Here is a 57,671-nt window from a genome sequence, read left to right as displayed (position 1 = left end):
ACATACGTCCATTTCGGAGAACCTACATGGTTATATTGCACTTCTTTTCCTTCACTATTGATAAAAACCATTTGTCCATTCGCAGGATTTACACCCTTGCAAGGCACTGCAAAAATTGACCCTATCGAATAGCCTACTCTCGTCATATTTTGTACGCCAAAAACACTGGGAACAAATACATCACTTACCAAAGAAGTTACTTCGTTTTTGAGCGTCGAAATATTCAAGCCCATGTTCCATTTAAAATCTCCATAATTGGTAACAATGCCATTAATGCCCAATTCGATACCCTGATTGTATAAACTTCCGACATTGGCATTGATATAATTGTTCGGAATCCCTGCCGAAAGTGATTGTGGAGCTTTCAAAATTAAGCCATCTACTACGTTTCTGTAATAATCAAATTCAACGGTTAGGCGGTCATTGAACATCGAAAAATTAAGACCAAGGTCTAATTTTTTACTTGTTTCCCATTTCAAATTAGGGTTAGCCGTTTGCGAATAAGCTAACGTAGGCACACCTCCGTAAGTAGTTGAATTATACGTTCCAATGGCTGGATAATCGCCAATTTCGCTATTTCCCACAACCCCATAACTACCTCTGATTTTTAGATTTTGAACAAGATTTCCAAGGGGTGAGTTTTTGTAAAAACCTTCTTCCGAAATATTCCAAGCCACAGAAGCACCGCCAAAATCGCCAAATTTATTACCTGCTGCCAAAGCAGAAAGTCCATCTCTACGGAAATTCACACTTAAAAAATATTTCTTCTTAAAATCATAGCTCACGTTTGAAAAATATGACAACAAAGCATTTTCTGAGTATAAATTTCCAGCAGGAGCAATGTTGCTAAATCCACCTTGATAATTGGTATAAGAAGGGTCAGTAACATTAGTTTGAGATGCCCCCCAACCATCTGTAATGGTGTTGATTCGCTCTTGTCCTGCCAATAAACTAAGGTGATGTTGCTCGCCAAAAGTAGTTGTGTATGTTAAGGTATTTACCCAATCTGTTCTTAAAAACTTGGTAAAAGTATTGGTTGCTACGCCATTAGAAGCCGCTCCACCACCGTGTACAGGATTAAGGAATGATTTGTTGGTTACTTGTAAATTGTTGAGTCCGAAACTGGTTCTGAATAATAGATTTTTTAACAAATTAATTTCTCCGAAAATATTACCAATTAAGGTGTTGTTTTCAGAAGAACTCAAATCAAGACTCTGAACCATCGCTAAATTATAAGCGTTAATTGTTCCGACTGTGGCAGGAATATTTGCTCCATAACCTACGCTATTACCATTTTGAATACTGTATGAACCATTAGCATTATAAACAGGAACGTTAGGCGGTAACACATAGGTCATTCTTGCCAGAGGTTCATTGGTAATATAATTGGTATTGTAGGCAGACGAAGACATTGAATTACTGGCAACTGCTCCTGTATTTGGTCCAATGTTGTGGCTATTGCTATACATTACATTTGCTCCAATCTTTACCGCTTTATTCAATTGGTGACTAATATTCAGACGGGTCAAGTAGCGTTCAAAAGTGTTATTTTTGATAAAACTATTCTGATTAGTATAGCCCGTTGAAAAATAATAGCTGGTTGCTTCATTTGCTCCCGAAAGACTAATATTATGATTGTGCGATAAACCTGTACGGAAAGCCACATCATACCAATTAGTATTTACGGTGCTTCCATCTGCATTTTTCGACAAGAAAAAACCATCCGTTTTGCCTGCATTTCGCAAGGCTTCATTTTTGATAGCTACATATTCTTCAGCATTGAGCAATTCGGGCAAATTATAAGGCGTACTCATGCTAAACCACGTATCATAACTTACTTTTGGCTTGCCAATTCTTCCTTTTTTAGTGGTAATCACCATCACACCATTAGCAGCTCTTGAACCATAAATTGCCGCCGCCGAAGCATCTTTCAGTACATCAATTGATTGAATATCATTAGGATTAATGTCTGCTAAAGGATTATTGCCAATCAATCCACCGATAGAACCCACAAAAACAGTTACGCCATCAATCACCACCAACGGAAACAAGCCCGAAGTAATGGTATTAATACCCCTCACACGCATAACAGGGGTACTGTTCAGAATACTTGACGGCTGAATCATGTCGATACCCGTTGCTTGTCCACCCAATAATTGGTCGAAACTGGTAGCAGGGCGATTCTGTAATTGTTTGGGCGAAATCGTAGAAACTGCCCCCGAAAATTCCGTTTTTTTCTGAATCATGTAGCCACTTGAAACCATTACTTCGTCAAGTTGTTGCGTGGATTCATCGAGTTCAATACTTACAAAGCCTTCCGAAATAACGGAAATAGTTTTAGACGTATATCCAATAGAGCTAACAGTTAGAGAAACAGGGAGCTTTTGAGAAATTTTCATGCTAAAATTACCTTTCTCGTCAGTAATAGCACTTTGATTAGTCCCTTTTATGTGAATTGAAACACCGATTATTGATTTTTTGCTCTGATTATCAATTACTTTGCCGTCAATTTTGAGGTTTTGTCCATAACAATAGGACGCTATCAGAAGTTGAGAAATGACCCAAAATAACTTTTTGGTTTTAAAAAAGTATAATTTATTCATATTATAGTATTAATTGTTTTTGCTACCACGAAAGTACGGAGCAAAAAAGCATTTCCAAAATATTGGAATGTTATTCCTGTATTTTGGAAATTCAATAATAATGCCAAGAAAATATGCTTATACCAAGTTGAAAGTTATGAGGCTAAAAAATAATAGACTTTCGCAGGAAGTCTAATCTATAATTTGAGTTCTAAAGATAAAAATGCACTTCTGGCATCAGCAGGAATAATGCCCGGACCGGGGAAACCTAAAGCTCTTCTTGTAAAATAATGGTTATTGGTTAAATTATTTACGCTAAATCCCAAAGTCCATTTCTTATATTGGTAATTGCTTGATAAATCTACCAAGTAATAAGCAGGTATTTCGCCCACTAAGCCATCTGCTGTTTGGGGTGAATTGTAGGCGTCGGTAAATTGCTGACTGGTGCGGGCAAATTGTACGGTTGTTCTAAATGTTTTTCGCTGAAAAGTTAAGCCTGTTCTAATGATGGTTTTGGGAGCGTATTCTACTTGTTTTCCTACAATTAGGGTCTTTAAGAGTGGATTAATTGCTTCCGTATAAGTGGCATCGGTATAAGCAAAACTACCAAAAAGCGATACTTCATTTTTAGGATTTTGATGAGCCATTTTAGAGAAATTCAGCTCTCCAAATGTCTCGATTCCAATACTCCGAGAACGCCCCACATTGGTACGATACCTCACTACTTCAAGTCCATCGGCTGAGGCAATTCTGATGATTCCGATACGGTTGTTGTAGTCTAAATAATAGGCACTTAGGTCGTAATTTAACCAGTTTTTATAGTTTCCTCTAAAACCTAAATCTGCATTAAACCCTGTAACATCTTTCAAATTTGGGTCAACTTGAAAATTGGGTGTTCTGACTAAAATATCCGCATAATTCACTGGACTGTAATTTTGTGAAATATTGAAATAAATTTCTGATTGTGAAGTGATTGCATAATTTACGCCAATGCCCAAAAGAGGAAATTGACGAATGTTTTGTTGCTTGCCTACAAAGGTTTTATTGGTCACTTCATCATAACTATATCCGTCAGAATTAGAATTGATATATTCGTAACGAATCCCCGGTGTAATGCTGATTTTTTCGTTTAACCACCATACATTTTCCAGAAAAATAGCGGCATTGTAAGACGGAAAACGATAATCAAATTCGTCTAATTTTTGTGGATTTAGGAAATTAAAGTTAGCATCATTTCCTTTAAATCCTGTGCCTTGTTGGCGTTGCGTATTGCCTTGATAATAACGTAAACCCACCAAAAATGAAGCCTTTTTACTGAATAATGCGTAACGGTGTAATAAACGGGCTTCTGTTCCAAAATTATTATAGTGGTCATACGTTAATTGACGACGTTGGGTTGAGTCGGTTCGGTCTTTGATGGGGTTGATAATATTACCAATAGACCCTCTTTCAGCAATTAAACCATACGCTCGAACATTGAACTTTGTGCGTTCATCTATCTGATAATCAAGGGTAATGACGGGCATATTCCATTTGGCTTGAAACCAATTTCGATTGCGGTAACTTGCCTGTGGATTTTCATTAAATTGTGTGTCGGTTAGTCCACCAGGTTGTTGCATCAAATAGGACATAGAAGTTAATTCTGCTCCAATTTTCAATTTTTCACTCAATTGATATGCCAAAGAAATATAACCTGTATTGACGTTAAAATTGGTGTTTTGTCGCCAGCCGTCACCTTGTTTATGCGTGAAAAAGGCGTAATAATTTAACTTGCCAATTTGCCCCCCAACGGAATTAAAGGAGTTGAAAAGCCCGTAAGTTCCGCCTGTTTGTCGGCTTACAAATTCAATTTTTTTATCAGGGTTTCCTTTCTTAAACTGAAAATTGAGTAAACCACCAAATTGCGTTCCGTATTGTAAAGAAGCCGCTCCACGCACAATTTCTATGCGGTCGATTGCTTCTGTTGGAGGGGTATAATAGCTTTCTGGATAGCCAATTGGGTCGGCAGAAATGTCGTAACCATTTTGGCGAGTATTAAATTCCGTTGTTCGGTTGGGGTTCAAACCACGAGTAGCAATGCCCAATTGAATCCCTGCGGCATCATTTTCTATGATATTTACCCCCGGTACTTTGGCATAAATTTGTCGGGCGTTGTTGGTAGCTAAATTGGCATTTATTCCCCCCAAAACTACCACTTCATTTTTCTTACCTGCATAGATTGCCATGTTTTCAACATCATTCAATCTTCGCAAGCCATTTTGGTCGTTTCGTTTGCCTGCTACACTTACTTCATTTAAGGCTTTGCTATCGGTTTCTAAACTGATATTGAGTGTTAAAACTTGACCTTTTGTAAGTATAAATTTTTGTTTATCAGTAATATAGCCAACAGATGAAACGATTAATGTGTATTTTCCAGCAGGATGTTGAAGCGTATATTTTCCATCTACACTGGCAATAGTTCCTTTTCCTGATTCGTTTATGCGAACACTGACGAAAGGAATAATTTGCCCTGTTTTATCGGTAATATTACCCGTGATGGTAGCTGTTTGAGCATAGGAATTAGCAGTGAAAATTACTAAAAAAATGCTTAATAAAACAATCGGTTTTTTGTAGTTTTTCATGTAAATTATTTCAATTCATTCACCCAAGTTTTAGGTTGAAATCCTTCTTTTTCTTTAACTAAATCTATATTTGGATTGATTAATAACTGACTTCCTCGACCATTCAGCGAAGCATAGCACTCTACTCTTATCTCTGTGTCGCCAATGCCATTTTCAAGATAATATTGATGCAAATAATGGGCAAATTGAAGAATCATATCGGGTTGAAAACTCATTTGTCGGGCTTGAATTTTCGTTAAAAAGTCATTAGGATTTACGCTAAATTCTTCGCCTGTTTTCTTGATTTTTATATGATATTCAAGACTTGCATTTTTTTCCATCAACATAATATTCCATGAAAAACGGAAACCTTGTTCATGCCATAATACATTTCCTCCGTAAAAATACGACCTGAATGGGATTAGGCATTGTATGAGGATGAATAGTCCTAAAAAATATAATAATTTGATACTTATAGGATTAAAAAAACGACCTACGTTAAAATTAGTTTGGCAATTTTTACCCGAAGAAGTTTTGGATAACTTCCCGAAACACCTCCGTTGTGGGTTCAACTTTCGGGAAGTTGAACCGCTCAATACTCTCAAAACCCTTTCATGCAAGTCAGCAGGAAAAAATATCAAAGCCGTAAAAATCATCATCCAAGGGAACATTCCGATATAAAAAAGGTAATGTGTCAGTAAATGGAAGATTACGACAACGATATAAATAGGCAAGCGAGTTTTGCGAAAACTGAGCAGAAAAGGAGCGGATAAATCAAACATCATCGCAAGCCAACTGAGGGTAAAAGCCACCCATTTTTCAGTCAATAAATGCCCAACAATGGGTAAATGTTCGTTAGCAGAAAGCCAAATTCTGAGTGGTTGAGCTGTGAATAGCCAATCATATCTAAGTTTAGCGACTCCACCAAAAAAATATACCATTCCCACTTGAACACGTAATGCCCAGAGCATCCAGCTTTGAGTGTATGTATTTGATAATAAGAATGATAACTTATTTTTAAAGAGATTGTCCAACGAATAAACATGATTCATTGGCAAGAAACACATCAAAAAAGCCAGTAAGCTAACTTGGTAATAATGATTGAGATAGACGCTTTTATCTAATAATTCGACGTAGGTAAACAGGAGAAAAAACGCAACAATAGCAAAGCGATAAAAAAGCCCCAACGTAATGAGAATACTAAGGAAAACTAAGCCATAAAATACCCACTCAATATAAGGTTCGGGTAAAGGATGAATCCAGCCGAAGCCGTAAAAAGTAAAGAAAAATTGCGGTTTAACGTAAAAATCTGTTATCCAGCCTTTCAAGATAAACCGCAATTCTGCCACGAACATTAACAAACCAAAAGTAATTCGGAAGAAAGCAAGAGAACTACCAATATTGGCAAAAGCTGACATCCGAAAACCCAAAGCCGAAAGCCATTTAATCTCCGTCATTATCACTAAATGTTAGTAAAACGCCCAAATTATTAATCATATCTACCTCCAACATTACTTGTAAACGTTTAATTTCATCGTAAGCGGCTTGCACTTCTGTTTTGTTTTCGACAACAGCAATTGGCAGTGTTTTGGGAATGGCATTCAATTTTGTATAAACTAATGAAAATTGGTTTTTTATCTTTTTAGAAAGTAATTCATCACCTGATTTTGCCTCTAATTTATCTAATAAATCATCTAAGCCAATGCCCTCTGTACCTGTTGGCGTTCTCCCTAAGAATGCGTTTTCAATTCCTTTTAATTCATTGATTATTAACAAGATAGATGATTCGCTAACGACAGATTCCGCTAAGTCTGGTTGTGGTACGCCACCATTTCTATTACCTTTGGGAGCTCCCATTCGTTCATCTCTGACGGTATAAATCAGGTCAATTAATTTGTTTGATAATATGCCTAACGATGAATTAATATCTCTACTATCTGCACTAATAAAGGTGCTTACATAGCCATTTTTCCAGTCATCAAGAATGATTTTTGCTTGATTTTTTAGATTTACAGACAATGCTTTCAGATATGAAGTACGTTTTGCTCCTGCAATTCCTGTAAAACCTCCTATAATATTCGCATTGACTTTGGCTTTATCAAAAATCAAATACTCAATGGCATGAATACCTTTTACGGTTGCCCCTTTGGTTTCGATATAAGCATTGTCGATGGTTATGCCATCTGTGATAGTTTTCTCTAAAAGCGTAACATTGAGGTATGAGCCTTTTGACGAAAAGTCAATATTCGACAGTAAAAATTTATCTTCAATAGGCCCTTGTTTAAACACCGCAGCCTGTTTCCAAGCCTTTGCCATTTCTATCCATGCTAATTGAACAGCCACCAATTTTTGTTCATTTTTCAAATCAGCAGTATAGGCGGCAATGGCTATATCTAATAGGTCTGATTTTTGATAAAATGTGTCAAAAGAAGGAATAATGACATTATTCCCGAGATTGGTCAGCATTGACTTACGGTCAAAACTTTGAAAGGCATCAACGGGGTCATTTGTTTTGGAACACGCCCAAATCGCAATTATAACTGTAATTAAGATTACTATTTTTTTCATTTCACCGATTTTTTACAAATTTAATTCATTGTCAGTATTACGATTGCTGTTATTTATACAATCTGCTTTTTTACATTTACTATAAAAAGTTAGCGAATGATACATTATTTCACAATCAAAAACCTCATTTACCATATTTTGAATGACTTGCAAACGGGGGTCACAAAACTCTCGAATCTGCTTACAATCCAGACAAAATAAATGGTCGTGTTGTTTTCGTCCATACGCTTTTTCATAGCGGGCAGCAACTCCCTTATCAAATTGATGTTTTAGCACTAATCCACATTCTTCCAGCATTTCTAAGGTATTATAAACAGTACCACGACTAACAGGATAGTTTTTATCGTGCATCGCAAAATATAGTTCATCAGCCCCAAAATGGTCATTTCTACCATATATTTCTTCTAAAATGGCAAATCGTTCATTTGTTTTTCTGTACCCCTTTTGCTCAAGAAATACGGACAAATGTTGTTTAATAACTTTTAATATCTCCTGTGCCATTTTACAAAGAATCTATAAATTTCAAGACTTTAACTCTTTCGTCTTTTGATAATTTCATGTAACTATTTTTTGAATTTGCCCCCTCGCCACCGTGCCACAAAATCGCCTCTTCTACATTTCTGGCTCGTCCATCATGAAGCATATAGGTATGTTTATTCACTGTTTTTTGTAAACCAATTCCCCAAAGTGGTGCTGTTCTCCATTCTAAACCAGTGGCTTCAAAGTCAGGGCGATTATCCGCCAAGTCCACGCCCATATCATGAAGCAATAAGTCAGAATAAGGTCTTATGATTTGTTTGGCTAAATATTTTGGAGAGTCATATTCTGAGGTTTCCATTTTGGTGAGATGACAACCCGAGCAATTCGCTTTTATAAATAATTGTTTACCCATTAAAACATCTGAATCCGTCCATTTTCTACGAGCAGGAACGGCTAATGATTTGATGTAAAATACAACATTTTGTAAAGTTGTTTCGTCGATTTCGGGCGTTCCTCCATTCGGCAAATTTCCATATTTTTGTTTTTGAAAAGCCGTTAATCCCTCATTGGGAAATAAATTAGAAGTAATGCCAATATCTCCATTGAACGCCCCTGCGGTTTGTTGTTCTACATTGGGTTGATTGGCTTTCCAACCTAATTTGCCAATGCTTTTTTTCTGATTTTTTTCATCCCAAACGTAGTTGGCTCTTCCCGAAATTCCATCTCCATTAGCGTCGTTTATATCAACATTAGCCAAAATTGTTTTCTCCGAAACAGCATCTAACAAACCCATACCAATCATAGAAGGGGCAATTCTTGGCGAAATCATGGTGCCATTCATTGCTCCATAATTCAAATTGGTGAATTTATAGGTGGGTTTTCGTAAGCTGTAAGTTGTTCCATCTGGATATTTTCCTGCAATTTCCTCATAAGTTACCGATACCTCTCCTTCTGCATCTACATTTGGAATATTTCTTGGATTAAATTGTCCGCCATAATTGGGGTCATCTTTTGGTTCTCCATGTATGCCTTGTCCTTGAATTGAAAGGCGAAAAAGCATGGCTTGACTTATTCCAATACCGTCACTTTGAAAAGGGTTTCCTTTTCCATCTAAGGCATGGCAACCTGCACAGGATGAAGCATTTAATAAAGGGCCTAAGCCATCACGAGCAGCCGTAGATGAAGGAGCAATAACCCAATTATTACGATTAAATGAGTTTCCTATCACAAATTTATCTGTTTCATCAGACGAAAGATTTACCAAAGCATTACCAAAAGCATTAAAGGTTTCATCAAAAACCGTCCCTTCTCGTCCACCCGAAAACTCTTCATCGGTTTCTTGTAGCGTTTCGAGGTCTGTATTTTCCTTACAAGCGTACACCGTTAACAATAGACATGAACCTAAAAAAAAGGTCAAAAATTTATTCATAATCACATTTTATTTTGAAGAATAAAACTCAAATAGGGTAACGATATTTCGTTACCCTATCATAAAACAGACCCAATTTTTAATTAGTTTTTCTCAGGTACATTTAAGTTAATTCCTAATTCTTTGGCAACTAAAACCAACTGGTCACTTTGTTCTCTAAGTGATTTTATAGCTGCTTGCACCGTTGTTTTTGAGTTTAAAATAGCTTGGTCAAATGGCTTAGGAATAGCGTTAATGTTGGTTGTGGCAGCATCTAACTTAGCAATCATTGCGGTATTTTGTGTAGCATTTTTTGCTTTTACCAAATCATCAAATCCTGCTCCATCAATCGTTGTTCCGTCTGTTTTTTTGTAACGACCTAAGTAAACGTTGTAAATTCCTAATTCGTCATAAATAAAGTCATTATGAGTATTGTCAGAAAAACAAGAATGTTCATCTTCTTGGTCGCCAGAAGCCAAAACAACCGTCATTCTTTCTCCCGAAAGTTCACCTTTTGTTAATTTCCCTAATCCTAAAAGTATGCTTGTCAGTGCAGTAGTTTCATTGCCTACTTTTGTAAATTGAGCATAATAAGTACCTGTTTTACTGTCCCATTGTGTCGCTACTGCCTGTAACGATTCAATCAAAGCATTGGTAACAACTTGTAAATAAGTAGCTCTACGAGTTGCATTTTTAGCGGTAGTATAGTCTGTGAAGGTTCTTTGCCCTGCTGAAGTAGCATAAAAATCTTGTCCCCACAATAAAAATTCAATAGCATGATAACCTACACGTACATCGGTTTCACCTTCAGAGCCATTGGCATTAAAAATAATGTCTTTGGTAATGGTTGGATACGTTTTCAAGTCATTAATCATTCCTGAATTTGCATCGCCATCTACGTAATCAATATAAGCTTCATCTAAAGGCCAAGAGTTGATTAAACCCTCCAAACCAGCAGGTTCAGCATCAATAGGGCCATCATAAAAACGATACGCTTCTGTTTGTAAATAAGCAGGACGAGCATCAATCCATGCTTTTTGACAAGCAGCCAGACCCGTTGCCGACGGAGCTTTTACAAAAGCATCAACCGCCGTTTTTAAGGCTTGTACACCCGTAATAGCATCTGCATACGAAGCCGATACAATTGTGGCATAATTTAAAACGACATCTCTTTGAGTTGTTGCAGGCGTAGCATCATCAGTTTTACAAGCCGTAAATAATGATGCACAGGTTAGAGCTGTATAGAAAATCTTTTTCATTTTTAGCAAATTTTAGTTATAACCTCCCAAATGAGGTATTGTATTAGTTTAAAGTTTCTCTACAAATTTAGACTAATTCTAAATAATGAACAAATTTTATTTAGACTTATTTTAAATAACTTTTTGCATTTCAAATCAGACTTAGTACATTTGTATCGTAGTAGTTTAAAATTCAGTCAGAAAGGAAAAGTCTAAACCGCTTCATCATTAAGTAACCGAATAAATTGTATTATTAGATGAAATTAGTTGAAAAACATTTAGCAGAATTGTACCAAAACCAGAAAGGTATTACTTGGCAATGTGATATTACTAACCGAATTTACATGAAATTTGGAGAGACTTTAACGGCATTTAAAGTACATGACTTTTTGAGCTTTCGTAGAAAAGTAAATAAGGTTGATATTCATGAAATGATTTTTAATCTTTCGGACGATTATGATTTTGAATTAATTGAAGCCCCTCAAAATGGTTTTTCTTCTCAATTAACCCTCTGTGAAATTGTGCAGCTTCGAGACTTATTAGACGGCACAAAATTCTCACTTGATGTTACTTCTATGCTTTATGAAGTATTAGGAGAAGGTGCATTTGCATAATTCCCTTTTTAGAATCAGTTCAAATTTCGTAGATTTCCTGTCGAAGGTGTACGTTTTTGGTAGTTTCATTGTAGTATTGTAAAAATATTAATAATCAATACTGGCTATGAAAGACTTGGTTCGCCTCCGTACTTCGCTCAAAGAAGAAATTGAAATTGCCTTGAATGCACAGGCAAAAATGGAAGCTGAGGCTTCTCAAAAATATTTAGCAATGGCTTCGTGGTTAGACCGTAATGGTTACGAAAAATCAGCGGAGTATCTGTACAAGCAAGCCGAAGAAGAAAGAGAGCATTTCTTGAAAATTTTTAAGTATCTCAATGAAGTTGGTGGTACAGCTATTACACCAACTATTGGTGAAGTTCAGCAAGAATATAGCATTTTCAAAGAGATTTTTGAAGTGGCTTTACAAAGTGAAATTGCGGTAACAATTGCCATAAATAAAATTGTGACGAAATGCCGTGAGGTTCAAGATTACGCTACTGAAGAGTTTTTGATGTGGTTTGTGAAAGAGCAAAGAGAAGAAGAGAAAAACGCTCGCCGTGCCTTAGAATTAATAGAATTGATTGATGAATCAGGTTCGGGTAAATTTGTTTTGGATAAAGAAATTGCAAAAATTGGACAAGCAGAGTAACAATGATTGATAAAACGAAAAGCCTTCTCAGTTTGACTGGGAAGGCTTTTTTGTGATTAATCAAGTATCATTTCTTTAAAAATATTTTCTGCTTGCCATATAGAAACATCTGTAAACCATTGATTTTTAGGTTGAAAACACATGACTGGAGCGTGCTTACAACGGTCTGTACATTCAATTTTTACGATTTCAACGGTATTTTTTAATCCATGCGTTTTGATGGATTCTTTAAATATTTTACGGATTTCTTTATGCTTACCGCATTTGCTTCCATCGCAAATAAAGATGGATTTTTCGGGAAAATTTGGCTGGCTCATCGTTTTTTTTGGTAAAGATAAGCCATGCAATAAACAAACCTAAAACGAATAACTAAATTTATCTTTTCCAATTACACAGCTTCCATCTTTGAGCGTACAGGTTTGGTATTTTATTTTCCCTTCAATGACTGCTTTTAACTTTTTGATTTTAACTTTTTGCGTAAATTTAGCAGTGCCTATGAAATACGAAACATTGCCTTTCCAATAGTCATCAAAATGCTTTTGAGGTTTGATAGCCTGTAATTTTCCTACTAATTCAAAAGCGTCATTTTGAGTAAAACTGGCTTCTATTGGAATTGGACCGGGGTTTAAACTATTGTCAGTTGCGTATAATTTCCACTCTTTTTCAATGGTTGCTGTAAAAATCAGCGTTAAAGTTTCCCCTATTTTGGGAGTAGTTTTATTGCTTGTAAAGGTAAATTTTGCGGGTTTCATTATTTGAGAGTACCCAGCGTGTATATAGATAAAATGGAATATTAAAACGAGGATAATGGTATTCTTTTTCATAATTGAAGATTAATAATAGTTAAAAAACAGTCACCGAAAAGATGACTGTTTCAGCACTAATAAATGGATTCTAAATTGTTTATTAATGCGTTTGATTTGCCAAAAAACGTTCTGCGTCAAGAGCTGCCATACAACCAGAGCCAGCCGCAGTTATGGCTTGTCGATATTCTTTGTCTTGTGCATCGCCACAAGCAAATACACCTGCTACATTAGTTTTGCTCGACCCTTTGATTACCTCAATATAGCCTGTGGAATCTAATGCCAGATATTCCTTGAAAATACTTGTGTTGGGTTGGTGTCCAATGGCTACAAAGAAGCCCGAAACGGATATTTCGGATTCTTTTTGACTAATCGTATTGATTAGTTTTACGCCCTCTACCTCTTCTTTTCCTAATATTTCTACGGTTTCGGAGTTCCATAGAATTTCGATATTAGCAGTATTTTTAACTCTTTTTTGCATAATTTCAGAAGCCCTCAATTCATCTCTACGAACAATAAGGTACACCTTTTTGCATAGATTAGCCAAGTAGCAAGCTTCTTCTGCTGCTGTATCTCCGCCACCCACAATGGCAACCGTTTGTCCACGAAAGAAAAAGCCATCGCATACAGCACAAGCTGATACTCCACGTCCATTGAGTCTTTGTTCTGACTCAAGCCCTAACCATTTGGCAGATGCACCAGTGGCTATAATTACTGTTTTAGCCTTTAATTGTTGGGTGCCGTCAATGGTTACTAAATGAGGAGAACTACTAAAATCAACTGATGTGACCATGCCATAACGAAGGTCTGTTCCGAAACGTTCTGCCTGTGATTTTAGTTGTTCCATCATTTCTGGACCAGTTATTCCATTGGGATACCCCGGAAAGTTTTCGACTTCGGTAGTGATTGTTAATTGTCCTCCGGGTTGCGAACCTTGATATAAAATTGGATTTAGTCCTGCTCGTGAAGCATAAATAGCAGCAGTGTACCCCGCAGGGCCTGAGCCAATAATTAGGACATTAGTAGTTTCTTTTTCCATCGAAAATATATGTTGTGTTTATGAACTTCGTCCTATTGCCTATTTTCTTAAATCTATCAATGACACTATTCAGAGTCATTGATAGGCTTCTTGCGAATGTGTATTAAGCCGTAAAACAACATCTTTTCGGCTACCAATAACGAGAATATTTTTCAAGGGTAGCTTTGTTTTGCTTTCAAAATTCTCTCTATTTTCACTCGAAAATATACCATTTTATCTTCGCAAGAAGTCTAATTAAAAAACTGTCACGGCATTGCTGTGACAGTTTGATTAATCTCGGGTAATATTACTCTCTATCCAAATCAACCTTTAATACAACGCCCCCATCTCCAACGAAATAGCCTATACGTTCGGTTGGGAATGAAATATCATATAAAATTTCAGAACGCTGAGATTTACTTAACTCGTCTGACCATGTTTTTCCACCATCTTTAGACCTAAATATTTGTCCTAAATGTCCTGCTGTCCATAACTCATTGCCATCGGTAGATGAATGTACGCCGTAGAGATAAAAAACGGAGTAATATCTATTGGTCAAGTCCGTAAAGTTGCCATGAATATCTATTTTATAGACAAAAGCCTTATCTGCGTTAGGTGTATTGCCTTCACCACCACCAACAATGTATCCGTATAGACTATTGATAAATTTAATTTTATAAAAAGCTCTACTTCCCGGAGTGGTTAATTTTTCCCAAGTTTCACCCCCATTTTGTGTTTTGAGTAATACGCCATTAGGGCCAACAATCATTGCAGTTGTGCTACTGATAATGGTAATATCTCTTAAATTTGAAGTTACACCAGAAATCTGTTGTGTCCATGTATTTCCCCCATCATTAGTTTTATAAATTAGTCCAGTATTACCAATGACATAGCCTATGTTTTCATCAAAAAAGCGAATTGCTGTAAATGTTTTGACGGTTGCATCAAAATTTTTATTTACCCATGTTACTCCTCCATTTTGAGTTTTCAGCAAGGCTGTTTTTCTTGCGGCAACGGTTGTTGAAGTTGCTGTTCGTGCATTGTATGTGCCTAATATCCAACCATTTTGACTATTTTGGAAATAAATTCTATTATAAACAATGGTCGTGTCAATAATACTTTTTGCCGTATCCATTGGTATGGGAAAGGTTTTTGTCCAAGACTGTCCTCCATTAGCAGTTCTGTACAATCCACCTGTTGTTCCAACGGTTAGCCCGTTGGAAGCATCAAAAAAGTGAACTGAACGTAAATTTTCAGTTGTGCCACTATGTTGAAGGTTAATATAGATATTACTTTCGGCTTCTCCAGCTTCCACTTCTACTTCTTTACAAGCAGAAAAAATTAGCGAAAAAAGGGCTAAAATCACTCCCTTTTTCCATACTTGATGATTATTTTTCATTATCATTTAGTGATATTAAAATTCAAAACTTAATTCAGCAGTAATGGAATTACCTGTTAGCCCATCGCTTCGCTTATAATGTGCATATCTTAAATCTAATGACTTCACATTAAGAAATTTATGAAATGGAACAAGACGAAGCGTACCACCGATTTTTTGTGATTGTAGTTGCGATAAGTCAAAGTCGCTGGTATAATATTGGTCAGTCAGTAAATGACGTCCATAACCCGCAAAATAATCAGACGCTGTTTGGGCATGAACCTTTACAAATGGTGAAATAGTTACTGCCCGAGTTACTTTTACAGGGACAGTGAGGTCAAAAGTCGCAGAATTGATACCCCAATCATCTTTATATAATCTCAAACTTGTACGTAATACTACAAATTTATTGAGAAACCAGTTGAAGCGTCCGTAGATAGCCAATTTGTGTCTTAGTCGAGGCAGTTTTTCAATGGCAACGGTTTTAGAATATTCATCAATCACGCCATCTTTGAAATACACTCTGTAAAACGGTGTATTGAGAAGTCCTTTTTGAAAAATAGCATCAACCCCAATAAGAGCATTCATTTTTTTGTTAATATTGAATGCGTAATTTGCTCCGATAGCATTAGAATAACGATTATCTATGCCATAAGTTTTACCATCTTTCGTTTTGGTGTCTCCACTATTAACAATGGGTATTGCATTAGGGTTTATTTTAGTTCCTTTATCAGACGCACTTGTTCCTGCATCATATTCGTCGTTAGTATTTCTAAACTCCCCCGGATATATCAGCATCCAAGTATCCATAATAGAGTTAAGTTTAAACGACAACACAGACCCAGAAGTAGGGTTTATTAAAGAATGAGAATAACCCAAAGTAAGAGAATTGACATCATACTCCTTTGAAAAACCAACGTATGGAGACATGGTTTTGGTTTGATTTTTATTAGAAAAATCAATACCAATTCCTCCATAAGTACGGGTTTCATCTACGCTAACCCCACTGTTTCCAGAACTGGCAGAAGTTTTGTATTTATCAATATCTAAATAGGAAGCTGCCGTAAAATAATCTACTCCACCACTCAGTTTAACGCCAACACGTTTACTTACTGGTAAAAATATACTTCCTTCTTGAGTATAACTGTATAAATCCTGAGAGCCTTTTCCACCATTGGTTGCTCCATGTTCTCCGTCTTGTTCATAGTAGTTGCTTAATAAGCTAACTTTAATCGGTTTTTTCTCACTTTCTACCTCTTTAGTAGCCTGTGGCACTCTATTTTGTGAAAATCCGATACAGGCAAAACATACCAATGCCAGTGTTAGATTTAGTCTATTTTTAGTCATTTTCTTTCTTTTTATTGATTAATTACAGCCACATCCACCACCAATTTTTCCGCCTTCTCCACCAGAAGCCCCTTCTCTATAAGTAAATCCTTCTGATTCTGCTTTTTCAACAGATAATGGACTCTGGCTCATGGTATAGTCGTTTACATATTGTCTTTGATATGGTTTAACAACCGAACAACTACTTGCTCCTAAAGTAAATAATGCTAATAAAATGTATATACGTTTCATGTTTGCAGGGGTTAATTGGTTAATTTAATGTCTTGTACTTTCACGATAGTACCGTTATTTCCAACGAAATATCCGAGGTCAGGCTTTACAAAAAAGCATGAATAAAAAATATAAACTTGCGACGGGTCAACTTCTTGTCCCCAATATTTTCCGCCATTGGTTGTTTTATAAATGTATCCATGTTCGCCAATTGCCCAGCCATAGTTTTCATTTACAAAATATAAATCTCTGAAAGAACGAGTATTTGCTTTATTGGTTCTGTCTTCAAAAGTTCCATTAGTATTCATTTTCAAAATCATACCGTTTGCTCCACAAATAAATGCAGTATTGGTGGAAGGATATGAAATACCATAGACTGCATTTAGGCTTTCAGTTTCCATCCATTTCCAACTATTTCCACCATCGATAGACTTAAAAATATACCCAGCATTTCCTAAAATGTATAAATTTTTAGCGTCAATGGCATGAATATAGTTGAGTGTTGTACCGCCAATTGTTCCATTTGTTGTGCTTGTTGTGTTTTCGCCTGCCGCTATACGTTTACGCACCCAACTGCCACGCATTCCTAAAGTATCAATATTTGCTTGAATTGCCCAAGTGTTTCCGCCGTTGGTCGTATTATAGATTGTCCCATTTGCTCCAACTGCCCAACCTGTATTTTTGTCAATAAATTTGACGGAATTTAAAGCCCGAGCAGTACCGCCAACGGTTTGTCTTGTCCAAGTAGTGCCACCATCAGTCGTGTTCAGAATTGTAGAAACTGTACTTGTACCAACGGTAGTTGTTGCACCAACCGCCCATCCAGTTTTTTCGTCAATAAAGTTCAAACTATTAATCGCAACGGTAGTTCCAGAAGATTGTTTCGCCCAAGTTTTGCCACCATCAGTAGTTTTTAGAATAACGCCTGCTTGTCCTGAAACATAACCTATATTTTCATTCAAAAATTGGACTCTGGTAAGCCTATCTGTGACTCCGCTCGAAAGCGTCGTGAGAGTTGGTGTTTCATAGAGGGGGTCATTATCGGTGTTTGAAGTACACGATAAACCCATGAATGCTACAAAACCAGCTAATGCCAATTGTTGCATTCTTGTTAAAAATGATTTCATAATAAATAATTATTTTTGATAGTATCTTTTTTCTAAATTATCTGAATAATAGTAATCACCATTATCATCGACAATGAAGCAACGGATATCGTTAAAATTGTTTGCAAAATCTAAACCCTTCTTGCGTCCCATCAAGAAAATTGAGGTTGCCATAACATCGCATAATTCAGGGTCTGGACTCAAAACGGTTACACTTTTAATTCCTTTAACAGGATACCCCGTTTTGGGATTAATTATGTGGGAATATCTTTTTCCATCAATTAACGCAAAACGTTCGTAGTTTCCCGATGTAGCGATAGCTTCATTCTGAATTGGAAGCCAACCTATGTAGTCAGTGTTTTTGTTTGGGTCAGCAATTCCTACCTTCCAAATACCGTCAGGATGAATACTTTTTCCCCATGATACCAAATCACCTCCCGCATTTACCAATCCAGAATCAATTCCTAAACTTATCAATTTCGCTTTTATTTTATTGGCAATATACCCCTTCCCGATTGCCCCCAACTCTATTTTTGTGCCTCTATTACGAATAAAAATAGTTTTATTCTGTTCGTCTAATTCGATAAATTCGTAGTTGATATTTTTGATTGACGCTTTAATTTTATCATCTGATGGTTTCTCAACAAGTGGTTTATCGAAATACCAAATTTTATCAATAGAAGCAAATGTTACATCAAAAAGTCCATCTGTTAGAATAGATAATTTTAAACTTCTTTTTACTAAATAAAAAAGTTCATCACCTACTTTTACAGGTTTAATTCCTGCCTGTTGATTGACGCAAAATAATTCCGTTCCTTCTTGCCAAGCTGAAATTATATTGATTAAACGGTTTGCTTCATCATATCCTAACTGTATTAAACATTTTGCCTCATCGGGTAAATTTCTATCATGAAGTATTGTAATATCTAATGTCGAACTCATTGATTTTTTAGATTCCGAATAGACATTTAATATTCGAGGACTCGATTCAATCATTTTCCATTATTTTTTAATTTCTGGAATGCCAAGTCTTCCGAAAGTGTTGCATGAATTTTTTCTTTCACCACTAAATTTTCATCTGCAATTACCAACAATGGAAATTCTCCTTCTGGGTTGAGTTTGTCCGCCAAAAATTCATTATACTTTTCCAAATTCGGTTCAAGTTTAGTACGTTGTGGAAAATCCGCTACATAATAAACGTATTGACTTTGAAGGAGTGTTTCAACTTCTGTTTTCACCAGAAAACTTTTCTTGAATTTTGTACAGATGCTGCACCAGTCACTTCCACAAAAATAAACGACAATATTTTTGTGTTCACTTTTTGCTTTGGTCTGTAAGTCGATATTCGTGTCGGCTTTGAATGCCAGAAATGCTAATAAAAAGCTTAAGCAGATAAGTTTTTGTAAAGGTTTCATTATATTTATTTAGATTAATTAAAAATAAGCTAACAAATGTATTTACGCAAATTTATATTCACAAACAATAGAGAGTAAAAACACTTACTTCTTTGAAAAATGCAAAAAATTAGAAAATTCAGACAATGAACAGTAGCCAATTGGGCTACCAATCTGCTCGCCTTTAGGTGAAATGAGGACATAAAAAGGTTGTGCATTGTTATTGAATTTTGAAATTTCTAAGTCCATATTTTTATCTCCAACAGTGCTTTTTAATTCATCATCATATTTTGAAATATACTGTTTTGGCTTTGGTAACTCTTTTTTGTCGTCCACATAAAGTGATGCAATAACAAAATCATTTTTGAGTTTTGCCAAAATTTCAGGTTTCACCCAAACAGACTCTTCCATTTTGCGGCAATTGGCACAGGCATATCCAGTAAAGTCAATTAATACAGGTTTATTTACCTTTTGGGCATATTCCAAGGCATCTTCATAGTCAGAGAAACCAACTAAACCATGAGCCATTGGGCGAAGTTTATCTGCCGAAACACCTTCCAAAGTACCAATATTTTCAATAGGAGGTAAAATTCCAGAAAGCATTGGTAATGATTTTCCGAAAATACCCGTTGCCATATAACCCGAAAAAACAAGAAATAAACCCGTGAAAAAGAGGCGTGAAGGGGCATATTTTTTGATTTTTGAATCCTTGGGCAAACGCACAATTCCTGCGATATAGAAAGCAACAAAAGTGAAAATAAGAATCCAACAAATAAGAAATGTAGTACGAGAAATCAATCCAAAATGATAAGTTTGGTCAATATTACTCAAAAATTTAAGTGCCAAGGCAAATTCAGCCAAACCCATAACGGCTTTCATTTCGTTCATCCATCCGCCTGATTTTGGCAAACTTTTGAGCCATTGCGGAAACATCGCCAAAGAAGAAAACACAATGGCAAAAGGTAGCCCAAACGCCAACATTCCCCATAAGGGACGGAAGACTTCGCCCTGAGCCGCCATAACCAATAATGAGCCAACAAAGGGTGCAGTGCAAGAAAACGATACAACGACTAAGGTCAGAGCCATGAAAAATATGCCAATCCAACCACCACTATCCGAAAGTCCATCTACTTTATTCACCCAGTTATGGGGTAAAACAATCTCGAAAGCTCCCAATAAAGAAACCCCAAAAACGATAAAAACAATAAAGAATGCCAAATTAGGAATCCAATGGGTACTGATAAAATTGAGGAATGAAGCCCCCGTTATCATGGTTAAAAAACCAATTAATCCAAAAATTAACATAATGGATAAGCCATAAAAAAGAGCTTTACTTTTTCCATTGGTTTGTTTGGTGAAAAAACTGACCGTCATGGGCATAATTGGGTAAATACAGGGCATGAAAATAGTGGCAAGCCCAGCCAAAAATGCAACAGAGAGAAAACTTAATAGAGATTGTGAGGTTTGCATGGGTTTAAATTATAAATGGATAAATAAATTCTTTTAAAGTTGTACTTTGACAAAACACCTTGCTATTGAATCTGAAGCTGTTTAAACTTTCCCTTTCGGGTTAAACTAAGTATTTTAGAGTAGCTTGTTCCAAAATTTTCTCAACGTTAACGTTGCTATGCAACACCGCCTAAACAGGTTTATTCAATTAGTCTATTGTTAGGGAATATTGAGCAAAAAGAGTTTGTATTTTATTTGAAACAATCGTATTTGAAAGGGTAATACGTGATACTGCATTTTTATGTGCTTTTTGATAACGAATTTCGCTTTGCCGAAGAATAACTCTAATTTGATTCGGTTCTACCAATACTTGATTTGGAGAAAACATTTTTAACAGATTTACTTCTATTTGATTTTCATTCTCTGAAAATCCCACATCAATCCGCTTTATTCCTTTTGTTTGATTGGTGTGTAGAAGCACCGTTTTTGATACGTATTTATAAGGATGATACCCTGACATAATAAAGGGTAAGTTTAAATTTTGAGGAGAAAATAACCGCCAATGTATTGTTTGCAATTGTTCATTATGCCTCTTTAAACTAAAAATACGAGATACTTTAAATTCATTTTTTAACTTTTTATGCGTTGCAATTATATTATCAGAATAACAGGCAAAATCTAATATATTTTCGGAAGACACACTGTAACTACAAATTCTATTGAAGAATCCGCTTATAAAGTCCATAAAATGGGTTTTAGCTAACAATTGCATAATGTATGGAAATCTTGAAACATCAACTAATTCTATAAAACTTTCATCTTCAAAGTAAATCATGGCATTGTATGCTTTGTGGGCTTTTGCACCTAAACACACCGTGAAGCCCATTTCTTGAAAATCAGAAATGGCTTTTTTTAGATTAGTTGTGCGGATTAATACGTGGTCGATACGATTCATGTTAGCTTAGGGAATTATGTTAGTTTATCTAACTCATTTATGCTGACTAAATACCCTTGAGTTTTTGCATATTTTGGGAATTGATTGAGCAGTGTATTTTCTGTAAATGGTTCTATTTAAGCATACTATAAGTTTTTTAGCGTTTATTTGTTTTGAAACCACACTTCATCTAAATAGCCCATTCGAGGGTTGACAATACTGTTATACTTGCTACCAAAAGTATAAGTAAGCCCAAATTCACCCCAAAAGTTGTTTTTAGTCGCTAATTGTTGCCCGCCTAAAAGATACACATCGTCAGCCAAAGGTTTTTTTAATAAACTTATTTGGTCGTTAATGATTTCAAATTGCCCATTGACATTAAAAAAAAGCCCTTTGGCTAATCGAAAGCTGAACTCTGAGGAAAACGATAATCTATTTTTCTGTAAATCATTCAAGAAACTACTACTTTGTACAGTTCCTCTTATACTTCCCCAATTGCGGGTAATGTCTGTGAGTAAAGCTAATCTTTGATATGGGAGTGTTTCTTCTAATTTTTCATAAATTGTTTCGCCCAAGTAACGTTGTTTTTGCAAACCTATTTGATAAGCCAAACGCATCTGTTTTACCAAATTTTTGGAATAGGGGAATATATTGTATTCAATAATAGGGGCAATTCTAACACTACTTTTCAAATTTACATACTCGTTAGTTCTATAATGTATCATTGCTCCCCACGACCAATGTTCATTAATACTGCCAGCATATAACGGAATAATATCTAAACTTTTAACAAGAATAGACTGTTTTTCCTCATTGATTGTATAACTATTCTGTTTGAATCCTTGCTGAATATTTAGCACCCATTTATGTTTGGGCGTTATTTTTCTGGCAGTAAATTTGGGTTCAATATTATAGAATAGGTAGTTAGATTGCCCCTCAATATAGCCTTCAACACTTGCCGTAAAATTCCATAAATTCCAGGGGTCATGTTGTTGAGCTTGGTTGGGTTTGGGTTCGGTTTTTAAAATAGCAAGAGGCTTAATATCAAAGGATTGTGCAAAAATGGTATGATGAAAAAGATAATTTAACCCTTTTGAAATCTGTTGAACGATATTTGTTCTGATAAACTCTTCGGTTTGTCCTTGTGGTAAGTCAAACCAAAGGGTATCTTTTTTACCAAATAAGGTTTTCATTCCTGTAAATTCAAAATTGATTCTAAAACCTCCTTGTGAATTTTGTTTTTCTGATACCAAAATCTGAACATCGGCATTATTGGCATCCCAAACAAAATTACAATTACTGAGTGTTTGGAATAAATAATCCCGATAGCAGCGAGTCTCTGTTGTAGCACAGTTAATGAATACATTAGCTGTGCTTTGCGACATGATTTTCCCTGACAGTAGTTGTAAGAAAACCACCATCAAGAAAACCAGTCGATAGTTATAAATTATACTCAATGACCTTAAAATTTAATGGTAGTTTGTAAACGGAAATTGATAGGAGTACCCGGTGAATATACCCATTCCTGAGCATCTGGGCTGTAATAACCATTACTTACATATTTTTGATTTGTCAGATTATAGACATTCAAACCGATTGATATTTTTGAGAAATTGTAATTTACACAAGCATCGTAAATAGTATAAGTTGGTAGGTTTTTATTGCCAAATTCACTACCCCATCCTACATATACGCCACTCCTATTGCCCATGTGTTGTACGCCTGCTCCAAAGCTCAAACCTTTCAAAAGTCCTTCATTAAATTTATATTTTAGCCAAGCATTCATCGTTTGGTCTGGTGTACCATAATTTTTGATGCCAACAACTGTCGAATCTAAATCTTTTGTCACCCTTGCATTTGTATAAGAGTAATTAGCTATTACAGAAAGATTATCAGTAATATTTCCAATCATATCCATTTCAAAACCTTCACTTTTTATTTGTCCTGTTTGCAAATAAAACCCATCATGTATGGGGTCTGTGGTACTTACATTATTCTTTTCAATGCTGTAAACAGAAGCATTTAGGGATAATTTCTTATTGAACAATAATGCTTTTATACCAATTTCTTTATTACTTCCTGTCAGTGGTGGCAGACGACTACCCCCAAAAACTGCCCCTCTTTGTGGCAAAAAGCTTTGGTCGTAAATTGCAAAAATAGATAGATTGTCAGACGGTAAATAGGTTAGCCCTATTCGAGGAGTGAACGCATTTTCGGTAATTTCATACTCAGGGTCATCCACGCCACCATTATAATCTTGTCCTGTGGTCAGCATCGTAAATCTACCAGCTAAAGTAACGATATATTTTTTAGCAATTTTGATATGGTCTTGCACATATAAGGCTTGCCATTTATTAGTTGCCATCCAAGAACCTTTATTTTCAGCAGGGAAAGCCGTCAAACTATCTTTTGGAACATAATAAATAGGGTTTTTGATAGATAATTGTAATCTTTTGGGATTACTCCAATCTCCTCCATACGTACTTCCTTCGCCACCATCTCCAAAGTCTAAACCAATCAAAACTTTATGTTCAACGGCATTTCCTGTATTAAACTTTCCATCTGCAAATACTTGCATATTATACAACTTTCCGTACCAATCACTACTTGAATTGGTACGATAAATAGTATCTTTTGTAGCAGACAATCCATTGACGTACAGAGCCATTCCGTCCCAGTCGGTTGTCATGTATGCCACTTGAGCATTGAGTTTCCATTGGTCATTTATTTGATGATTAAAGGCAAGACGAGTATAAACATCTGCTCCCATAAAATTGCCAATATTAGGGTCATTCATTGCCATATTGTAAGGCAAGGCATAAAACTGTTCATTAATCGAAATTTGATTATACGCATTATGTGCCGATACCGCCTTGACATAGTTATGTTCTAAAGTAATGCTCGACTTATCTGTAAAGTCATATTTGAGAGCAGGACAAACGAAAAATCTATTAAAATTACTCAGTTTATAAAACTTAGCACTTTGCTGAAAACCTGTATTTAGTCGGTAGGTTAATTTTCCGCCCTCCGTAAATTCTCCTCCCAAATCAACCGCAGTACGCATCATATTGTAACTTCCCATTCCAAAACTAACCTCATTGATTCGTTCGTGGGTTGGTTGTTTTGTAACCGTATTTACTAAGCCTCCAGGTTCTGCATTGGCAAGCATAAAACCAGCAGGCCCTTTCACAAATTCTACACGTTCAATCATCGAGGCATCTTCTTGAGCATTCCACCAAATAGGTCCTCCAACGCCATTACGGTATGTGCTATACGTTGCGTTTGTTCCTCTTATCAAAAGACTTGCATCTAAGTCATCACCGTAAGTTTTAGTAATTCCACTCACGGCTCTAATCACATCATTTTTATTGAGCATTCCCATATCAATAATTGTCTGACGAGTGGCAACACTAATATTCTGTGGGATTTCAATGAGTGGAGCTGCTAATCGAAGAGATTGAGAAGGAACATCTGCAATATACTTTTCAGATTTTTGTCCAGAAACAACAACTTCATTGAGATTACGAGTGTTTTCTTTTAAGATAACTTTTTCAAGAATTTTATTTGCATCAGTTCTTACCTGAAATTTTATTTCCTGCGTGTCAAATCCAATACCGCTAAAAATAAGGGTGTGTACGCCAGCATTCAGATTGTCAATTTTAAATTTTCCTTCACTATCTGTTACTGTACCCCGTTTTGCACCCTTTAACTGTACATTGATAAACTCGGCAGATTTCCCATCCGAGACTGCCACCATACCCGTTACACTGGCGTTTTGAGCATATAAAACAACACTTAATAGTGTTATTAGTATTGTAAAGATTAGTTTCATAATTTATGGATTAATTTTTACTGATATAATTATTAACATAGTGTTGTTAAATCTTACTGGAAAAAAATTCTCCAGTAAGACTGTCATTCATAACCATTAACTAATAATTATTGGATTGTTAATATAAATGCTGAGTTATTAGGCATAGTCAAAAGATAAGTATGCCGTCGTATTAATTCACAACAAAAGTTGTTTCTGATTTATAACGGATTGATTCATAGTCTTTTCCCTTGAAATTCCCTTTGGTTGTATCAATCCATTCTGCCTCAATAAGATAAAGCCCTTTTCCTGCTAATGGAAACGTAACTGTGCCATCGGTATTGGTAAGGTTGGTTTTCTCCCAAGTTTGTGGATTGATGATTGTAACACTTGTTTTTTCTGATGGTTGTTTATCTTTAATGATGGTTATTTTTAAAACATCTTTCTGTAATTCGGCTACAATATCAAAAAACTGATATGTTTTTGACTGATTATTGGGAATATTTCCTGCAACATAATTTGTTCTTAAAAACTGTACTGGACGAGTAATTCCTAATTTGTGTTTCGTCCAATCTTGTACTTCACGAGTATCATTAATACCCAAAATTTGATAATTGCCTGCTGTTTTAGGAGTAAATGTTCCTTCCCAATGGGTATCTGTTTGGGTCATTTGAATATCTGTTTTATTTCCGACTACGTCAATAAGGGCTACTTTAATATCAGCCATTTTATCTAATTTTGTTCCCTTTTCACGAAGATTAGCCCCATATTCTCCAAAAAATAATAATACTTTTACGGGTTCGCCAACTTTGCCAGACCCCTTTGTTTCTAACCAATACCCATGTGCCATCGACAAAATTGGGAGCATCACTGCCATTACTAACATTCCTATTTTTTTCATATTTGTACTTGATTTACGAATTGTGTTGTTGTTACTTTCTTGATTACTTTTTTGCGTTTTCCCCACCAAATGTAAAAACCTGTAATGGGTAAACTTGCCCCAAAAAGACCTGCTAATAAGGCTAACAATTTACCCCCAAAACCAAACATTCTGCCGGTGTGTAAATCAAAATTGGACATTCTAATTTTATCTGCAATAGCATAATTTTTGTATAAGTCCTGACTCAGTAATGTTCCTTTGTATTGATCAAATACGAAAGTATTTTGTTGCCGTACCCATTGATAAGGATATCGCATGACAAAACGATAGGTACCAACGCTGTCTTTGGGTAATTGAATATTGGCTGAGATATATGCTCCGTAAGACGTTGCCACTCCAAAAAGAGAATCTAATGATACTTTCGGGCTATCGGGATTATAAATAGAGCTAACTTTTTTCTTGTAAGTCATCGGTATTCCATTCAACTTATAAATCGCTTCGGGAACACTCTCAAATACCCAAAATAACCCTGTGAAAGTAATGGGCAATAAAATCCAGAGAAAATAGAACCCCCAAACATTGTGTAAGTCGTAATTAATCCGTTTTTTGGTGGCATTCCATTTCATTTTAAAAGCAGACTTTAACTGATTTTTTTTGGAAGGAAACCACAAATAAAACCCAGAAAGTAACATCACAAAAAAGATAAGCGTATTCCATTTAATGATTTCTTCACCAACTTCACCCAATAATAAATTGATATGTAATTGGACAACAATCATCATAAAATCTCTATCCATACGTTTTTCTCCATGAATTTTACCCGTAAATGGATTCATCGCAATGGCTTTTCGTTTTTGGGTGATTATCAAAACAGCACTATTACTGGGTACTGTTTTGATTCTTATCTGACTAACTTTTTCTTTAGGGTATGCTTTTTTGAAATTAGCTAATAATACATTTGGTGTTAGTCGTGAATGGTTTGCCAAATCGTTTACATAGAGAAATTCTGATTTTGTAAAATCATCAAATTCCTCCTGAAAAGCATACAAAGCTCCTGTAATAGACACCACAAACATAATTAAACCCGATGCCAAGCCCAGCCAAAGGTGTATTTGTCCAATTAATTTCTTGATATTTTTCATCCTAAATGGCATAATTAATACTCAACATCCAAGTACGTGGAGAGCCTGGAAACATTCTGATTTTATCATATCCTCCTACCCAATACGTGGTGTTGCTTAGGTTATTGGCATTTAATTGAAGTTGACATTTGCCTACTTTATAATAAATAGCCCCTGTTAACAATTGATAGGCTGGAATTGCTTGTGGTGCTGCACCCGCTGCCACGATAGACCCCAAACGTTCCGTTGCGAAGTTTGTACCTAAACCGATGCCCAAACCACTTAAATTTCCTTTGCTGATAACATATTTTGTCCAAATATTCCCTTGATGTTTTGGGGCATTGGGTTTCTGACGACCAATCAGGGTTTCGTCTTTACTTTGCGTGAACGTGGCATCATTGTAAGAGTAATTGATAATTAAGTTCCAGTTGGTTGCTAATTGCCCAATAATATCAAATTCAATTCCTTTTGAAACTTCTCGTCCTACTTGCGTTAATAAATCAGGTTGTCCGCTTACGCCTGCGTTATACAAAGCTCCATCTACGGTTAGTTGATAAATGGAAACATTGGCAGTTAAACGCTTATCAAACCAATCTGTTTTTGCTCCAACTTCGTAAAGGGTGCTATAAAGTGGGTCAAATGGCCCACCAGCATTTACATTTGAAACCGCCGTTGAAGTCTGTGGTTGATACCCTTTAACAAATGTTCCATACGCATTAATATGATTATTGAGCGTATAAACCAATCCAACTCTTGGGATGAGGGCTTTTTGGGTTACTTTATTCTCGGTCGAAGTATTATAATTTTCTAAATCTGTAAAATAATCCTGACGTAAACCCAATAGCACTTGTAGGTTTTTATAGGTTATTTGGTCTTGTAAATAAATTCCTTGAGTGGAATAAAAAGTTGATGGATAGTCTGTTCGTTGATAGAAATACTTGCTCATATCAGCCAAAAAGTATGGATTGGTAGCTTTCAAATCATAATGAGCAACATTAGGAACGGGGTTTCCAGCGGCATCTAACAGATAATTAGCCTTTTTTGTAGCATCATACGTATTGATACTTCCTGTATTGGTGGCATTTCGGTATCCTCGGGCGGTAAGTTGTGAGCCTCCAGCGGCTAAAACTTCCTGAGCATAATCGTAACCAATAACGAGTTTATGGGCGGTTTTCCCTAAATCAACATCTATATTAAAATAGTTAGAAACATTATCTACGTTGAAAGTCCTTTTACGGATAAACACCTGCATTTCAACCTGTGAATCAATCAGTTTACCCGCAGCATCTTTGGCATAGGTATTGGCAGAACGATGTTCTAATAAATCTTCATCATACGAAGTTCTCATAAATGATGAATTAAAGCTGATACGATTAGAAAACTTATGATTTAACGATACCGTTGCATTATATACGTTTTCTTTTAAATAATCATTTGAACGATTTAATGATTTTGAAATTGGGGTAGAATATAAATCTCCTGTTCCCAAAACAGATTGTCCTCTATCTAAACGAGAGTCGCCATTTTGTAGAACAATATCAAAGTTTATACGGGTTTTATGGTTGGGTAAAAACGAGAAAGAGGGAGCAATGATGTAATTTTTTTCAAATTGCAAATCACGAAATGACCCTGAATTTTCGTAACCTACGTTTAGACGATATAACAAAGTTTTTTCTTCGTTCATTGGTCCTGTAAAATCTGCGGTAGTTCTGAAATTAGCGAAGCTTCCCATCGAGATATTAAAGGATTGACGTTTTTCGTCCAAAGGTTTTTTCGTCACACGGTTTAATGAACCACCAGCCGCAGCATTTCCGAAAAGTGCTGAAGAAGGTCCTTTAATGACTTCTACTCGTTCAATATGAGGTATCAATTGCTGTTTCCAGAAACTCGTAAATGCACGCATTCCGTTGACTAACATCGAATAATTATCGTTTCCACTTACTCGATGCCCTCTGATGGTGAGGTCATTATAAAAAGTAAACTGACTAACGCCACTCATGTTTTTGACCACATCATTCACCCGAAAAGCCGCTTGGTCTTGAATTAACTCTTTGGTTACATAGCTAATAGATTGAGGTAAATCTTTTAAAGCCGTTGCCGATTTAGAACCAATAAAAGTCGCACTGTTTTTATATTCAGTTTCTTTTCTTCCTGTTATTTCAACTGTTTGAAGTTCGGTTGAGGCTTCGTTTAATTGTAAAGAAATACTAATATTTGCTCCATCAATTTTTACAGGATGAAAAAGTTTTTCATATCCAACACCAGAGACTTCTAAAATATACTCTCCTTTCTCAATATTGGCTATGGAGAAAAAACCATCTTGATTACTTACTGTACCCCCTTTTGATGCTTTTATCTTTACCGTTATTCCCGCTAATTTTGTTTGTTTAGAATCTGTTATATGCCCCGATACATTATACTTTTGGGCAAATACAGTAATACTCAATAATAAAAATATATTTGTTAGAAAAAATTTCATAATTCGTAATTAAAATTTGAATGTAACACTACCCATTAAACGACGTGGCATTTGTGGCTCTACGGTTGACCACCCTCCGAAATACTCTTTATTGGTTAGATTATCGACTTTAAGCCCAATTCTGAACTTTTGAATACCATAAAAAACAGTAGCATTTAAAACCGTATAACTTGGGAGCGTAAATACACCTGTAATGGCATTATTGGTAATTTCATTTTTACTGACATAATTTCCTCCAAATCCTAAGCCTAATCCTTTTATTTTTCCATCAATGAAAGTATAGCTTGCCCAAAAATTGACTAAATCTGCTGGACCTGCACTTGTTGGACGGCGATTGAGCAAACTTTCTGCTACTTTTAATTGCTTGCTGTCATTATGAGCATAACCCAAAACGATATTCAACCCGTTAATTGGGTTTGCCACTAAATCAAATTCTACCCCTTTGCTTTGTTGAGACCCATCTTGAACTGTAACGTTATATTGTTTGCCATCACGAATTAAGACTTCTGAACGAGTCATATTATTAACCATAATATCATAATAACTTGCTGTCAAGCTCAAACGGCTTTGTAGAAGGTCAAGTTTAACCCCTCCTTCATATTGATTTGCTTGTTGTGGTTTAAATGTTCCGTCGAGGTCTGCTAAGGGTTGTATGACAGGGGCTACATTTCTAAAACCATTCATGTAGTTTCCAAAAAGGGAAACTTTATCTTTTAGTAATTGATAAACGATACCCAATTTTGGAGAAACAGCACTTTGATTGTAGTTGCCCGTTGTAATACCCGTTGCAAAATTGGTTGTTCCTATATTTTCAAAATGGTCAAAACGTAAGCTCATCATCAGCATCAATTTTTCGTTTATATTAACGACATCTGAGAGATATGCACTGTAAGTTCTTGAATCCGTTTGGGATTTAGTCGGAGCAGTATTAACCGCCAATTTAGCATCTAATGCCGCCTTTGTTAATAAAGCGTAACGGGTGTCATTGGCTTTACTGGTATTGACTTGGTCAAACTGAATATAATCAGTGCTATTATTGTGTGTGACAAGTTGTAAATAATCTAAACCAACAATTAAACGGTTACGAATTTTTCCAATAGTGAAATCTCCAATAAAATTTTGTTGAATATTGGTTGTTGTTCCTGTGGCATTTTGATTGCTAATGAAACGATTGACAAGAGTGTCATTGGTTGCCTGACGATACATAATATACGAATAGTAACCGTCTGATTTTCTAACACTTCTTGAAATATTTGTTTGAGAAGTCCATTTGTCAGAAATAGTATAATTGGCTTGTCCAAAAATATTTAACGTATTGTTTGTAATGGTTATATCATTGCTTGTATATGAACGCTTATAATCAAATTGTAATTCTGAAGGGTTTGTCGCAATTAATTTTCGGGTTCTATTCAGAAAAATCATGAGCGGATTCGTTCCCGTTTGCGTCATATATTCAGTTGTGATATTGAGTGATAGTTTGTCATTGACTTTATATGTTAGGCTCGGTGCAACGAATGAACTCTGTCTAAAACCAGCATCTTGGAAACTCCCCTGATAATTGGTTGCACCATTAATTCTAAATAAAGCTGTTTGGTCAGTACCAATTGGAGTGTTTATATCAAGCGTAAGACGGCTTAAATCAAAGCCCCCCATCGAATAACTGGCTTCTCCTCCAAAACTTTCGTAAGGTTTTTTCGTAACTATATTCAATAATCCCCCGAATGAAATCAAGCTACTGCCAAAGAGTGTTCCTGAAGGGCCTTTAATACTCTCAATTCGTTCAATATTGGCAGGGTCAATACCTCCGTTTGTTTGTCCAGCCACTCCATTAATCATTGTTGGCTGAACCGAAAACCCACGCATCGAGAAATATCCTGCTCCATCTCCCCCTCTTCCTGTGGCTGTCCAGAGTCGATTTACACCGGGAGCATTTTTAATAGCGTCATCAAAACTTGTAATAAGTTGTTCTTTTAACAGTTCTTTACTGACCACATTGTACGCCTGTGGGTTTTCAAGATTCTTGATAGGCATCTTTGCAATATAATCACTTTCTTTCTGGGCAAATTGATTTTTTGCAGAAATCACTACTTCCTGTAATTGATTGGCTGTTTCAGCTAAGGTAAAGTCAACAGTTAAGGTTTGTCCTGCTTTTACTTCAATTTTTTGTTCTTTCGTTTCTAAACCTATTAAACTTACTTTAAGAGTATAGTTTCCTGATTTTACACGTTCTATCCGATAGACACCATCGGCATTTGATATTGTTCCTTTATTGGTGTTACTCAACTGAACATTTACGGCTTCAGCAGGTTTGCCATCATGCGTCTGTATTTGCCCTTTTATCACTCCACTCTGAGCCATGCTCTGTAAAAGTGTTGCAATGCTCACTAACATTATTTGTAATATTTGTTTCATTATCTATGATTTTCAACTTCTATTTTATAATTGATGACACAAAGTTTATTTTTATTTAGATTAATTCCAAATAAAATTGCTTAATTATTTGGAATCATTCTAAATAAATAGCTACCTTTGGCTATGAAAAATTCAATAACTCTAAGATATTGAATGCGATATGTTAACTGATTGATGCAAAATTTGAAATTTAATAATGGGAAATAGTACGTAGATATATTATTCGTATAGGGTTGTAGGTGTATGATAATTTGCCTACAACACTTGATGAATGATAGTGACTCTCTATTGATTCCATTTAAAAATAAAACGAAACTATGTCGAGTTTAGCGGAATTGTCATTTACTACCCTGTCAGAGAATGCCCGCCCAATAGTACATAGTTCCTAAAAAAATGAATTGAATGAAATGTCAAAAGCCATTCAGTATTCATAATCAGGTAATAACTCAATTTTATTGAGCAACTTCCTAACGTTTTTTACTATTAAGTTATTTACAGAGCATTGGAAACGGTTCTGATGATGTCAGAACTGTTTTTAAATTTCTAAAAATTAAACAACTATTTGCTATGGAAACTGAATATAAAATTTTGATTCAGACACAAAACGCCTGTGTCTCACAATGTCATTGTTGTACCCAATTACAGGTTCAGTACAAGAATGTTATGATTTGTTTTGAGTGGAAGGATTTAATAGGTTTTCTACAAAGGTTAGACGAACTACCACCCAACGAACTTTATTACATTATCAATATTATCGACCTTAGGTGTTATCCAGCGGTGAATCTTGGGGTGTCGGCATCAGCAATGTGTTTGACCTTCAGTGAAGTGGAGGAGTTTAGAGCTATACTTTCAAGAGCATGTTTGAAAATGGATTTAGAAATGATTTTTAGAAAATCAATCCACAATAATTGATATGATTGAATTACAAAAAGCATCTCATTGCCCAATTTTTAAATTGATATTGGGTAAATATACAACTGTTCAGGATACGCAAAAATATTTAACTGAACTTAGTCTTAGAGTGGATAAACAAGACTTATTTGGCATAGTCATGGTATTTACTGATGGACAGCCCACTTTACAAAGAGGTTGTCAGAAATTAGAAAAAAATTGGTTGACACACCATAAAGATTCTTTTCATAAATATTGCTTTGGAATTGCAATGGTAACAAATTCTTGGACTATTCTCAATGTTTGGAGTCCAATTATTAAACAGCTCCTTAAACGGTTTTTAAAGGTAGAATACCATGTTTTTGACTGTAATTCAGATGCTCAAATATGGCTTATGGATAAGTATTTAGCGATAAAGCGTTTCTAAATGTTATCAGAAATTGTACCAAATAATTATCATTAGACTTCTTGCAAAATGGAAATACTTCATTTTAAAACCAATATTTCATCATATCTCATTGCTATATTAGACTTCCTGCGAAAGTGTTTTAAGTCGTAAAACAACATCTTTTCACTCGAAAATATACCATTTTTCAATCATAAAACACTTTCGCAGGAAGTCTATTAAATTACTCAAGAATGGTTGTACCAAATCCGCTACTTTTAGTGGCGGGTTTTTTATGGTAAGTAGGTATTGGGATTTAGGATTAGCTTAATTATCAATGGCTTATGAAATTTAAACTATATTTTGAGATTAGATAAGTTATTGATAACCAAGTTCATGATAATCCAAAATATCAAACCATACTTACTTAAATTCTAATATTAAAATAAACTTTCTTATGATTCACGAACACCAACTTAGAACAATTACTCAAAATAATAATGGATATATTGCTTATTGCGATGGTTGTAAAAAATATAATATTGCTTACAAAAATTCATTATTGGTTTTTACAGAATTGGAATTAGATGCTTTTAAACAACTCTTAGAAAATAGAATTGGAATTTATAGCTTTAGCACCACGCACGGCAAAGAATTATTCTTAAAAACACCTTTGTCAAACTTATTTATTCTCTTTACTGAAGTAGAATTAGAAGAATTGATAGATATGATAAGTAAAGTTAATTTTTTATTGAATGCTCATGTTAGGGCAAATAGTAATCCAAATTGAAACAGCATCTTCATAACTTTAATAGGGGCGACAAGATTTATATTATCAATTAATTTGTGCTTCTTATTTACTTTCAAATATTAGACTTCTTGCGAAAGTGTTTTAAGTCGTAAAACACTTTCGCAAGAAGTCTAATATGTTACAATATCTATTCTGTTATGCAGAATTCAAATATTCATAATCCCGAAAGTTTAAACAAATTCTATGAAAGGCTGTTGGTAAAAACGTTTACCCGTAGCTTTATAAAGTGCATTTGCCAATGCCGCATGAACAGGCGGATAGGCAGGTTCGCCCATTCCTGTTGGGTTTTCGGTGTTTTCTACAAAATGAATTTCAATGGCTTTTGGGGCTTCGTTGTGCCGAATCATCCGATAATTATGAAAATTATTTGACTCTGGAACACCTTTCGTAAATGACATTTTTCCGTACATGGCTGCTCCAACGGCATCAACAATGCCACCTTCCGACATATTTCTGGCGGCATCAGGATTTATCACAATGCCACAATCAATGGCACAAAAAACCTTATTGATAAGGGGCGAACCATCTTTTATTGTTAAATCTAACACATGAGCTGCATACGAATCATGACAGAAATAGGCTGAAAACCCTAATTTTTTAGATGACTTTGTGCTTTCCCAATTTGATTTTTCTTTTACCAATTCCAACACTTTTATAAATCGCTTGGCATCGTAATCGTTGTTTTTCCCAACGGGATTATCTTGGGCTTTTTTCAATAAATCAATTCTAAAAGCGATTGGGTCTTTCCCTGAGGTTTCGGCAACTTCGTCTAAAAAAGATTGTTCGGCAGCCGCCATAAAATTAGAATGTGGAGCTCTATATGAACCTACCGTAATGTTGGTTTCAAGCGTAAAATCTTCTGCTAAATAATTGTCAACCGCCCCCGCAGGAAAACGATTGGGTGCTAAAGGTGTTTGTGGCATTCCGCCTACTTTTACATGAAAACCTATCAAATTATTGTCAGCGTCGAGAGCTGCACGATATTTTGCTGAATAGCTTGGACGATAAATTCCTGCTGTCATATCGTCTTCACGAGTGTAAATGAGTTTTACGGGGGCTTTTACTTTTTGAGAAATTAAAGCCGCCTCTACCAACCAATGGGCATACGAACGACGACCAAAACCGCCTCCTAATCGAGTCAATTTAATATCTATTTTCTCCAAAGGAATTCCCAAACGTGTGGAAAGTGCTTGCTCGGTAAATTCTGGTTTTTGGAGTGGACCAGCAAGCCATACTTTTTCGTCGGTTACATGGGCAAAGAAATTCATCGGCTCCATGCAATTATGGGCTAAAAATGGCACATTGTAAGTTCTTTCGATAACTTTCGCTGCATTTTTGAAGGCATTTTCTACGTCTCCATCTTTTCTACGGACGTTGGCGGGTTTCGATAAACCTTCGGCTAATTTTGCTGAATGGTCGGCTGAATTTTCTAAACCTGCGGGTATTTTTTCTTCGATTTTTCTACCCAACATATTGCGTTTTTGAGTAAATGCAGTTTGTTCTTCCCACGAAACTTTCAAAGCATTTTTGGCTTGCATTACTTCCCAAGTGGAAGAACCTACAATTGCCACTACTTCGTTGAATTGGGTGGTATCAAAAAACGTTTTTTCGTAATCATCATTGAAGATTTTGATAAGAAAAATGTCTTTTATGCCTTTCATTTTCTTTATAACAACATCGTTCTGAATAGCTTTAAATTTCAAACCCATTGCTGGCGGATGCACAATCATGGCTATCAACATTCCGTCAACTTTGGTATCAATGCCAAAAAGGGGTTTTCCCGAAACAATTTTATCTAAATCTACATTTCGCTGACTTTTACCAATGATTTTAAAGTCTTTGACTTCTTTTAACTTTACGTCTTTCGGAACTGGAATTTGTGCCGCAGCTGTTGCCATTTCGCCATATTTGGCAGATTTCCCTGATTTTTTATGGAGCAAAACACCCAATTCTGTACTGATTTCTTCTACTGGCACATTCCAAGTCTTGGCGGCGGCTTCTCTCAACATCTGGCGAGCGGTTGCTCCTGCGGTTCGTAAGATTTGCCATCCTTGATGAATCGCTTGGCTACCTCCGATAAATTGTCGGGTAAAGTGTTTGGTATCTAAATCGGCTTGTTCGATAATGATTTTTGAAAAATCAACGTCCAATTCTTCTGCCACAATCATGGGCATAGAGGTTTTTACGCCTTGTCCGCCTTCTGGATTGGGCGACATGATTTTGATAACATTATCGGCTGTAATTTTGACAAAACCGTTGAGTTCGTTGAAATTCGAGGATTCGAGGAGTTGAGCTGGGGTTGCCTTCGACGTTGCGAATTTGTTTTCTTGTTTGGCAAAAACATCTTGATATAAACCTAACATAAAGCCACCACCCGAAAGAGCAGAGGCTTTGAGAAATGAACGGCGAGAAGCCATCAAATCGGCATCAGATGCCACTTTTTTTGGGTGATTTTTTATGTTTTTTTGCATAATGGATTCTTGAAGCGTATTTGAAAATCAGGAACAAAAAATACGTAATATGTTTAAATAATTTTCGCAATTCGTTTTAACAAATGAATTTACAAAATTTCTCAATATCTTCTTTTATTGTTTTTTCTACCGAACTTTTGTCGTCCAAAAAACTCTGAATTTCTACCGTATTTTTTTTGCCTTTTCGCCAAGTACCAACAAGTTCATTTTCAGATAAAATGGTAGGTTTAAAAATTCCATTACCTGTTTCTGCACTATCTACGCCTGCGGGCAATACGATATTTCTACCCTCCGAATAACCTACTGTATATTCATCATAACAAGGTAACAAGGCAAAACTTGGATGTTTTGGAATATTATTTTCAACTTCAAAATGATAATATTTCAGCGTGTCGTATGTAAATGAACGGAGCTGATTATCTAATTCTGTAATGCCAATTTTAGCATCATTCATGCCCAAACCACTCCACCAAACAAAATCTTTTAATGTGGCTGGTCCTCTGGATTTAAAATACAATTGGGCAAGTTTGACAATAGCTTCTTGTTTTGAAATGGCATTGGCTGTCGGTATTCTATTGTCAAATAAGGCATAAACATTCTTTTTGTTACCGTTACACAAAAGCATTTCAACTTCGGCTCGCATGATAATCTGTGTTGCTAATAAATGACTAACAACCATTTGCTGATTTGATAAACAAGATACAATTTCCTCTTTGGTCAGAAATTCATTACTGCTAAATTCTTGTTCAATTATTTTCCATGCTTTTAAAAATAGCTCGTCGGTCAGCCCTTGTTTTTTATCAATATACTGCGTTGCTTTTTTTACGTTGGGGGCAGATAATTGCATCATCCATCTAATATCTTTTTGATGAACCAAATGCCAAGTAGGTCGCAAAATATGCGTGCGGATAATTTTACCTGTATTAATGAGCTTTTCAATAGCAGTTTTATCAGGATTTTGCATCCGTAAGCCTATCGCCCAAAGTGACATGGAATAATCCTGAGCTTGCATAGCACCAAAATGAGCTACAATTTCCTCAGGATTATTAAAATAATTATCAGACAAACCCTGATTAAAAAGCCGTAATTGTATGATTTCGTCTCGATTCATTTTTTCACGTTAAAGCGTTCGAGCGTGTCATGGTCAACTACTTTTTTATCTGATGCGTATCTCTGACACTACTAAAAGTCAAAGCTAACATTTTCCAGTCTTTTTTCTGCTTTTGATACACTTCTGTTACTGTAAATTCGGTTTTGGCTTCTGTGCCTCTTACCATCGCAATTAAAGTAATTCTGTTCCAAACGATTGCCGTTTCGCCAGATATTTCAATGGCAGTATCATGTACTTGTGCTTCTTTGTACCAAATACTCCCTGTTTTGATGATTTCGAGTTCTTCGTCGGTTTTCCATGTGCCGCTCATATGTACAAATTTGGCTTTGGCATCGAATAAATCCTTCAATTTATCTATGTTTTTATCAGCCATCCATTGCCATTTGTCTTTGGATAGTTGAAGTACAGTTTCTTCGTCTTTTGTTGATTGAGCAAAAGAAAAACTTGTTCCTAAAAGGAAAAATACGATGATTAAATGTTTGATTTTCATTGTTTTATATATTTGTTTATTTTTAGAACGCAGATGACGCAGATACAAGTAACACAGATTTTACGGATTATTATTGAAATCTGCGATAATCAGCGTTCCATTTTATCATTTATAACTTCCTTTCCCCCAACCATTTCACCATTGCAGGGTCACGGTGGTCGAAAAAGGCACTTGATTTTGTGTCTAAGGTTTTGATGAGTTCGATTTCTTCTTGACTCAATTCAAAATCAAAAATGTTGAAATTCTCTGCCATTCTTTCTTTTCTGATTGACTTTGGAATAGCTACAACGCCTCTTTGTGTTAGCCAACGAAGCACCACCTGAGCAATAGATTTATCGTATTTTTTACCAATTGAACCCAATAATTCATTTTGAAAAAGATTATTTCTACCTTCTGCAAATGGTCCCCAAGATTCAATCTGAACATTATTTTCAAGCATAAATTGTTGATTGTCAATTTGCTGATGAAATGGGTGCGTTTCTACTTGATTTACGGCAGGTAGAATTTCATTATGAACTATCAAATCCATTAATCTATCAGGATGAAAATTACTTACACCGATTGCTCTAACTTTTCCTGCTTTGTACAATTCTTCCATCGCTCTCCACGAACCATAAACATCGCCATACGGTTGATGAATGAGGTAAAGGTCGAGGTAGTCTAATTGTAATGCTTTCAAAGATTTTTCAAAAGCTCTTTTTGTGCCTTCGTAGCCATCCGACTGAATCCAAAGTTTGGTTGTAATGAATAAATCTTCATCTCCTCAAATCCTCAACTCCTCAAATCCTCATCTCCTCAAATCCTCATCTCCTCAAATCCTCATCTCCTCAAATCTTCAACTCCTCAAATCTTCATCTCCTCATCTCCTCATCTCCTCATCTCCTCAAAAAATCAAATTCCTCTCGACTGAATTTTACCTCTGTATTTTACCGCTTTCTCTATTACATCCAATCTTGCTTTACGTGGGTCGGGTTTGCTTACAATTTTTCCGTCTAACTCTACATCAAGCATATCTTGATTTTTGTTATTGTAAAGTGTCCAATTGGGTACGCCTTGCCCGTTTGGATTACCTGTTTTAGCAAAATTTGTCCAATAGATATTCATGTTTTTTGCTAATTCTTTTTCTTGTGCGGTAGGTTCGGCAGGAGGTCCCCAACGAGCGTTTAAGGTATTGAATGCAAACGAAACCTCTGAACCATGACCAGCACCATAAGGCGAACGTTGTTGAGCATTAGCAGGCACATAACCAAACTGATACATATAAACGGGAGCTTGTTTTGCAAGGAAAACTCTCGCCGTCATGCGTGCAGGCTCTCCCCAAACCCAGTCTGTGTTAAATTTTGCAATCACTTCATTAAAATTTTTGCTACCATCTGCATCATAAGCGGTTTTTGCTTCGGCTTCTAAGTCGCCAAATGACGCAAATAATTCTTCTTTGGTTTTGGCACTACTTACAAAAGCTCCACCGATTTCAGCACTACAATTTCCTATCATCAAAGGCATTTTTGGCTGACGACCTGCCATATAGGCACTTTCGGCGGTTTCTACCACTAATTTTCCATCAAGAATCGGCCCTGAATAAGTACGTGGCCCGTTTACTCCGTCAGTTTCTTGACCGCTATCTATTATTTGTTCAACTTTTAACGCTCTTAATTTTGCTAATGCGGCTGCATCTGTGCCTTCAATTCCTTGTTTTTTGGCAAAATTCATTCCGATGGTTTCTGCCGAAACGGTATAAAAAATATCGGCATTTTCTTTGCTAATAGGTCTGCCTGTAAGTACACCGTCTCTTCCACCGCCAGATTCACTTATTAATTTATGAAAAAGCCCTTTAGCTGCAGGAATTGTCAAGAGAGAATGCACAGAAACACCACCCGCCGAAAAACCGAAAATGGTTACATTCTTAGGGTCGCCACCAAAAGCAGCAATGTTTTTCTGAATCCATTGAAGAGCTGCAATTTGGTCCATATATCCATAATTTCCTTTTAATTCATTTGGAAATTCAGCATTTAAAGCGGGATGAGCAAAATATCCTAAACGTCCCAAACGGTAATTAATGTTTACTAAAATTACCCCATTTTGGGTAAATTCATGACCAAAGTTTTGTGGACTTGAGCCACTTCCACCTGTAAATCCACCGCCGTGAATCCAAACCATTACAGGTAATTTTGATTTTGAAGTATAGTTTGCAGGCGTCCAAAGATTAAGATAAAGACAATCCTCTGACGAGCCTTCGGCGATTGTTCCAGGTTTTGCTCCCCAACCTGCCTGAGCACAGTTCGAGCCAAATTTAGAAGCATCAAATTCTCCTTCCCAATTTTTTACGGGTTGTGGTGGTCGCCAGCGAAATTCACCCACTGGCGGGGCAGCAAAAGGAATTCCTTTAAAAATAGCCACATCACCTTCCGTAGTGCCTTTAACAATACCATTGACTGTGTTTACTTTTGGACTAAGATTCTGAGCAATTGACGAGAACGCAAATGTTACTAAGAATCCAAAAAATATCTTTCTCATGATTAAATTTTGATTTACAATACAAAGGTCTTATCAATTTTCAAGAGGGATGGTATAAAAATTACTGCATTTTCTACCATTTTTACTGATTACTATTTCTTCTTCAAAAAAATATGGTTTGATTATTTAAGTTTGTGATAGCTAACAATTTAGAGAGATGGGAAAGATTGTCAAAATAGATAATATTAACGATTATAATATTGCTAATAATCAGAAGACCTTGCACCCTTTGGTGAGTGTGATTGATTTTTCAAAGGCTCAGCCAAGAGATTGGGGCGAAGCAATGACCGTAAAATTTCAATATGGTATGTACTGTATCTTTTTGAAAGATGTAAAATGTGGCGATATGCGTTATGGGCGTCATTATTATGACTATCAAGCAGGTACTTTGGTGTTTTTTAAACCTGAACAATCTGCTACTTATGACGTTCCCAGAACATACCAACCCATGGGGCATGGTTTAATTTTTCATGCTGATTTTTTATTGGGAACTTCTCTTGGTAAAAATATTCACGATTATAAATTCTTTGAATATCAATCAAATGAAGCGCTACATTTATCTGACGATGAAAGAAAAATGATAATGGATTGCTTCACAAAAATTGAATTTGAATTGAAACAACCCATTGATAAACATAGCAAAAAAATGATTTCTGCTAATATTGAGCTGTTTTTAAATTATTGTCAGCGTTTTTATGACCGCCAATTTATCACTCGTGAAAATGTCAATCATGGAGTTTTGGAAAGATTTGAAGAAAAGCTAAAAGTCTATTTTAATTCCGAAAAACCGCAAACTATTGGCTTGCCTTCGGTAGCCTATTTTGCAGAAGAGTTACACTTGTCAGCCAATTATTTTGGTGATTTAATTAAGAAAGAAACGGGACAATCTGCCAAAGATTATATCCTGAATCGTACTATCGAAGAAGCTAAAAATCGCATTTATGAAAATGACAAAACCGTAAACGAAATAGCTTACGGTCTTGGGTTTAAATATCCTCAACATTTTACACGTCTTTTTAAACAAAAAGTAGGGGTGAGTCCGATGGAATTTAGGGGTTTAAATTGATGTATTTCTTCATTTATTTGGGTTTGTATTTTACAAACCCAAATAAATGAAGAAATACACTTCTCGACATTCTGAAATTGAATGGAACAGCCAACAAAGAAACCACTGGAATAGGAAGAATATAGCCCCAAATGGATGGGTCGCCAAAACCCCAATAGACGGTTAGTCCCAAAAGCAATAAGATAAGGATTGAGAATCCATAACTTACAAACATAGCACCGTACCAAAAACCGGGTTCTACTTCAAAGTGCAAATTACAAACAGGACAATTTGAGTGCATATCGTCAAATTTATCTATTCGCCAATTACTGTATTTAAACATTTTTCCCTGACGGCACTGCGGGCAACGCATATCTACCATTGCCTCAAATCGTGAACGTTCTCTATCGAGTTTAATATTTTCGTATGCTTCCATAAATTTTTATTGAGTAAGTAAGTACAAGGACGATTTAAGAATTACGATTATCATAAACCCTAACACCTAAATCTCAATCCCTATATTAATGTGTTCTTTTTCTAAATTCTTCGGGTGTCATGCCCACCTGTTTCTTGAAAAATTTAGAGAAATAAGAATTATCCTTAAAATTTAACAAATAAGAAATCTCTGTAATACTAATTTGTTGATTGATTAATTGCCTTTTTGCTTCCAAAATAATTCTATTTCTAATGACCTCGCCTGCTTGTATGCCAAGATGTTCTTTACAAAGAGCATTCAAATGATTGGGGGTGACATACAGTAGATTGGCGTATTCCATCGGAAGTTTCAACTCTGTAAAATGCTTTTCAATCAGTTTTTGAAATGTTTTTAATAAGGTATAATTGTAAGATGGAATATTTTGCAATTTTGGGTTTGAACTTCCTTGATTAACTAAAATGAAAATCTGTAATAATAAAGCCCTCATAATGTCATCTTGAAAGATTGCCTTTTGACTATTATGATGAATGATGTCTTCAAAAAGCCCTTTAATTTTATCAGAAAGAGGATATTCTAAATTAATTACGCTATCATGCACAATACCATTGAAAAATGGAAATGAGTCTAAATAATCTGAACGAAGTAAAAAAGACTGAAAAAATGAAGGTGAGAAGTTTACCACATAACCATCAATTTCTCCCTCAAAATTCCAACCATGAACTTGACCCGGTACCATAAAATATATTTGGTTAGGCTGAGTTTCAAATCTCGTGAAGTCAATGGTATGAAAACCACCGCCTTTTGTAAAGAAAACCAAGTGGTAAAAGCTATGACGATGTGCCAAGTGTAAATTTTGGTGTTTTTCTAAATAACTACCAAAGCGACTGACCATGAAAATATCTTCTTTGTGTTCCGACAAAGTACATATATCGACAAGTGGAATATTTACTTTATTACCTAACATAATTGCTGACTTGCTTAATGGCTCAAAGGTATAGCCGAAAAAGGAACGAATTGTGGTGTAAAGTAAACCATTTGTGGTAATAATTACTGATTGTGTTAATTGGCGATATGATAGATTGCGAATAGATGAAGATTCAAGCGTATTCGGCTCAGTGTATCTACGCTGAAATGCTTGAAAGAGAACGTTAAATGGTATTTTTTACCGAGATGGTAAATCTTATGAAGGTACTTTAATACGCCCAATCATTTATAAAGTTGTTTTCTTTTTTACTAAACCCAGACAAGTTAAAATATACGCCGTCCGATTTTTAACTTTTGGATATAGCCCATTTTCAAACTCAATATTTAGCGTAACAAATTGGTCTCGTAGATTTTTATCACTCAGAATCATTTGTTTGTGGGTTTCTTTGAAATTATAATTTTTCGTTAAAATATCTTCCACTTTATTGAAAACCAAAGCGGGACTTATTTCAATTGCCTGCAAAAAGTCTTGTTTATCTGCTTGACTTAATTCAAAAGCTGTTTGAATTGAAAATTGTAAGTGTGTTACATTACGTTGTTTATTGCCGTAATGTTCGTACTCAAAATTGATGGGTACGCCTTTTGTGTTTTTTAATTCTTCACGAACAGGCTCTAAGACATTCTTTTTAAAGTCATTCAAATTAGGATATTTGTTTTCGGCAACTTGTAATAGTTTCCTCAATTCAACGATGCTATAAACAAATTTGGTTCTATTTTGCCCCAAATGAAGCTTAATCAATTTGTACATCAATGTTGAATATATTGATTTGAATTCCAGAATTGTCTTAAAATCGTATCTTGTGTATTGCGTTCCAAGACTTGCTAAATAGGGTGATAGCTGAGCGTTTGAGCGAAATTCTAAAAAACCATTGTTATTTTTATTATAGCTAATATTTGAGAATAAAGGAATATGCTCAAATTCAAGATTGGGCTTTGATAAATCAAAAAAGGTCATCACTTTTTGAGCCATTGATTTGGTAACTGCCAAAATTTGGCGAGTTGTAATAAACTCTTTTACCTTTGAAATCGGGATTCTTACTAATAATCCATGATTAATATTAATAGTACCGTGGTCTATCTGATTTACAAAGTATTCAAATAGCCTTTGTTCTACTCTTGAAAAATGAGTATTACTGACTACCAATTTATTCGGTAAATAGTTGTCCTTTCTGTTGGGAGTATATGGATGTTCTAAATATTTTTCTTCGCCTAAGTCTATGTGAGCCATGTCTTCTATAATAGGATTAATAGATATTTAAAGTTAATGTTTTTTTTGTAAAAAACTCGCCTTATGCGTGTAAAAAACTCGCCTTACAACGTGTAAATTTTGTAAAAAACTCGCCTTATGCGTGTAAAAAACTCGCCTTATGGCTTGTAACTATCTGATTACAAATAGGTTACAAGCCCCTAAATCAATCAAATTATTTTGAATAAATATATAAATCAAGAACAAAATTGCTAAAAATAATAGGTTGGCTCTGTTTCTCTGCTAAAAAACACATTTGTTGAGGGAAATAGCATCTTATTTATCCTTTATAAATGATAAAATATTAATCTCTAAGGCAAATTTTGTAAAAAACTCGCCTTAGAGATTAATCATTATTAATTATATTTCTAAGTGATTGATAATTAGGATATTACATTTGTAAAAAACTCGCTTTAACCTCATTACTATTTTTTGGAATAGTAATGATAAAATTATATGGTTGATTATCAATCAATTAAGAAAAAAGATGTAGCATAATTAATACCAAAATCGTGAAAAAAATGGGCATAAAATTTTGTAAAAAACTCGCTTTATGGTTTTTTCTTACGGTTTAGGTAATTAATTGGAGTTTTTAAAATAGATTAACTTGTTGATAATCAGTTATTTAGTTTTTGTAAAAAACTCGCTTTAATCAAAAAAAAGAAGATTTTTGGGCTTGTAAAAAACTCGTCTTAATTCATAAATTATTCATTTTTAGATATTTATGAGGAATTAAGTGGTTATATATGAGAGATATTGCACACAAGCTGATAAGATTTGTAAAAAACTCGCTTTAAAGGTTATTTTCACAAAAAAGCTGTACAAAAATGCAATAATTGGGTATTTATTTACCAAAAAATGTTATATTTGGGTATAATTTAACCGTGTAGATAATCTCAAATAATGACGCAAGAACTTGCTTTAAAATTCATCCGACACAACCCTGCTTTGTTAGTTAGTTCCCTCGAAAAAGAAGCTGGTATTCCCCGCCAAACCATAACGAGAGCCTTAAATGAGAATAGAGCAATTCCTGAGAAACACTTAGAATTACTGTTTTCTATTCTTACAAAATATGGATATTCGCCAACGCTTTATCAAAATGCTCGTGTTATTTCGGTAGTAAACCATAAAGGAGGCGTTGGAAAGACGACCACAACGGCATCATTAGGAGAAGCTTTGTCAAAGAAAGGTTTTAAGGTTTTGTTAATTGACCTTGACCCTCAAGGAAATTTAAGTCAGATTTTGGGAGTTGATATGCCTGAAGTTCAAGTGGCTGATTCTTTGATAGATAACGTTGAATTTCCTGTGGTTAAAATTGATGATAATTTAGACTTGTCGCCTTCTGATATTGATTTGGCTAACGTAGAAATGCGTTTTCATGAATTAACGGGTGGTGAATTTCGTCTGAAAAATAGAATTGCTCATTTATTAGCGAAGTACGACTACATCGTTATTGACTGCCCGCCATCGCTCAATAAACTTACGCTTTCGGCAATGGCAGCTTCTACAAGTTGTATAATTCCTTTACTTCCAGAAATGTCAGCCGTAAAAGGCTTGAACTCAATTTGGGGTAAAATCATGGAAGTTCGTAAAGATTTGAATGCCTCTTTACAAATTGATGGTGTTGTGTTTACGATGGTGAAAAAAAATACTGTTCACGACGGAATAAAGAATTATGTGAAAGAGGAAGTAAAAAATATTAAGATTTTTGATGCAGAAATTAAGCATTTGATTGATTTTCAGAAGTCGCAGATTGCCCAAAACTCTATTTCAAAATTTTCACAAGATTCTGAAGCTGCCAAATGTTATTGGGAATTTTGTGATGAATACATATCTTATCTTCAAATCGTGAAATAAACCTATGAAAACAGACATTAGAAATATTCTTGCTTCAAAAACGAAACAGGCATTATCCAGTAATATTCTAAATGCCGACAATATCAGACAAAATATTACGGTTTTAGACGAACTTAAAAATCTGATTCCGCCGCTTTCTGATGAAGAATTTGAGCAGTTAGAAATTAACATCAAAAAACATGGTTGTCAAACGCCAATTCAGCTTTGGCAAGCTCCCAAAAAAGAATTAGGATTGCCATACACACAAATTGACGATTTGGTTTATGTACTTATTGATGGGCATAACCGTCATAAAATATGTACTGCCAACAATCTTGCTTTTGAGGTTTATATGCTCTCTTTTCAGACTTTGAAAGAAGCAAAAGACTACATGATAAATTTGCAATTGGGACGTAGAAACTTATCTCCTTCTCAAATTTCTTATTTCAGAGGCTTGCGTTATAACAATGAAAAAACATATAAATCGGATAATTTGAATTCAATTCTCCCGAAGGGTCAAAATGTCCCTTCGGGAGAAAACGCTCAAATTGGTACAAATTTATCTGAAGACATTGGACAAAATTTCCCGAAGGGTCAAAATGTCCCTTCGGGAGAAAACGCTCAAATTGGTACAAATTTATCTGAAGAGATTGGACAAAATTTCCCGAAGGGTCAAAATGTCCCTTCGGGAATTTCAACGGCTGAACGCTTAGCTACTGAATATAAAGTGAGTGCCAAAACTATCAAGCGTGATGCAGAATTTGCTAAAGGCTTAGATAAATTAGACATTGAATTGCGAAATGATATTTTGACAGGGCGTGAGAAAGTTGATAAAGGAATTATTCAAAAAATTGCAAAAAATGATAGCATTGTAGAGCCAATCAGTAGTTTAGCCAATATTCTGAGTGATAATACCGAAAGTGTAGTATTTGATTATACCGAAAAGAATGCTAAAACAGCTACAATCAAAGAAAATACGACACAGATAATTAATATTTCAAAAAGATTTGCCAAAACGAATAAGAAAAGTGATTTAGAAAATATTATTCAGATAGCACAAAATATGCTTGCTTTAGTTGATTAAGATTTAAAGTAAAAACTCGCTTAATATTGAGCGAGTTTTTTTACTTTAAAAGAAATAGATTCTTCAAGTCTGCTGATGTTGAGATGAAAATACCTCTCTCTACTTAAAATATTGACAATGGTACATTTTTTGCTTTGTATTTAGCAAAAATACAACTATGTCCGCCATTTCACATCCTTTATTGGATTCTAAGTACCTCCATGAAATTTATGGAGGAGACCAATCTATTATACAAATCATGTTTGAAACTTTCTTGGAAGATAGTTTGACAACTTGGGACGAAATTTATTTAGCCATTGAGCAGAAAGATTTCTTAAAAGTTGGAGCATTATCTCATCAAATAAAACCTTCATTTTCGATGGTTGGTTTGACGCAATTCCATGCTAAAATTCAGGCATTTGAGAATTTATCAAAAAATAATTCAAGTCAAGAAATATTAATGGCAAATTATCTGGAATTGGATACTCAAGTAAAAGAGGCAAAGAAAGTAATAGAAACATTGTTAAGTGAAATGAATTAAGATAAAATCAAGCAAAATGAGAATTGGAATCGAAGCACAACGACTTTTTAGACCACATAAGCACGGCATGGACATCGTAGCTTTGGAATTGATTCGTGCCTTGCAAGTGATTGATAGTGAGAATGAATACTTCATTTTTGTAAAACCTGATGAAGATAGAAATTGCATTCAAGAAACTCGAAACTTTAAAATAGTAGAAATATCTGGGCTAAATTATGTGGTTTGGGAGCAGATTATGCTGCCTTTTTATGCTCAAAAATACAAATTAGACATTTTACATTGTACCAGTAACACAGCTCCATTATACTTACCAACTTCATTAGTATTGACTCTGCATGATGTCATATTCATGGAAAAATCAACCCAAGAAAATACATCAACCAAATACCAGAAGTACGGAAATTTATACAGAAAATGGCTTGTTCCAAAAATCGTTAAAAAATGTAAAAAAATTATTACGATTTCTGAAGTAGAAAAAGCCAATATTGTAAAAACATTAGATTTAAAAGAAGATGGTATTACGGTAATTCATAATGGTGTAAGTCGGAGATTTGGCATAAAACCAAGCCCAGAAATTGTTAAAGAAATCAGAGTAAGATTGGGCTTAACGAAAGACTATTTTTTATTTCTTGGAAATGTAGAGCCACGTAAAAATGTCAAAAATACCGTAAAAGCTTTTGTCAAATTTGCGGAAGAAAACCCTACCGTTAAATTGGCAATTACAGGATTGAAGGAAGGTTTTATTGTAGATATTTTGACGGAAATTAATAAAGTAGCATTACTTGATAGGTTTGTTTTAACAGGTTTTGTTGATGATACAAGTCTTCTGGCTTTATATTCTGAAGCTAAAGTTTTTTTATATCCGTCTCTGCGTGAGGGATTTGGCTTACCCATTTTAGAAGCCATGTCTTTTGGCATTCCAGTAGTGACCTCAAATATTTCTGCCATGCCAGAGGTGGCAGGAGACGCTGCATTTATGGTTAATCCATACTCCGTTGAAGAAATTACGGAAGAAATGACAATTGCCTACAAAAATGAAGGTTTGAGAAAAGAGAAAATAACTTTGGGTTATGCACGCCCAAGTCTTTTTACTTGGCAAAAGACCGCTTCTAAAGTTTTATCCATTTATAAACTATTGAAAAATAGATAGTTAAAAGGCACAATATTTGCTAATATTATTGAAAGTAGATTTTAGCCTTAACTATTACTCAAATGTTTAGGAATAAAAAATATGGTTTCATCTTCATAATTTGGATTATAGCTACAATAGTCCCTTGGCAATCAAATTCTCAAAAGATTTCGACAGATTCTTTATTGACCAAAGCTTTCACAAACGACCAACTTTTACCACAATTAATTACGGCCGCTCAAAAGTATTCTCCCGAAATTAAAAGGCTTTCGAGTGGGGTAGATTTTGCCACAGCCAATCAGAAAATTAGTAAAAATGCCATTTTTGATAGACTTTCAATGTTAGCGAGTTATCAATACGGAACAAATTACGCTTCTGTTAATGAAACCAATTCATTAAACAGATTCACGACTGTACAAACTGGTTTTTATAATTTGGGAGTTGGGTTACAATTGCCGATGTCTCAAATTCTGAATCGCAAGCATTTTGCTAAAGCCACAAAATCACAGATTGAAATGGCAAATTATGAAAAAGAAAGTAGCAATTTATACGTAAAACAAAGAGTTATAGAATATTATCAAGACTTGAAGTTAGCACATAAATTGATGCTCATAAGCAGTAATAACCGTCAGGCGGCACAAGTGAATTATAAAATGGCTGAGCGTGATTTTTTACAAGGACAAATCACCTTGGAACAAAACGCAAGGATATTAGATATTTACAATAAATCAAAAATTGAGTTCGAAACGTATCTGAATAAATTTCAGACCAGTTTAATGGAATTGGACGCCTATACAGGTATCAGTTTCGCCTCTTTATTAAATCAGGTAAAATGAGTTTTTTGCATTTTTTAAAATTAATTTCAAAAAACCTACTTTGGCTGCTGATAATCCCTACGATTTTGGCAGTCTCAATTTTCTATTTTACCCGAAACGAAAAAAAAGTTTACTCTTCAGAATCAACAATTTATACAGGAATTGCTTCGGGATATAGTTTAAATGGAAGTACAAAAGCAGACTTTTATTCAACCAGTAATGCTTTTGATAATCTACTTTCTTTGATAGAATCACGAGAAACAAAACAAGATGTATTGATTGACTTATTGGCAGAGCATCTTTTTTTGAAAAAACATGACCCCAATATTTTGACTTGGGGAGCGTATGATGAATTACAAAATTTAGTTCCAGAAGATATTAAACGCCAGATTGTGAAACCAACTTTGGCGGCAACACGTGACGCCGTAGCCAATTTAACACAACGAAGCGACGATAATTTAATCTATAAAATCATTTATTCGGGCAATCCATTTTATTCCCTTGAGGCACTCAAAAGCATAAAATCATCTCGGATAAGCAATAGTGATTTAATCAAAATTTCTTACGAAACCAACGACCCTTTTATTTGCAAAAGAACGCTTGAGTTGCTGGAACAGTCGTTTATGCGAAAAAATAAATTATTGCGTGAAGGACAAACAGGCTCGGTGGTAAGTTATTTTGAAAGCGAAACCAAAAGAGCTTTTTCAAAACTTGATTCTACCGAAAAGACGTTTTTGGATTTTAATAAAACCAATGACATCATTAACTATTATGAACAAACAAAGGCTGTTGCGGGCGAACGTGAAGATTTATACGCTTTGAATCATAATCTGGAAATGGATAAAATGTCGTCAAAGTCTTCCTTAGAAAAAGTTAATGAAAATATAAAAGGTAGAAATAGTCAGTTCACAAATGGTTCAGAAATTATTAAAGAACGTGAAAAACTATCGAATATTTACAACAAAATTGCTTTGAGCGAAACCGTAAATAATGACGGAAGTAATCAAAAACAAATAGATAGTTTAAAAAACCTTGCTTCAAGAACCGAAGGAACGTTGAAAAACTCTTTGGATAAATTATATCGAGATAGCAATACTCCCAACGGAATTCCTACCAAAAATGTGTTGGACGAATGGTTAAAAACAACGCTTGCTTATGAACAAAGTAAAGCGAAATTGACCGTGATGGATAAGCGTAAGAAGGAATTTGAAGAAGAATATCGCCGTTTTGCTCCATTGGGTGCGATGTTGAAGAAAATAGAAAGACAAATAGGCGTTTCTGAACAAGAATATTTAGAGCTTTTACACGGCTTGAATATGGCAAGACTGACTCAGCAAAACACAGAATTAACCGCCAAATTAAATGTTGTTGACCCTCCATATTTACCGCTAAAACCTAACGCTTCAAAAAGAATGGTGATGGTAATTTTGGGTTTTGTCATTGGCTTAGTTTTGGTTTTGGCTTTTATTTTAGCGAATGCTTTGATAAACAAAACATTGCTTGAACCATTAAGAGCCAGAAAAACGGTTGATGCACCATTGTTAGGCATTTATCCATTGTTAAACGGAAATCCAGATTTTGTAAAAAAAGCTAATTTACGTTTGTTGCAACAATTTTTAGCTAATGTAGAAACCCAACAAAAACCAATTGTCGTTGGAATTTTGAGTACACAGACGGGAGAAGGCAAAACGACCATCATTAATTTGTTGGGACAAGAATTGATGAATTTGAATTATACCGTTGAAAAACAATTGTTAATCAATAATTCAGCGGGAACATCGGATACGTATTGGCCAATTACCATAAAAGAACCTGAAAAAAAAGCGTTTGGGGTTTCATTTCCAGATAGTTATGAGGCTTTTTTGGAAGCAAGAGAAAATAAATTGAAAAATATCAAAGACTTTGTCTTGATTGAATTTCCGTCTTTAGATGATATAATTATAAAACCCGGACTTTTTCCAAAATTGAATTATGCCATTTTATTATGTCGTGCCAATCGGGTTTGGGGCAGAGTTGACCGTGATATTTTAACTATTTTTCGTAAAACAACAGGTAATAATCCTCAATTTATTTTGAACGGAGTTGATAATGATTTTGCCGAAGAATACATTGGCGAAGTTCCCAAAAAACGAAATATTTTCAGGTCAATATTGAAACGTCTCGCAAAATTTGAGTTTGGTAATAGAAAGAAAATTCGATAATTAGGGATTAGGATTTGGGGATTAGGCAATAGAAAACAATCCATTAAGCCCATCATCGGATAATTTGTTAGTGAGAAAACTACCAATGACTAAATTCAAATCGCTATTATGAGTAAGAACAAAAGTCAAGCTACCATTCAAGGATTGGCATTTGCCAGCCAGCTACTTCCTGCCATTATTGGTTTGGGGTCGTTTATGTTGTTGGTACGAGCGACCAAGCCAGAAATTCTCGGCGAATACATCGTTTATACCACAGCGGTTATTTTATTTGAGATGATAAAATCGGGCGGTTTGCAGTCTGCTTTAGTCATGCGAGCATCTACCGACGACCACCAGCAACAAAAAACAATCATTGGTAGTGCTTATTGGCTTGGAGGATTGATTTCTTTCAGTATTTCAGTGGTGCTAACTATTCTTTTTTTCTCAGGAATTTTCGCCCAAAATGCAGGTATTCAAATATTTTGTGGTTGGTATGCCGTTTTAGGAATTGTCACCTTGCCACTTCACATTGCAGAAGCTGAAGCAGTCGCCAAGCAAGATTTAAAATTTCTTTTATTTCTAAGAATTACCCAAAGTGCCAATGCTCTAATCATCGCATTTTATGCTTTTTTGAAAGAAGGAAGTTTAGAAGAATTTGCCACGGTACATTTATTATTTAATGTTTGTTTGTTGATTTTTGTTTTGATATTCAAGAAAACAAATCCCTTGAATATCAAATTCAAAACCTTAACAGAAGTAAAAGCATTATTCAATTTGATAAAATATACGTTGGCAACTTTGGCAACCACAAATGTTTTGAAAAGTGCTGATACTTTTTTGATTGGCAGTATTATGGGGGCATCTTCAGTAGCAAAATATGCCATTCCATTAAAATTGACCGAACTTTTTGAAATTCCGTTACGAAGTTTAAGTACAACTGCTTTTCCTCAGTTGGCAGCAAAACACAACGAAAAAGACTATCCTGCTTTTCAAAAAACATTGGTTCAATATCTTTCTTGGTCGTATTTGCTTTACATTCCGGGATTATTATTTGCCTTTGTTTTTGCTCCATATTTGGTTTTGATAATTGGTGGAAAACAATACGCTGACACCACGCCAATATTTAGAGTGTTCATTTTATTTGGTTTATTGTTGCCCATCAACCGCATGACGGGAATTTGTTTAGATGCCCTTCAATTGCCCAACAAAAACTTTATAAAAGTCCTAATCATGGCAATTGTCAATATCATTGCTGACCTTTTAGCACTTTATTTAACCCACGATTTAGCTTGGGTTGCCTTTGCTTCGGTCATCAACGCCATTATTGGGGCAACTTTGGGTTGGTGGATGCTTGATAAAACGGGAAGATTACAAAACACTAATATTTTGAAAGAAATAATAGATTATTGTAAAGAATTTATCGGGAAAATGAGACAGAAACTTGTTTCATCGCCAAAACAGTAATGACAAATGCAAGCAAATACTTTATATAATACTAACCGAATTGGGCTGAATAATCGCTGGTTAATCATTGGCGTATTATTGAGTGTTGTTTTGGGTTGGTTAATTGCAAAAATGGGAATTACGATTGCAGGATTATTATTGGTTTTGCCCTTCGGAATTGCCTTTTTGATATTACTTTTTCTCAATCCACGCATCGGCTTAATTTCATTTATTTTCTATTGTTTTTTAATGCCGACCATCGGGAAACATATCGTAGGGCCTCAATTTGGGCTTTTGGTAGATGGTTTATTGGTTTTGACTTGGTTAGCAGTATTTTTTTATCAGGGAAAACGATTCAGATTTAGACATCTTGACATTGATTTAGTTTGGTTTGCCTTAATCTGGTTTGGCATTACCGTTTTAGAAATTGGTAATCCAACACGACCAAATATTCAAGGGTGGTTTCAAGAAATGCGTTCTTCATCTTTATATTGGCTTTTAACGGTTCCATTGGTGATTTTAATTTTCAAGAAGAGAACCGATATTGGTCTATTTCTGCACATCATCATCATTATGTCAGTTTTAGGAGCAATGTATGGAATGAAACAATTATATCTTGGCGTTGACTCAGCCGAACATCGTTGGTTGGAAGAAGGAGCAAAAAAAACGCATATTCTTTTCGGAAAATTAAGGGTGTTTTCCTATTATTCTGAGGCGGCACAGTTTGGAGCGTCACAAGCCCATTTAGCAGTTATGTGCATTGCTTTGACGGTTGGACCTTATTCTTTCGGAAAGAAATTGTTGTACGGATTAGCTGGATTATTAATATTTTATGGGATGTTGATTTCGGGTACAAGAGGTGCAATGGGTGCTTTGGTGGGTGGCGGTTTTATTTTCTTGGTTTTGATGAAACAAACCCGCATCTTAATTCTTGGAATGGTAATCGGTTTGGGCTTTATCGGAATGTTAAAATTTACCTCAATTGGTTCTGGGAATGACCAAATCAGAAGGCTACGAAGTTCTCTCGACCCAAACGACCCATCGCTTCAAGCCAGACTTATCAATCAAAGAATTTTGAAAGATATAATGGCAAGTAAACCGATTGGAATGGGCGTTGGGACAATCGGACAATGGGGACGAACCTACAACAAACACATTGCTACCGCCAATATTCCCCCCGACAGTTTATACGTGAAAATGTGGGCAATGTATGGCGTGATAGGTTTTATAATTTGGTTTGGAATGATGTTTTATATCGTCGGGAAATCATCTGGAATTATTTGGGAAACCCGTGACCCTGTGCTGAGAAATCAGCTAATTTCGCTCTGTGCAGGGTCTTTTGGAAGCTTAGTTTGTAGTTATGGCAACGAAGTAATGAACGCTTTGCCTTCTTCGGCAATCGTTTATATCAGTTGGGCATTTGTATTTATTAGTCCAAAATGGGATACCAAGGAGTTGAAGGTATAAAGCGATACTTAAAATTAAAACAGAGTTACTTACGAATTGAATAACACCAACAGCCTACCATTGAACTTCCCGAAAGTTCTAAAACTTTCGGGAAGTTTGTCCAAATCAAACATGGTAGGATTTTTCTAAAAAACGTAATTCAAAAATGTCAAAGCCCTTAGTTTCTATCATAACCGTCAATTATGACACGCCCGAAGTCACTGCTGAAATGTTGCGGTCGCTTTCGTTGGTGGCATATCCTAATTGGGAAATTATTGTGGTTGATAATGCTTCACCTAAAAAATCATCAGCTTATTTAAAGCAAGAATTTCCATTTATCAAACATATCAGCAGTCCCGAAAATTTAGGTTTTGCAGGCGGAAATAACATAGGACTACATTTTGCAAAAGGGGAATATTTATTTTTTGTCAATAACGACACCGAATTAACGCCCAATTTAATCAATGAATTAGTAGAATATTTACAGAAAAATCCACAAGTTGGCATCGTTTGTCCGAAAATAAAATACCATTTCATGCCCGATACCATACAATATGCGGGGGCAATTGGCTTGCATCCACTCACGAGCAGAAGTTATGATATTGGTTATTTCCAAAAAGATGATGGCAAATTTGACGATACTCGAATCACAGATTTGCCCAACGGTGCAGCCATGATGATTCCTGCCTCAGCCTTAAAAAAAGTGGGACAAATGAGTGAAATTTTCTTTTTGTATTACGAAGAATTGGATTGGGCTGCAAGGTTTAAAAAACAAGATTACGAAGTTCATTACGACGGTAAAGCAACTATTTATCATAAAGAATCAGTTTCGACAGGAAAAAACTCGGCTTTCAAAACCTATTATTTATACCGAAATCGACTTTTGTATATTCGTCGGAATTATTCGGGTTTCAGATGGTTGGTTGCCAGTGCTTTTTTTGTTTTTATTTCGTCGCCAATTCATATTTTTAAGCATTTTTTCAAGCAAGAAAACGCTCATGCAAAAGCCATTTGGAAGGCTTTTGTTTGGAATATATCAAACTCTGGAATACAAGAACCTCAAAACCACTCTTCCAAATTAATAGGAAGTTTAAAAATTGATTAACATGATACAAACGATACTCCATTTTATAGAATATTTCATCTTGATTTACCTCTTAATTCAAGTGGCGTATTTGTTGTTTTTTTCAGTTTTAGGGAAAATTTCCAAGAAAAGAATTTTCAAAAAAGCTACTCAGTTACGTAAAATACGCATTTTTGTACCGGGTTATAAAGAAGATTCGGTCATTATTTCAACGGCAAAAAATATCCTCGAACAAGATTATCCAACAACATTATTTGAAGTTGTCGTCATTGCGGATTCTTTTAGCGAAGCCACTTTGAAAACCCTGAATTCTTTACCCATAAAAGTGGTGGAAGTTCATTTTGAGAAAAGTACAAAGGGAAAAGCCTTGCAAAAAGCCATCGAAGCAACTCAAAATATTTCAGTTGATATTGTCTTGATTTTAGATGCCGATAATCATATTGGACAAGGTTTTTTACACGCCATAAACAATGCTTTTGAAGCAGGTTTTCAAGCTGTTCAAGGGCATAGAACTGCCAAAAATACGCAAACGCCTTTTGCTTTGTTAGATGCCTGTACCGAGGAAATCAATAATCATATTTTCAGAAGAGGACACGTTGCGGCGGGTTTACCTTCTGCTCTTATCGGTAGCGGAATGGCTTTTGATTGGCAATTATTTATCCAACTTTTAACCGACATTGGCGAAACTTCTGGAGAAGATAAAGAACTGGAATTCAGATTGATGAGACAAAGAAAAGAGGTTGCTTTTTTAGATGGCGAATACGTTTATGATGAAAAAGTAGCCAAAACAGACGTTTTTAGTCAGCAACGAAGTAGATGGTTAGCCACCCAAGTGGAATTTTTTGAAAAATACTTTATTGAAGGTTGGATACAGTTATCAAAAGGGAATATTTCATTTTTCAATAAGGTTTTTCAAACGTATTTATTCCCAAGAGTTTTGTTAGTTGCCGTTTTGGGTTTATGGATAATATTTTGTTTCTTATTTGCCAGCCATTTATTGATTTTTAGCATTGTTTTGTTCATTGCTTTAGGTATAGCTTTGCTCATGGGCATTCCCGCAAAATGGTATAATAAAGATTTAGTAAATGCTTTTTTACAAATACCCATAGCTATCATTTCTATTTTGAAATCAGCCTTAAATATCGGAAAAGCCAGAAAACAATTTATCCATACGCCACACGGCGAGGATTCAGAAAAGTAGCACAGACTTCAGTCTGTAAGTGACTATTGGTTTATTCATACAGACTAAAGTCTGTGTTACATTAACCCAAAAAGTAGCCCAGACTT

48 protein-coding genes (1 of these 48 running past the window's edge) are annotated in these 57,671 nt (G+C 35.3%); 16 read left to right on the top strand and 32 right to left on the bottom strand.

Annotated features, from left to right (window positions below; genetic code table 11):
* The 7 genes from LV89_RS19305 to LV89_RS19275 form a co-directional block, all read right to left on the bottom strand.
* Positions 1–2,603, bottom strand: the 5' portion of a protein-coding gene (locus tag LV89_RS19305; protein ID WP_109744566.1) for a SusC/RagA family TonB-linked outer membrane protein. Its footprint begins 568 nt before the window's first position; only the first 2,603 of its 3,171 coding nucleotides appear in the window; it begins with the start codon at positions 2,601–2,603; its stop codon lies beyond the left edge, outside the window.
* Between the two features lie 176 nt (positions 2,604–2,779).
* Positions 2,780–5,203: a TonB-dependent receptor gene (locus LV89_RS19300; protein ID WP_109744565.1), complete on the bottom strand. Its 2,424-nt coding sequence runs from the start codon at positions 5,201–5,203 to the stop codon at positions 2,780–2,782.
* 5 nt (positions 5,204–5,208) lie between these two features.
* Positions 5,209–6,639, bottom strand: a complete 1,431-nt coding sequence (locus tag LV89_RS19295) for an HTTM domain-containing protein (RefSeq protein WP_109744564.1) — start codon at positions 6,637–6,639, stop codon at positions 5,209–5,211.
* Entirely contained in the window at positions 6,626–7,750 is a 1,125-nt protein-coding gene (locus LV89_RS19290) for an imelysin family protein (RefSeq protein WP_109744563.1), read from the bottom strand. Before LV89_RS19290 ends, LV89_RS19295 begins: the two co-directional genes overlap by 14 nt.
* 12 nt (positions 7,751–7,762) lie before the next feature.
* Positions 7,763–8,251 (bottom strand): Fur family transcriptional regulator, encoded by a 489-nt coding sequence (locus tag LV89_RS19285; RefSeq protein WP_109744562.1) that lies wholly within the window; start codon positions 8,249–8,251, stop codon positions 7,763–7,765.
* 1 nt (position 8,252) lies between these two features.
* The gene (locus tag LV89_RS19280) at positions 8,253–9,659 is read right to left on the bottom strand and encodes a di-heme oxidoreductase family protein (protein ID WP_109744561.1); all 1,407 of its coding nucleotides are present in this window, start codon (positions 9,657–9,659) and stop codon (positions 8,253–8,255) included.
* A gap of 83 nt (positions 9,660–9,742) precedes the next feature.
* A complete protein-coding gene (locus LV89_RS19275) occupies positions 9,743–10,897 on the bottom strand; it encodes an imelysin family protein (protein ID WP_109744560.1) in 1,155 nt (384 codons plus the stop codon).
* Between the two features lie 236 nt (positions 10,898–11,133).
* On the opposite strand from LV89_RS19275, the gene LV89_RS19270 reads away from it, so the two are divergent.
* Together LV89_RS19270 and LV89_RS19265 are read left to right on the top strand one after the other, a co-directional pair.
* On the top strand, positions 11,134–11,490 hold the full coding sequence (locus LV89_RS19270) for a hypothetical protein (RefSeq protein WP_109744559.1): 357 nt from the start codon (positions 11,134–11,136) through the stop codon (positions 11,488–11,490).
* Positions 11,491–11,596: 106 nt separating this feature from the next.
* Positions 11,597–12,121 (top strand): ferritin, encoded by a 525-nt coding sequence (locus tag LV89_RS19265; protein WP_109744558.1) that lies wholly within the window; start codon positions 11,597–11,599, stop codon positions 12,119–12,121.
* A 56-nt stretch (positions 12,122–12,177) separates the two neighbouring features.
* Here the strand turns inward: LV89_RS19265 and LV89_RS19260 are convergent, their stop codons facing one another.
* The 17 genes from LV89_RS19260 to LV89_RS19180 all read right to left on the bottom strand — a co-directional run bounded on the left by LV89_RS19260 (position 12,178) and on the right by LV89_RS19180 (position 32,463).
* Positions 12,178–12,438, bottom strand: coding sequence for a (2Fe-2S) ferredoxin domain-containing protein (locus LV89_RS19260; RefSeq protein WP_109744557.1), 261 nt, complete (start codon positions 12,436–12,438; stop codon positions 12,178–12,180).
* A 39-nt stretch (positions 12,439–12,477) separates the two neighbouring features.
* On the bottom strand, positions 12,478–12,873 hold the full coding sequence (locus LV89_RS19255; protein WP_158279635.1) for a protein-disulfide reductase DsbD domain-containing protein: 396 nt from the start codon (positions 12,871–12,873) through the stop codon (positions 12,478–12,480).
* Positions 12,874–13,027: 154 nt separating this feature from the next.
* Positions 13,028–13,963 (bottom strand): thioredoxin-disulfide reductase, encoded by a 936-nt coding sequence (trxB, locus tag LV89_RS19250; RefSeq protein ID WP_109744555.1) that lies wholly within the window; start codon positions 13,961–13,963, stop codon positions 13,028–13,030.
* Positions 13,964–14,249: 286 nt separating this feature from the next.
* A complete protein-coding gene (locus tag LV89_RS19245) occupies positions 14,250–15,341 on the bottom strand; it encodes a YCF48-related protein (RefSeq protein WP_158279634.1) in 1,092 nt (363 codons plus the stop codon).
* 15 nt (positions 15,342–15,356) lie between these two features.
* Positions 15,357–16,667, bottom strand: coding sequence for a DUF3570 domain-containing protein (locus LV89_RS19240; RefSeq protein WP_109744553.1), 1,311 nt, complete (start codon positions 16,665–16,667; stop codon positions 15,357–15,359).
* Between the two features lie 18 nt (positions 16,668–16,685).
* Positions 16,686–16,898 (bottom strand): DUF4266 domain-containing protein, encoded by a 213-nt coding sequence (locus tag LV89_RS19235; protein ID WP_109744552.1) that lies wholly within the window; start codon positions 16,896–16,898, stop codon positions 16,686–16,688.
* 11 nt (positions 16,899–16,909) lie between these two features.
* Positions 16,910–18,004 (bottom strand): WD40/YVTN/BNR-like repeat-containing protein, encoded by a 1,095-nt coding sequence (locus tag LV89_RS19230; RefSeq protein WP_109744551.1) that lies wholly within the window; start codon positions 18,002–18,004, stop codon positions 16,910–16,912.
* A gap of 9 nt (positions 18,005–18,013) precedes the next feature.
* A complete protein-coding gene (locus LV89_RS19225) occupies positions 18,014–18,925 on the bottom strand; it encodes an FAD:protein FMN transferase (RefSeq protein ID WP_170117763.1) in 912 nt (303 codons plus the stop codon).
* 50 nt (positions 18,926–18,975) lie between these two features.
* Entirely contained in the window at positions 18,976–19,398 is a 423-nt protein-coding gene (locus LV89_RS19220; RefSeq protein WP_109744549.1) for a thioredoxin family protein, read from the bottom strand.
* An 84-nt stretch (positions 19,399–19,482) separates the two neighbouring features.
* Entirely contained in the window at positions 19,483–20,847 is a 1,365-nt protein-coding gene (locus LV89_RS19215; RefSeq protein ID WP_109744548.1) for a protein-disulfide reductase DsbD family protein, read from the bottom strand.
* Between the two features lie 187 nt (positions 20,848–21,034).
* Complete coding sequence (locus LV89_RS19210) at positions 21,035–21,781, bottom strand: VOC family protein (protein WP_109744547.1); 747 nt, start codon at positions 21,779–21,781, stop codon at positions 21,035–21,037.
* Positions 21,782–21,924: 143 nt separating this feature from the next.
* Positions 21,925–23,145: a hypothetical protein gene (locus tag LV89_RS19205; RefSeq protein WP_109744546.1), complete on the bottom strand. Its 1,221-nt coding sequence runs from the start codon at positions 23,143–23,145 to the stop codon at positions 21,925–21,927.
* 77 nt (positions 23,146–23,222) lie between these two features.
* A complete protein-coding gene (locus LV89_RS19200) occupies positions 23,223–25,592 on the bottom strand; it encodes a TonB-dependent siderophore receptor (protein WP_109744545.1) in 2,370 nt (789 codons plus the stop codon).
* 172 nt (positions 25,593–25,764) lie between these two features.
* Positions 25,765–26,472, bottom strand: a complete 708-nt coding sequence (locus tag LV89_RS19195; RefSeq protein ID WP_109744544.1) for a DUF4198 domain-containing protein — start codon at positions 26,470–26,472, stop codon at positions 25,765–25,767.
* Complete coding sequence (locus LV89_RS19190) at positions 26,469–27,593, bottom strand: PepSY-associated TM helix domain-containing protein (protein ID WP_158279633.1); 1,125 nt, start codon at positions 27,591–27,593, stop codon at positions 26,469–26,471. Before LV89_RS19190 ends, LV89_RS19195 begins: the two co-directional genes overlap by 4 nt.
* A gap of 1 nt (position 27,594) precedes the next feature.
* On the bottom strand, positions 27,595–30,051 hold the full coding sequence (locus LV89_RS19185) for a TonB-dependent receptor (RefSeq protein ID WP_109744542.1): 2,457 nt from the start codon (positions 30,049–30,051) through the stop codon (positions 27,595–27,597).
* A gap of 9 nt (positions 30,052–30,060) precedes the next feature.
* Positions 30,061–32,463 carry a TonB-dependent receptor gene (locus tag LV89_RS19180; RefSeq protein ID WP_109744541.1) on the bottom strand — a complete coding sequence of 801 codons (2,403 nt, stop codon included), beginning with the start codon at positions 32,461–32,463 and terminating at the stop codon, positions 30,061–30,063.
* A 567-nt stretch (positions 32,464–33,030) separates the two neighbouring features.
* Between LV89_RS19180 and LV89_RS19175 the strand changes: the two genes are divergently transcribed.
* From LV89_RS19175 to LV89_RS19165, 3 genes are all read left to right on the top strand, one after another.
* Positions 33,031–33,375: a DUF6686 family protein gene (locus LV89_RS19175; RefSeq protein ID WP_109744540.1), complete on the top strand. Its 345-nt coding sequence runs from the start codon at positions 33,031–33,033 to the stop codon at positions 33,373–33,375.
* Position 33,376: 1 nt separating this feature from the next.
* On the top strand, positions 33,377–33,781 hold the full coding sequence (locus LV89_RS19170; protein ID WP_109744539.1) for a hypothetical protein: 405 nt from the start codon (positions 33,377–33,379) through the stop codon (positions 33,779–33,781).
* A gap of 415 nt (positions 33,782–34,196) precedes the next feature.
* The gene (locus tag LV89_RS19165) at positions 34,197–34,529 is read left to right on the top strand and encodes a DUF6686 family protein (protein ID WP_109744538.1); all 333 of its coding nucleotides are present in this window, start codon (positions 34,197–34,199) and stop codon (positions 34,527–34,529) included.
* A 191-nt stretch (positions 34,530–34,720) separates the two neighbouring features.
* Here LV89_RS19165 and LV89_RS19160 read toward each other — a convergent pair whose 3' ends face one another.
* The 5 genes from LV89_RS19160 to LV89_RS19140 form a co-directional block, all read right to left on the bottom strand.
* Positions 34,721–37,021: a xanthine dehydrogenase family protein molybdopterin-binding subunit gene (locus LV89_RS19160; protein WP_229201555.1), complete on the bottom strand. Its 2,301-nt coding sequence runs from the start codon at positions 37,019–37,021 to the stop codon at positions 34,721–34,723.
* 76 nt (positions 37,022–37,097) lie between these two features.
* A complete protein-coding gene (locus LV89_RS19155) occupies positions 37,098–38,132 on the bottom strand; it encodes a winged helix DNA-binding domain-containing protein (RefSeq protein ID WP_109744537.1) in 1,035 nt (344 codons plus the stop codon).
* A 37-nt stretch (positions 38,133–38,169) separates the two neighbouring features.
* Positions 38,170–38,622, bottom strand: coding sequence for a nuclear transport factor 2 family protein (locus LV89_RS19150; protein WP_109744536.1), 453 nt, complete (start codon positions 38,620–38,622; stop codon positions 38,170–38,172).
* Between the two features lie 109 nt (positions 38,623–38,731).
* On the bottom strand, positions 38,732–39,367 hold the full coding sequence (locus LV89_RS19145; protein WP_262509873.1) for an aldo/keto reductase: 636 nt from the start codon (positions 39,365–39,367) through the stop codon (positions 38,732–38,734).
* 146 nt (positions 39,368–39,513) lie between these two features.
* Positions 39,514–41,136: a carboxylesterase/lipase family protein gene (locus LV89_RS19140; RefSeq protein ID WP_109744535.1), complete on the bottom strand. Its 1,623-nt coding sequence runs from the start codon at positions 41,134–41,136 to the stop codon at positions 39,514–39,516.
* 157 nt (positions 41,137–41,293) lie between these two features.
* Between LV89_RS19140 and LV89_RS19135 the strand changes: the two genes are divergently transcribed.
* Positions 41,294–42,202: a helix-turn-helix domain-containing protein gene (locus LV89_RS19135; protein ID WP_109744534.1), complete on the top strand. Its 909-nt coding sequence runs from the start codon at positions 41,294–41,296 to the stop codon at positions 42,200–42,202.
* 13 nt (positions 42,203–42,215) lie between these two features.
* Here the strand turns inward: LV89_RS19135 and LV89_RS19130 are convergent, their stop codons facing one another.
* The 3 genes from LV89_RS19130 to LV89_RS19120 form a co-directional block, all read right to left on the bottom strand.
* Positions 42,216–42,617 carry a DUF983 domain-containing protein gene (locus LV89_RS19130; protein WP_109744533.1) on the bottom strand — a complete coding sequence of 134 codons (402 nt, stop codon included), beginning with the start codon at positions 42,615–42,617 and terminating at the stop codon, positions 42,216–42,218.
* Positions 42,618–42,702: 85 nt separating this feature from the next.
* Entirely contained in the window at positions 42,703–43,581 is an 879-nt protein-coding gene (locus LV89_RS19125) for an AraC family transcriptional regulator (protein ID WP_109744532.1), read from the bottom strand.
* A 246-nt stretch (positions 43,582–43,827) separates the two neighbouring features.
* Complete coding sequence (locus tag LV89_RS19120) at positions 43,828–44,829, bottom strand: replication initiation protein (RefSeq protein ID WP_109744531.1); 1,002 nt, start codon at positions 44,827–44,829, stop codon at positions 43,828–43,830.
* A 921-nt stretch (positions 44,830–45,750) separates the two neighbouring features.
* Between LV89_RS19120 and LV89_RS19115 the strand changes: the two genes are divergently transcribed.
* The 10 genes from LV89_RS19115 (at position 45,751) to LV89_RS19070 (ending at position 57,585) form a co-directional block, all read left to right on the top strand.
* Entirely contained in the window at positions 45,751–46,704 is a 954-nt protein-coding gene (locus tag LV89_RS19115; protein WP_109744530.1) for an AAA family ATPase, read from the top strand.
* 4 nt (positions 46,705–46,708) lie between these two features.
* Positions 46,709–47,767: a ParB N-terminal domain-containing protein gene (locus tag LV89_RS19110; protein ID WP_109744529.1), complete on the top strand. Its 1,059-nt coding sequence runs from the start codon at positions 46,709–46,711 to the stop codon at positions 47,765–47,767.
* A 157-nt stretch (positions 47,768–47,924) separates the two neighbouring features.
* A complete protein-coding gene (locus tag LV89_RS19105; RefSeq protein WP_109744528.1) occupies positions 47,925–48,287 on the top strand; it encodes an Hpt domain-containing protein in 363 nt (120 codons plus the stop codon).
* Positions 48,288–48,303: 16 nt separating this feature from the next.
* Entirely contained in the window at positions 48,304–49,437 is a 1,134-nt protein-coding gene (locus tag LV89_RS19100; RefSeq protein WP_109744527.1) for a glycosyltransferase family 4 protein, read from the top strand.
* Positions 49,438–49,499: 62 nt separating this feature from the next.
* Positions 49,500–50,252, top strand: a complete 753-nt coding sequence (locus LV89_RS19095) for a TolC family protein (protein ID WP_109744526.1) — start codon at positions 49,500–49,502, stop codon at positions 50,250–50,252.
* A 65-nt stretch (positions 50,253–50,317) separates the two neighbouring features.
* The gene (locus LV89_RS19090; protein WP_146199210.1) at positions 50,318–52,432 is read left to right on the top strand and encodes a GumC family protein; all 2,115 of its coding nucleotides are present in this window, start codon (positions 50,318–50,320) and stop codon (positions 52,430–52,432) included.
* Between the two features lie 108 nt (positions 52,433–52,540).
* Positions 52,541–53,875 (top strand): oligosaccharide flippase family protein, encoded by a 1,335-nt coding sequence (locus LV89_RS19085; protein ID WP_109744524.1) that lies wholly within the window; start codon positions 52,541–52,543, stop codon positions 53,873–53,875.
* Positions 53,876–53,881: 6 nt separating this feature from the next.
* Positions 53,882–55,321, top strand: coding sequence for an O-antigen ligase family protein (locus LV89_RS19080; RefSeq protein WP_109744523.1), 1,440 nt, complete (start codon positions 53,882–53,884; stop codon positions 55,319–55,321).
* 145 nt (positions 55,322–55,466) lie between these two features.
* A complete protein-coding gene (locus LV89_RS19075; protein WP_109744522.1) occupies positions 55,467–56,405 on the top strand; it encodes a glycosyltransferase family 2 protein in 939 nt (312 codons plus the stop codon).
* A gap of 1 nt (position 56,406) precedes the next feature.
* Positions 56,407–57,585 (top strand): glycosyltransferase family 2 protein, encoded by a 1,179-nt coding sequence (locus LV89_RS19070; protein WP_109744521.1) that lies wholly within the window; start codon positions 56,407–56,409, stop codon positions 57,583–57,585.
* Positions 57,586–57,671: the final 86 nt, after the last annotated feature.

Origin of the sequence: Arcicella aurantiaca (assembly GCF_003148625.1) — a bacterium.
GTDB lineage: Bacteria > Bacteroidota > Bacteroidia > Cytophagales > Spirosomataceae > Arcicella > Arcicella aurantiaca.
Note: the sequence above shows the minus strand (reverse complement) of the source record. Positions and strands in the feature narration are given on the sequence as shown.

What these genes read in the sequence shown, in the direction of transcription:
- LV89_RS19100 (WP_109744527.1), top strand. Translation starts at nt 48,304, where the DNA reads ATGAGAATTGGAATCGAAGCACAACGACTTTTTAGACCACATAAGCAC.
- LV89_RS19120 (WP_109744531.1), bottom strand. Translation starts at nt 44,829, where the DNA reads ATGGCTCACATAGACTTAGGCGAAGAAAAATATTTAGAACATCCATAT.
- LV89_RS19230 (WP_109744551.1), bottom strand. Translation starts at nt 18,004, where the DNA reads ATGAAATCATTTTTAACAAGAATGCAACAATTGGCATTAGCTGGTTTT.
- LV89_RS19085 (WP_109744524.1), top strand. Translation starts at nt 52,541, where the DNA reads ATGAGTAAGAACAAAAGTCAAGCTACCATTCAAGGATTGGCATTTGCC.
- LV89_RS19285 (WP_109744562.1), bottom strand. Translation starts at nt 8,251, where the DNA reads ATGGCACAGGAGATATTAAAAGTTATTAAACAACATTTGTCCGTATTT.
- LV89_RS19210 (WP_109744547.1), bottom strand. Translation starts at nt 21,781, where the DNA reads ATGAATCGTATCGACCACGTATTAATCCGCACAACTAATCTAAAAAAA.
- LV89_RS19170 (WP_109744539.1), top strand. Translation starts at nt 33,377, where the DNA reads ATGATTGAATTACAAAAAGCATCTCATTGCCCAATTTTTAAATTGATA.
- LV89_RS19080 (WP_109744523.1), top strand. Translation starts at nt 53,882, where the DNA reads ATGCAAGCAAATACTTTATATAATACTAACCGAATTGGGCTGAATAAT.
- LV89_RS19155 (WP_109744537.1), bottom strand. Translation starts at nt 38,132, where the DNA reads ATGAATCGAGACGAAATCATACAATTACGGCTTTTTAATCAGGGTTTG.
- LV89_RS19115 (WP_109744530.1), top strand. Translation starts at nt 45,751, where the DNA reads ATGACGCAAGAACTTGCTTTAAAATTCATCCGACACAACCCTGCTTTG.
- LV89_RS19220 (WP_109744549.1), bottom strand. Translation starts at nt 19,398, where the DNA reads ATGAAACCTTTACAAAAACTTATCTGCTTAAGCTTTTTATTAGCATTT.
- LV89_RS19260 (WP_109744557.1), bottom strand. Translation starts at nt 12,438, where the DNA reads ATGAGCCAGCCAAATTTTCCCGAAAAATCCATCTTTATTTGCGATGGA.
- LV89_RS19245 (WP_158279634.1), bottom strand. Translation starts at nt 15,341, where the DNA reads ATGAAAAATAATCATCAAGTATGGAAAAAGGGAGTGATTTTAGCCCTT.
- LV89_RS19195 (WP_109744544.1), bottom strand. Translation starts at nt 26,472, where the DNA reads ATGAAAAAAATAGGAATGTTAGTAATGGCAGTGATGCTCCCAATTTTG.
- LV89_RS19190 (WP_158279633.1), bottom strand. Translation starts at nt 27,593, where the DNA reads ATGAAAAATATCAAGAAATTAATTGGACAAATACACCTTTGGCTGGGC.
- LV89_RS19075 (WP_109744522.1), top strand. Translation starts at nt 55,467, where the DNA reads ATGTCAAAGCCCTTAGTTTCTATCATAACCGTCAATTATGACACGCCC.
- LV89_RS19185 (WP_109744542.1), bottom strand. Translation starts at nt 30,051, where the DNA reads ATGAAATTTTTTCTAACAAATATATTTTTATTATTGAGTATTACTGTA.
- LV89_RS19130 (WP_109744533.1), bottom strand. Translation starts at nt 42,617, where the DNA reads ATGGAAGCATACGAAAATATTAAACTCGATAGAGAACGTTCACGATTT.
- LV89_RS19240 (WP_109744553.1), bottom strand. Translation starts at nt 16,667, where the DNA reads ATGACTAAAAATAGACTAAATCTAACACTGGCATTGGTATGTTTTGCC.
- LV89_RS19150 (WP_109744536.1), bottom strand. Translation starts at nt 38,622, where the DNA reads ATGAAAATCAAACATTTAATCATCGTATTTTTCCTTTTAGGAACAAGT.
- LV89_RS19255 (WP_158279635.1), bottom strand. Translation starts at nt 12,873, where the DNA reads ATGAAACCCGCAAAATTTACCTTTACAAGCAATAAAACTACTCCCAAA.
- LV89_RS19110 (WP_109744529.1), top strand. Translation starts at nt 46,709, where the DNA reads ATGAAAACAGACATTAGAAATATTCTTGCTTCAAAAACGAAACAGGCA.
- LV89_RS19095 (WP_109744526.1), top strand. Translation starts at nt 49,500, where the DNA reads ATGTTTAGGAATAAAAAATATGGTTTCATCTTCATAATTTGGATTATA.
- LV89_RS19175 (WP_109744540.1), top strand. Translation starts at nt 33,031, where the DNA reads ATGGAAACTGAATATAAAATTTTGATTCAGACACAAAACGCCTGTGTC.
- LV89_RS19160 (WP_229201555.1), bottom strand. Translation starts at nt 37,021, where the DNA reads ATGCAAAAAAACATAAAAAATCACCCAAAAAAAGTGGCATCTGATGCC.
- LV89_RS19070 (WP_109744521.1), top strand. Translation starts at nt 56,407, where the DNA reads ATGATACAAACGATACTCCATTTTATAGAATATTTCATCTTGATTTAC.
- LV89_RS19275 (WP_109744560.1), bottom strand. Translation starts at nt 10,897, where the DNA reads ATGAAAAAGATTTTCTATACAGCTCTAACCTGTGCATCATTATTTACG.
- LV89_RS19290 (WP_109744563.1), bottom strand. Translation starts at nt 7,750, where the DNA reads ATGAAAAAAATAGTAATCTTAATTACAGTTATAATTGCGATTTGGGCG.
- LV89_RS19140 (WP_109744535.1), bottom strand. Translation starts at nt 41,136, where the DNA reads ATGAGAAAGATATTTTTTGGATTCTTAGTAACATTTGCGTTCTCGTCA.
- trxB (WP_109744555.1), bottom strand. Translation starts at nt 13,963, where the DNA reads ATGGAAAAAGAAACTACTAATGTCCTAATTATTGGCTCAGGCCCTGCG.
- LV89_RS19300 (WP_109744565.1), bottom strand. Translation starts at nt 5,203, where the DNA reads ATGAAAAACTACAAAAAACCGATTGTTTTATTAAGCATTTTTTTAGTA.
- LV89_RS19215 (WP_109744548.1), bottom strand. Translation starts at nt 20,847, where the DNA reads ATGCAAACCTCACAATCTCTATTAAGTTTTCTCTCTGTTGCATTTTTG.
- LV89_RS19135 (WP_109744534.1), top strand. Translation starts at nt 41,294, where the DNA reads ATGGGAAAGATTGTCAAAATAGATAATATTAACGATTATAATATTGCT.
- LV89_RS19180 (WP_109744541.1), bottom strand. Translation starts at nt 32,463, where the DNA reads ATGAAACAAATATTACAAATAATGTTAGTGAGCATTGCAACACTTTTA.
- LV89_RS19165 (WP_109744538.1), top strand. Translation starts at nt 34,197, where the DNA reads ATGATTCACGAACACCAACTTAGAACAATTACTCAAAATAATAATGGA.
- LV89_RS19105 (WP_109744528.1), top strand. Translation starts at nt 47,925, where the DNA reads ATGTCCGCCATTTCACATCCTTTATTGGATTCTAAGTACCTCCATGAA.
- LV89_RS19125 (WP_109744532.1), bottom strand. Translation starts at nt 43,581, where the DNA reads ATGTTAGGTAATAAAGTAAATATTCCACTTGTCGATATATGTACTTTG.
- LV89_RS19225 (WP_170117763.1), bottom strand. Translation starts at nt 18,925, where the DNA reads ATGAGTTCGACATTAGATATTACAATACTTCATGATAGAAATTTACCC.
- LV89_RS19270 (WP_109744559.1), top strand. Translation starts at nt 11,134, where the DNA reads ATGAAATTAGTTGAAAAACATTTAGCAGAATTGTACCAAAACCAGAAA.
- LV89_RS19235 (WP_109744552.1), bottom strand. Translation starts at nt 16,898, where the DNA reads ATGAAACGTATATACATTTTATTAGCATTATTTACTTTAGGAGCAAGT.
- LV89_RS19280 (WP_109744561.1), bottom strand. Translation starts at nt 9,659, where the DNA reads ATGAATAAATTTTTGACCTTTTTTTTAGGTTCATGTCTATTGTTAACG.
- LV89_RS19265 (WP_109744558.1), top strand. Translation starts at nt 11,597, where the DNA reads ATGAAAGACTTGGTTCGCCTCCGTACTTCGCTCAAAGAAGAAATTGAA.
- LV89_RS19200 (WP_109744545.1), bottom strand. Translation starts at nt 25,592, where the DNA reads ATGAAACTAATCTTTACAATACTAATAACACTATTAAGTGTTGTTTTA.
- LV89_RS19205 (WP_109744546.1), bottom strand. Translation starts at nt 23,145, where the DNA reads ATGTCGCAAAGCACAGCTAATGTATTCATTAACTGTGCTACAACAGAG.
- LV89_RS19295 (WP_109744564.1), bottom strand. Translation starts at nt 6,639, where the DNA reads ATGACGGAGATTAAATGGCTTTCGGCTTTGGGTTTTCGGATGTCAGCT.